This window comes from Rhodanobacter sp. BL-MT-08 (assembly GCF_054161255.1).
Window position 1 is genome coordinate 911,514 of sequence record NZ_CP167872.1, and the last position, 54,154, is coordinate 965,667.

Sequence of the window (54,154 nt, forward strand, 5' to 3'; positions counted from 1 at the left end):
TGGCACGCCGGCGCAGGGCGCTGGGGCACGATCACCGACGTCAACTCCGCCTCCATCGGCATCGAGCTAGACAACGACGGCAGCTCGCCGTTCGCGCCCGCACAGATCAGCAGCCTGCTGCGACTGCTCGCCGACCTCACCGATCGACTGCATATTCCGCGGACGCAGATTGTGGGTCACGAGGATTTCGCGCCCACGCGCAAGAGCGATCCCGGCCCGCTGTTTCCATGGAAGCAGCTGGCCGACGCCGGCTTCGGGCTGTGGCCGCAGGGGCCGCTGATCGATCCGCCGCCCGGCTTCGATCCGTGGATGGCGCTGGGCGTGATCGGTTATCCGCCGGACGACCACGCGGCCGTGCTCCGCGCGTTTCATCACCACTTTCGCGGCATGGATGGCAACGGTATCGATGACAGCAGGCTGGATGCCGACGATCTGCGCATCCTGTATGCGCTCACGCGCCAGCTGATTTCTGCCGAGCGCTGAGGCCGCTGGCGGCACAACGGCTTGTTGCCGTTACGGGCTGGCGCCGCTCGCGGAAGTGGGCCGTTGCACGATGGTGCCGATCGGTGCCTGACCGATGATCTCCATGGGCAGTCCGTCCGCTTTGAGCTGGGGCATCAGCGCGGGATCGATCACTGCGATGGCACTGGGTGCATCGCGCCAGCGCTGTTCGAAAGCGCCCACGCTGGCGACGAAACCGTTCGGTCGCGATGCGATGCCGGGCCGGATGTCGTCGGTATCTTCATCGGCCACGGTCACCAGGCGCCCGAGATAAAAAGGTAATCCGCGCACGTAGGCATGGACGGTGAAAACCTCGGTATCGTCATGCAGCGCCGGCAACATCAGCTTCGCCACGGGCGCGGCCGAAAGACTGCCGGCAAGATTTCCCACGCTGGCAAACAGCGTCTGCCAGACCAGCAGGGTGGAAAATCCAAGCAGGCAGATCATCAGGGTTGGGCGGTTCTGGCGCGCCACCAGGTAAGCGCTGATGGCGCTGACAATGGCCAGCGCGCCCAGCCCGCGGGTCAGCCAGACCAGCGCGGGATGTAAATCGGTGTGCTGGGACAGATGTCGCGTCGACAGCGGCAGCAGCAGCGCCAGCACGGCAAAGGCCGCCGCCAGGGCGGCTACCCACAGCAGGCGCCGCCTGATCTCGACAGCGCTCAGCATCGACAGGCGCCGTGCAATCAGCATGGCCAGCGCCGGAAAAATCGGCAGGATGTAGAACGGCAGCTTCGAGTGCGATACGGAAAAGAAAACGAACACCACCGCAATCCAGCAAACCAGAAAACGGTCGGCCGGCGCGCCTTTATGCAGGCTGCGCAGCCCCGCACGACTGAACGGCAGAAACGCTACCCAAGGGAACAGGCCGCCAAGCACCACGGGGATGAAAAACCACCACGGCCGCTCGCGGTCAAACACGTTGGCGACAAAGCGGCTGAACTGCTGTTTGATGAAAAAGTATTCGAGAAAGTCCGGGTGCTTCAGGCTCACGGCAATGAACCACGGTGCCGCGATCAGCAGCGCGAGCAGCAGGCCCCAGCCGATCGTCATGCGGCGAAGGATGCTCCAGTCCCTTTCCCACAGCATGAATACAGCGAGCGTTGCCGCAGGCAGCACGAAGCCAATCAGGCCCTTGGACAACACCGCCAGACCCAGGCACGCCCAGCCGATGAGGTTGAAGCGCGTAGGCTTCGCCTGCGCCACAGGGTCGAACTGCGCCACCAGAAAAAAACAGATGGCGATGGAGAGAAACGCCGCCACACCCACGTCGATGGTGCCGATATGCGCGCCGGCCACGAACAGCAGCGAACTGCCCAGCACCAGCGCTGCGGTCCAGCCTGTCCGGCGACCGTACAGCCGGCTGCCGGCCCAGCCGACCGCAACAATGGCCAACAGGCCGGTGAGCGCGACCCAGATCCTGGCGCTCCATTCGTGTACGCCAAAAATGCCGTAGAAGAACGCGCTGGCCCAGTATTGAAGTGCAGGCTTGTCGAAAAAGTTGAAGCCATCGAGACGGGGCGTCAGCCAGTCGCCAGTGACGAACATTTCCCGCGCCACCTCGGCGTAGCGACCTTCGTCAGGCTCACCGAGTGGACGAAGATTCAAACCGGCAAACCACAGCACAAGGCTGCCGACGGCCAACGTGCTCCAAAGCCCCACGCGCAGCACCGGATGCAGTGTCGACCGTGCGCCGGTTTCGTTCTTGCCGGGCACATCGAACGTTGGATAGCCGCTCATCGCGCTTGCGCCGATCGATGTCGTGTTTGCGCCGCCGTGACGTTGGCCGTGCGGTGCCGGGATCGCGCGTCACGCGCGCGAAGCTGCTCTGTCTTGACTGTGTGGTTCACGCGTCACCGCAATGAATGAGATGGAGTCTTTCACGCGTCATCCGACGCTGTGAGCCGCGTCCGTTCCATCGAACCCTTTTTTGTGTCCCCCCATCCTGATCGCCAAACCTTTGAGCTTGCTTAGCAACCTTATACGCGCCCATTGTGTCGAAACGTCGCAGCAGCCCATGAGGTTCGCTGATGGTCCGACGCCGTCGGATCTGTTCCAAACACGATCATCTATCGGATCGCAGCGGAAAATGCTCGGGTATATTGGCCAGATGCCTTTTATGCCAGGTGCTTAATGCGTCGATCTTTTTTTCACCCCGGCGGGTCGCTCAGCGCATGGCTGTGGCTGCCGTTCTGGCTGACGATGGCAACGGTTGCCATTTTTCAGCACGGGCCGATGCCGATGTTCTCCACGCGCGCGCTATCGGTCGCGTGGGAGATGTGGCACCGGCACAGTTTTCTGGTGCCCTATCTCAATGGTGCGCCCTACAGCGATAAGGCGCCGCTGCTGTTCTGGCTGATCCAGATGGGGTGGGCCGTGGGTGGCGTGGGCGATGTGTGGCCGCGATTACTCGAAGTGCTGTTCGGCGCGACGGAGCTGGTTTTCGTTGGCGTGCTGGCGCGTCGCCTGTTTCCGTCGAGCCGCTGGGCGCATCATGCCGCGCCCTGGCTGTTGCTCACCTTCACCTACGGCTTCCTGTTCGGCCTGCAGGTGATGTACGAAGTGCTGCTAGCGGTGTGCGTGCTTACCGCGCTGCTGGCGCTGGTGCCATCGGCACGACGGGAGCAGCCGCGATTCGTGCTGTTTGCGCTGGCGATCGGGCTGGGCTTGCTCACCAAGGGACCGGTGATGCTGCTGCACGTGGCGTTTCCATGGCTGCTTGGTCCGTGGTGGAACGCATGGGCGAAACGCGCGCCTCGCCGCTGGTATGGGCAGGGCGCGCTGGCGCTGCTGGGCGGCTGCGCCATGCTGGTGGTGTGGGCGCTGCTGGCCGGGCAGGCGGGCGGCGCCGAGTACCGAAACCAGCTGCTTTTCCATCAAACCGCGGGACGGGTGGTCAACGCGTTCGCTCACGCCAAGCCGCTGTGGTGGTATTTGCCGCTGCTGCCGGTGGTGATTTTTCCGTTCGCGCTGTGGCCGCGCATCTGGCTGGCGCTGGGCACGCTGCGGCGTCCGCTCGATAGCGGCACGCGATTTCTGATCGCGTGGCTGGCGCCGGTGCTGCTGGTCTTTTCGCTGATCAGCGGCAAGCAGCTCTATTACCTGCTGCCGGAGTACGCGGGGTTTGCCCTGTTGCTGGCCGCCGTGCTCGCGCGGCGGCACCGGCAAGAGGCGGGGCAGCCGCGCAACGGCTGGCTCGGTCCGTGGCCGCTGGCGCTGGTGAACCTGGGGCTGGCACTGGCGCTGATCCTGCTGCCGTCGCTGGTCGGGCATGGGCGCGTGCATTCGCCGGTGCTGATCGCGTTGGCGCCGGTGAGCATGTACTTTGGCCTGACCTATCTGCTGCTGGGAGGCGTGCTGTTGTTGCGTGGCCGCGGCGAACTCGTGCGCATTGCGGTCGTCGGGACGATCGGCGCCGTGGTCGCCAACGGATTGTTCAGCACCGCGCTGTGGCCGGCATTCAACCTGCAGCCCGCTGCCGACGTGCTGGCGCGCGCGCAGGCCCGGGGCCAGTCGATCGCCAACCTTGAGTCGTATGACGGTCAGTTTCATTTTCTCGGCCGACTGACCCGGCCCATTGAGCCATTGCATACCGAAGCCGAGCTGCAGGCCTGGGCTGCGGCGCATCCTGACGGGCTAGTTATCAGCTATCCGGATTCACCGACGCCAGCGATGACTCAGCACGCGGTTTACACGCAGCCGTTCCGCGGCGTATGGATGGCTATTTGGTCGGTGCCCGATCTCACGTCAGCGCATACGGTCCGCTGGCCACCAAGCACGTATCAAGCGCCGACCGCGGCCGAGAAGCTGGTTCGATAGGGCGAGTGTTCAATGACTACCTCGATGAAGACAGGCTGCCGCGGTGATGGCGACCGTGGCAGCCTGCGCCATGTTTAATCGTGCGGCTTGTTGGGCAGCCGTGCCGCGCGCTGCTCCATCCAGTCGTACAGCACCGGCAGCAGGATCAGGGTCAGCAGGGTCGAGGTGATCAGACCACCGACGACGACCGTCGCCAGCGGCCGCTGCGTCTCTGCACCCACACCGCTGGACAGAAGCATCGGCACCAGGCCGAGAATCGCCACGCTGGCCGTCATCAGCACCGGACGCATGCGCAGCGCGGTGCCGCGGACGACGGCATCACGCACGCTCAGTCCCTTGTCGCGCTGCTCGTTCAAGAAGCTCACCAGCACGATGCCGTTCAACATCGCCACGCCGAACACGGCGATGAAGCCGATCGCCGACGGCACCGACAGGTATTGCCCGGTGATCGCCAGCGCCACGATGCCGCCGATGGTGGCGAACGGCACGTTGGCCAGAATCAGCGCGGCGTGCTTGACGGAATTGAACGCGGTGTACAGCAGCACGAAGATGAAGAAGATCGTCGCCGGCACGATCAGCGACAGCCGCTTCAGCGCACGCTGCTGGTTCTCGAACGCGCCGCCCCACTCGCTGTAGTAGCCGGTGGGCAGCTTCACTTGTTTGGCGATCGCCGCGTTGGCCTCGCGCACGAAGCCGTCGATATCGCGACCGCGCACGTCCATCTGGATCACCGCATAGCGCTGCAGCTGCTCGCGGCGAATGAAGGAGTAGCCTTCGCCGTCGCTGATGTCGGCCACCTGCGAAAGCTGCACCAGCGCGCCGCTGGCGCTGCGGATCGGTATGCGTCCGATGGCCTGCAGCGAGGCCTTGTCCGCGTCGTTCAGGCGTACCGCAATGTCGAAGCGCTTCACGCCGTCCAGCAACGTGGTGACCGGCTCGCCGCCGATGCCGTTCTTGACCACGGTCAGCACGTCGTCCGCGTTGAGGCCGTAACGCGCCAGCGCATCGCGATCGACCTTGATGCGAATCTGCGGCTTGCCGATATTCGCTTCCAGCGCGAGATCGGCCACACCGGGGACGCCGGCCAGCACGTTCTTCAGTCGGGCGCTCAAACGATCCAGTTCGCCAAGGTCATCGCCGTAGATTTTCAGCGCCAGCGTGGCGCGCACGCCGGAAATCAGCTCTTCGATGCGCATCTGGATCGGCTGGGTATAGCTCACCACGGCGGTGGGCAGCGCGTCGGTCAATGCCGCCTGCATCGCGGTCTCGATGCTTTCCAGCGTCTGGCCGCGGCGCCAATGGTCCTTCGGCTTCAGCGGCGTATAGACTTCCATGTAGTTGACGTCCGCGGTCTCGCCTTTTTCGGCGCGGCCGATCATCGCCAGGGTGGTCTCTACTTCGGGAAACTTCTGCTTGATCAGCGCGGAGACCTGATTCGACAGCCCGATCGATTCGTCCAGCGAGGCGGACGGGATCGAAGTAATGCGCCACATGATCGCGCCCTCTTTCAGATTCGGCATGAACTCCTTGCCGAGAAACGGAAACAGCGCGAGGCTGCCCAGCAGCGCGGCCACGGCCATGCCCAGCACGCGCTTGCGGCGCGCCAGCGACCACGCCAGCGCGCTGGCGTAGCTACGTTTCAGCCAGCCCACCAGGCGGGTGTCCTTTTCCTCTTTCGGCTTCAGCACCAGCGCGGCCAGCACGGGTATCAGGGTCAGCGCGAGGACGAGCGAGCCGGCCATCGCGAAGCTGATGTTGAACGCCATCGGCTTGAACATCTTGCCTTCCAGACCCTGCAGGCTGAAGAGCGGCAGAAACACCACGATGATGATCAATATCGCAAACGCCATCGGCTTGGCTACCTCGCGCGCGGCGGCGAGTACGGCGGCGCTGCGATCGACAGTGCCACCTGCGGTTTTGCGTTCGGCCATGATGCGATAGGCGTTCTCCACCATCACCACCGCGCCGTCGACCATCATGCCGATACCGATCGCCAGCCCCGCCAGCGACATCAGATTGGCCGACAGGCCAAGCTGATCCATGCAGATAAATGCGATCAGCATCGCCAGCGGCAGCGCCACCACCACGACCAGCGCACTGCGCAGTTCGCCGAGAAACAGAAACAGCACCAGCGCGACCAGGATCGAACCCTCGATCAGTGCGCGCACGGCCGTGCCGACCGCCGCGTTGACCAGTTCGGTGCGTTCGTACACGGGCTTCACCACCACGCCCGGCGGCAGCGCCTGTTTCACCGTATCGAGCTTGGCCTTGATCGCATCGACCACGCTCTTCGCGTTTTCGCCGATGCGCGCCAGGCCCATGCCCAGCACCACCTCCTTGCCGTCGCGGGTGACGGCTCCCGTGCGCGGTGCCGCGGCCTCTTCCACGGTGGCGACATCGCGCACGTAGACCGGTGTGCCGTCCTCGGTCTTCAGCACGATGTTGCCCAGGTCCTTCGCGTTCTGGATCAGGCCCAGGCCGCGCACGAGATACTGCTCGCGGCCGACGTCGATGAAGTTGCCGCCCACCTGCGCGTTGTTGGCCTGCAGCGCCTCGATCACCTGCCTGAAGCCGAGCTGGTGCCCGATCAGCTTCAGCGGATCGACGCGCACCTGAAACTGCTTTTCCTGACCGCCCCACGAGGTGACGTCGTCGACGCCCGGTGCGGTGCGCAGAATCAGCCGGATGTTCCAGTCCTGCAATGTGCGCAGGTCCATGGCGTCCTTTGCGCGGTCTTTCGGCGAGGCGTCGGCGCGCTCGACCGTATACCAGAACACCTGTCCGAGGCCGGAGGTATTCGGGCCCATCTCCGGCTTGCCGTAGCCGGCGGGCAAACGGTCGCCGACCTGCTGCAGCCGTTCGTTCACCAGCTGGCGGGCGAAATAGACGTCCATACTGTCGTCGAAATACACCGACACAAACGAGAGACCGAACAGGCTGACCGAGCGAATTTGTTCGACCTTCGGCAGACCGGCCAGCGCCGATTCCACCGGCGTGGTCAGCAGTTGCTCCACATCTTCGGCGGCGAGACCGGAGGCTTCGGTGTACACGCTGACCTGCACCGGCGTGACGTCGGGGAAGGCATCGATAGGCAGCTGGCGCACGGCCTGAAAGCCGAGCAAGCCGATGACGACAAAAACAATCAGCACCAGCACCTTGTAGCGCAGCGAGAGTTCAACCAGACGTTCAAGCATCATTCGTCTCCCAGCTGCGAACGCAGCAGTCGCGCTTTCAGCGCGAACGCTCCTTTGCGCACATAGGCGTCGCCGGGTTTCAGGCCCTGGGTAATGACCGTCCAGCCGTCCTGCGTGTCACCGGTCATCACGGCGACCGGTTCGAATTGTCCTTTGCCCTTGTCGATGAAAACGGTGGTCTGGTTCTGCAGCAGCACGATCGCCTCCGCCGGCACGGCCAGCTTCGGCGCGGCGTTGCCGGTGCCGATGCGGACGTCGACGAGTTCACCGGCATGCAGCAGATCCTTGCTGTTGTCGACCTCGATGCGAACCGGCACGGTGCGCGTGCGTTCGTCGGTCTGATGGGAGCGCTGGGCGACCTTGCCCAGCAGCGCCTCGCCGTGGACGAGCAGGCGTGCGATCTGGCCGGGCTTGAGTTTTTCCGCGTCGGCCGGCGTCATCTGTGCGACGACCCAGATCAGATCCTCCTGCACCACGGTGAACAGCGTGCGGCCGGGTTCGACGCGCTCGCCCACCAGAAACTCGTCGCTGGAAATACGTCCTGCGGTCGGTGCCAGCAGCTCGAAACTGCCGTCGGCGGCGGCTGAGCCTTTGCGCAGCAGGGCACCGATCTGGCCGTCCGAAAGGCCGTACGCGCGCAGCTTGGCGCGGGCCTGATCACGCTGGACCTTGGCCTCGTTGTAGCGGCGCGCCGAAACGGCCTGTTCGCCCAGTGCGGCGATGCGCTGCCAGTCCTGCGACGCCACGATCAGCGCGCCCTGCGTTTCGGCCACCTGCACGCTGGAAAGCGTGACCAGCGGCTGGCCGGCTTTCACGACATCGCCGAGGCGGGCCTTGCGGGCCAGCACCAGCGACTCGACGCGCGGCGTGACCAGCACGGTGGAGTAGGCGTTCGCCTTGACCTCACCGGGCGCTTTCAACTCGTCGCTGAGCGCGCGCGCACCGGCCTTGTCCAGCACGATGCCCGCGTCCTTGATGGCCTGCGCATCGAGCGACAGCGGATTCGCCGGTGCAGCCTCCTGGCCTATGGCCATACCGGAAACCGCGGCCAGCAGCACGATGGAAAACAGGCGGCGTTGGAACAGAGAAATGATCATCGGGAAGCGTCCTGTGTGCGGCCGTCGAGCCAGTCGGTCAGACGGCCCGCGGTGGTGAGATAGTCGAACCACGTCTGCCAGGTCCGGCTTTGCAGCTCGTCGCCGGACAGCGCGGTGTCCAGGCTCTGCTTGAGTTGAACGAGATAGTCGGAGGTGCTGATTTCGCCGGCGCTCCACAGACGTTCCAGCAGCGTGGTGCGATCCTCGAACGCCGCCGCACGACCGCGGCGAAACGCTTCGCTCGCACTGCGCAGGGCGGCGTAGCGCGCCTTTGCCTCCTGCAAGTTGGCGCGCACGGAAAACTGGCGGGCACGCACGCCGGCGTCGGCCGCGTCGGCCTCCGACCGGGCCGCAGCGATCTCGGCGCGGCCGGTATTGAGCACCGGGATCGGAATGGACACGCCGATGCCGATCACGCGATCGTTCAGCGGTCCACTGCGCACGCGGCCGCCGGTAAGGCTGAGCGTGGGGTCGGGCATGCGCGCACGCCGAGCCACCTGCACGCCCGCCTCGGCGCTGGCTTGCCGCGCCTGCGCCTGGTGCAGTTCGGGCAGCTCGTCGACGGGTCGTGCGACGATGCTGTCGACGGAAGGCAGCGGCGCGTCGGGTAGCGGCGGCAGGTCGTCGGTGGCTCGATCGCCGCTGATCGCCAGGAGCGACGCGCGCGCCGATGCCTCGTTGCTGACCAGGCTCGCCTGCTGGATCTGCGCATCGCCCAGCGCCAGCGCGGCCAGGTCGCGCTCCGGGCTGCTGATGTCGCCGACCTTCAACCGCTGCGCGGCCAGATCGTCGAAGCGCTGCATGAGCAGCAGCCGACGCTGGCCCAGTGCGCTCTGTTTTTGCGCGAGTGCTGCCGTCGACCAGGCTTTCAGCCAGCGCGCGGCCACATCGCGTCGTAACAGCTCATAGCTGGCCCCACTGACGCGCACCTCGGCGTCGCCCTGGCTCGCGCGGGCCACGCGTTTGCCCGACAGATCCAGCGCCAGGCTGACGCCGACGGTGCGCCGATCGACGTCGGCGTTCTCGGCGTCCAGCGACAGCGACGGGTTGTAGATCGGCTGCGCGGCGGCCTGCGCACGGGCGCGAGCGGCGTCGAGCTCGGCGCGCGCCGCCTCGACTTCAGGGCTGGCTTTCCACACGTGCGCCAGGGCATCGCGCAGACGCGGTGATGGGGCGGCGGTCGCCGTGCCGACAGATGTTGCAGACAATGGGGCCGAAGGCGTGGCGCCGAGCGCGCACGCCAACAGCAGCACGGCGCCGAGCGGCACCGAACGTAAAACGGACATGGAGCATCTCCTGAAAACGGTTCACGAAGCGATGCGCTGCAGCAACAGCGGCATCACGAAACGGAGGGTTTTCAGGCGATGGGTGGGCGCAGCAGAGAACCGGTCGTGGCCGGTAAGAATCCCGAATGGATGGCTAAAGCATCGAAATGCATTTCCATCCTGGCGACGGAAAGCGAGGCAACCGTCGGCAGTGGAAGCGTGTGCGCGCAGGCGCAGTGGCAGTCGCCGGCTTCGCCTAATACGCAGTCGCCCGCTTCATCAGCGGCTGAAGTAACTGACTGCTCCGAGGGCGCGTCGATGGACAGAGCGCTTGCGGTGGAGGCCGCTATATTCTTGTACGGCCCATCGGTCAGACACATCGTGCCGGCGGCCAGTTTGATCAACAACACAGCCACCGCCAACACCCACAGGCCGCGATGGCGGCGAAGGCGAGTCAGCAGTGATGGATGGCTCAAGAACATCGTCAAAGCATAAGCGACAATCGACGCGTTATAGAATTCCATTGATGAACTGCCGCGCCGGAATCATCGGCTTTGGTGCGCCGGGCCTATGATGTCGGCATGAATTTGACCAATCGCGATCAATGGCGAGGTATTGGGCAGGCGCTCGGTGCGGCGGCCCTTTTCGGTTTGAGCACGCCGCTGGCCAAGACGCTGGTCGGCACGGTGCCGCCGCTGCTGCTCGCCGGACTGCTCTACGCGGGCTCCGGCGTGGGTCTGTCGCTATGGATCGTTGGGCGACGATGGCGCAAACAGCCCACCGGTGAAGCGCCGCTGGTGAGGCGCGATGCGCCGTGGCTTGCCGGCGCCGTGCTGTTCGGCGGTGTGTTGGGTCCGGTGCTGTTGATGTGGGGGCTGACGCAGACGGCGGCCTCCAGCGCATCACTGCTGCTCAATCTGGAAAGCGTGCTCACCGCAGTCATCGCCTGGGTCGTTTTTCGTGAGAACGTCGATCGTCGGGTCTTCCTCGGCATGCTGGCCATCGTCGCTGGCTGCATCGTGCTCTCGTGGCCGGGCCAGCCGTTGATGGCGACACGTTTTGCCTGGGGCGCTTTCGCCGTGGCCGGCGCCTGCCTGTGCTGGGCGATCGACAACAACCTGACGCGATCGGTGTCCGGCGGCGATCCCTTCCACATCGCCGCGATCAAGGGCGGCGTGGCCGGTGCGATCAACATCACTGCAGCCTTGTTCATGGGCTACCGGTTTCCTGCCGTGCTGCCGCTGCTGGCGACCGGCCTGCTGGGTTTTGTCGGCTACGGGTTGAGTCTGGTGCTGTTTGTGCTGGCGCTGCGCAGTCTCGGCACCGCCCGCACCGGCGCGTATTTTTCGACCGCGCCGTTTGTTGGCGCGGCGTTGTCGCTGCTGCTTTTTGGCGAGCATCCGGGCGTCACCTTCTGGCTCGCCGGGCTGCTGATGGCGCTGGGCGTGTGGCTGCACGTCAGCGAGCGCCACGCCCACGCGCATGTGCACGAACCGATGGCGCACGATCACCGTCATCGCCACGACGAACATCACCTGCACACGCACGACTTCGCATGGGACGGCGAGGAGCCGCATACGCATCCGCACAAGCACGAGGCGCTCGCGCACAGTCATCCGCACGTGCCCGATATTCATCATCGCCACGGGCACTGATTCGGATAGTACGATGCCGTCGCGCCGAGTATCGACAGCACCCCTTTCATCATGGAATAGACGATTTTCACCATGCTTCAACTGATCGGCTTCGACGGCGACGATACGCTGTGGCACAGCGAAGACTATTACCAGCAGGCGAACGCCGCCTTTGCGTCCATCGTGGGCCACTACGTCGATCTGGCCGACGGCCGCGTGCAGAGCGACATGCTGGCGACCGAGCAGCGCAATCTTGAACTGTTTGGCTACGGTGCCAAGGGCATGACGCTATCGATGGTGGAAACCGCGATCGCGATGACCGGTCAGCGCATTTCGGCGAGCGACATCCATCGAATCGTCGAGCTAGGTAAGGCGGTGCTGCAGCATCCGGTAGAGCTGCTGCCCGGCATGCGCGAAGTGGTCGAGCAGGTGGCCGTGGACTACTCCGTGGTGCTGATCACCAAGGGCGACCTGTTTCATCAGGAAAAGAAGGTAGCGCATTCGGGCCTGGCCGATTTGTTTCAGCGCATCGAGATCGTGTCGGAGAAAGATGCCCAAACCTACCAGCGCGTGCTCAACGAATTCGACCGGCAGCCGGCGCAGTTCGCCATGATCGGCAATTCGCTGCGCTCGGATATCGAGCCGGTGGTGCGTCTCGGTGGCTGGGGCGTGCACCTGCCGTATCACGTGACCTGGGCGCACGAGCTGGAAACAGGGCTGGGAGACGATGAGCAGCAAGTGATTACGGTGGCGCTGCCGGCCGATATCCCGGCGGCCGTGGCCACGCTGGCGCAGCGCGCCGCGTGATGGTCAGCGCTGTCGAATCGAATCAGGCTGGGTCGGCCGGCGCGTCGTCGTCGAAGCCGGTATAGCCCTCGGGGAAGATCGGCGTGCCGTCGTCTTCCAGGCCGGTCATGTCCGCCAGCGCTTTGGCGGCGGCGGCTTCGGCGATGTCCTTGGCGCGAAAGCTGCGGTTTTCGCAGATCGCGAAATACATCGGGAAGCCGTTGCCGCGAGGCGTAATCGCAAGGTATGCGGTATAGCGGGAGCCTTCCAGCGTGGCGCCGGAGCGGGCACGGTAGTGGTTGAACTCGCGCTCGGCCATGATTGTTTTCTCGTGCAGCATGCAGTTTCGGTGCGCGCAGTGTATCGCCTTGCCGGTAAGGGCGGCGGCGATCTTTACTACAGCCTTATCGGATCAGCCGGGTGGCTGTTCGCCGTCATCCAGCGGCACCACGTGATGAAAGACGTTGTAGTCGATGGTGTTGACGCCGTCGGCATCCTCGTTGACGAGATCGACGTAGCGATGATTCCAGCGCAGGTCGCTGTGGTTCCAGCGCTGGCGCGCCAGCATCGACTGTGCGGTGGTTTCGTCGATGCCCTCGATGGTCAGCAGCAGTATCGCCTCCTTGCGGTCCAGGCTTTCCGACGTTTCGCCGAACAGTGGGCTGCTGGCATCGATCACATGCATCAAGCTCCAGCTGAGCACGAAAATCGGGTGCCGGTCACGGGTGAGTTTGAGGTCGTAGATCTTGCGCAGACGAAAGCCTTCCGGCGAGGTCTCCAGCCGCAGCAGGTGCAACTGCGCCGACGCTTCGGCGATCACGTTCTGCCGGGTGTTGGCGGCGCGGATCATCAGCGTGGGCTGGCCGTCGATCGTGCGCACCACCGGATGGTCGGCGAACAGGATTTTTGCGCGCGGCCGCGAGAAGCGCGAAAAGATCAGGCCGGTCACCACGGCGATGCTGACCATGCCGGTGAAGATTTCCACCGTGGCCACGATGTGCGAATACACCGTCTGCGGATGCATGTCACCGTAGCCGACGGTGGAAAGCGTTTCGACGCTGAAGAAGAACGCGCCGCTGAAACCGTGCGGATACTGGTTGGCGATGGCGTTGTCGCCGAGTTGGTAGATCGTCGCAAACAGGGCGTTGAGCAGCAGGAAGATCGCGCCGATCAGACCAAAAAATACCGGCCAGCGAATGGTCAGCGCGCGGTGATAGATGTCGTCCCAGAATCGCTGGGATAGGCCGATGCTGACGAACGCCCTGCCGCCGACATCGACGATGCGCGGGCGCTGCCTGAAACGCTTGGGCGGTGACTTCATCGCGAGCCTTATCGTGGGGAAAATGCAGCGCAGGGCCGGTGCGGCGATTGTAGCGCCTGGCTTGCGCGCATCCGGCGACGGCTCTGTGGCAAGCTGGCCCGCCGTGTACAGGTCATGCGTCTATGCCTACGCCCTGCGATATTTCCTGCCCCTACTGCGGCGAGCCGATCGAGATTCTGGTCGACGAGTCGGCCGGCGATCAGTTTTACATCGAAGATTGCCAAGTCTGCTGCCGGCCGATTTCCCTGAGCGTGCGCATCGACGACGACGGCGAACCGCAGGTCAGCGCGGCCGGTGAGAACGACGCCTGATGACGGCGGACCATCCGGTTGCGCCAAGCGTGCCGCGCATCGTGCTGGATACCAATGTCTGCCTCGATCTGTTTCTGTTCAACGATCCGCATTGCGCGCATCTGATGCTCGCGCTGCGCAACGGCTCGGTGCAGGCGGTGACACGCGACGATTGTCGTGACGAATGGCGCCGCGTGCTGCACTACCCGCAGGTTCCGATCGACGACGCCACCCGACCGGCGGTGAGCGCGGCGTTCGATGGCCTGATCCATTATTTGGATGCTGAAGAATCCACTGTTGCGGATGACGCCTGGCTGCCGCGCTGCGCCGATCCGGACGATCAGAAATTTCTCGAACTGGCGCTGGCCAGTGGCGCCCGCTGGCTGATCAGCAAAGACAAGGAACTGCTGAAGTTGGACTGGCGATCGCGCGCCGCGGGTCTGTTTCCGATTCTGCTGCCGCAGCAGTGGTCGCGGGCGATGGTTTGACACGCCGACGGCCTGCCGCCGCCATCTCAAACGGACTGCAGCGCGCCAGCGTTGGCGATGTCGATCCGCTGGGCCGCAAGCGCTTCGCGCGTGGCGTCATCCGTCGCGGGCGTTACCGGACGGGTTAGATCCCACAGCACGTGCGTGCGAAAGCCGGCTTCCGCCGCGTCCTGCGCCGTCCATAAAACGCAAACGTCGCGCGCCAGCCCGCAGACGTACACCTCCACCACGCCGCGTTCGCTCAGCCAGCCGGCCAGGCCGGTGCTGGGCCGTTCGCCGTTCGGCCCGTGGTTTTCGCGAAAGCCGCTGTACGAGTCCACGCCGGCGTGGCTGCCTTTGCGGATCACCGCATTCAGCGCCGACCAGTCCACGCCGCCGTGCAGCGCGGCACCGTCCGTGCCCTGCACGCAGTGGTCCGGCCAAAGCGTCTGCGGCTGGCCATACAGCGCGATCTGATCGAACGGCTTGCGGTCGGCATGCGAACTGGCGAAGGAGACGTGGCCCGCGGGGTGCCAGTCCTGCGTGGCCACCACGTGTTGGAAAACGCCGGCGCGCAGCAACGCGTCGATGCCTGGCACGATCGCGTCGCCCTCATGGCAGGCCAGCGGTCCGCCGGGCATGAAATCCGGCTGCACGTCGACGACGATCAGGGCGGCATGCGGGGTGATGGTGGTCTTCATAAGCGAGCCTTGCGGAGCGGTCTGGCAGCGCGAGTCTAGCGTGGGCGATTGAGGTCGGTTTTCGGACCACAACGGTTGATGCAGAATCGGCGCGGGGCAGGGACGAATCAGCCAGGGGTGAGCGATGGATCAGGTTTCCGGCGACACGGGGTACACGCAATCGGTGCTGGCGAGCGCCGCCTATCCGCGGACGTATCGTTATTCCACCGCGGTGCGCTGGCTGATCTACGTGATTGCCGCCGCGATGATGGCCGGCGGCATCTGGATGGTGTTCATGCAAATCCGGCAAGCGTTCGCGCCCGCCGTCTTTCTTTGGCTCGGCATGGCCGCGCTGAGCCTGGGTGTGTTTATGGCCGCATCCTGCACCGTCGCGTGCCTCACTCTGCGCGCCGATGCGATCGAAGTGCGCCGGCTTTTCAGCAGCCGACGGCTGCGTCGCGACGAGATCAGAGGCCGCCGTCTGGTGCCGACGCGCGGCAAGCCGATATCGGTACTTGTGCCCCAAAGCGGTCAGCCGCTGCGGCTGGATTCGGGCTATCGCGGTGACAGCGTGCTGGACGCGTGGATCGCCACCCTGCCGGATCTGGACCAGCGCGAGCGCGACGCCTCGCAGGCCAGGCTGGCGGCCGATCGCACCTATGGCGCCAGCCCGAAGGAGCGCCTGAGCCGCCTGGCCACGGCGCGCCAGTTCGCCAAGGTGGCGCAGGTAACCACGATGGCGCTGAGCGCGTGGGCGTACGTCTATCCGCGGCCCTATCTGCTGGTGGTCGCGCTGGTGGCCCTGCTGCCGTGGTGCGCGGTGGCCCTGGTCGGCTGGTCGCGCGGGCTGATCCGCTTCGACACCTCGCGCAACGACGTGCGTCCGAATATCGCTATCACGCTGATCCTACCGGGCATCGTGCTGGGCGTGCGTGCCTTATCGGATACGCACATGCTGGACGTGGGCTCGGCACTTGAATACGGCGTGGTGGTCGGGCTGCCGCTGCTGGCCGCCGTCATGCTGGTGAACGATCGCAGCGATCGGCCGCGCGCCCTGGGTTGGAGCATGCTGCTGCTGGCGCTGGTCGCGCTGCCCTACGGCGCTGGCGTGCTGAGCCTGTCGGATGTGCTGCTCGATCAGCAGCCGCCGCAGGTTTTTTCGACCCAGGTGCAGGGCAAGTACATCTCCCGCGGCAAGCATCCGCAGCCCTATCTGGTGCTGGCGCCGTGGGGACCGGAAACGATGGGCGACAAGGTGGCGGTGAGCCACACCTACTATGCGCAGACGCCCGTGCACTCGACAGTCTGCGCGGCGCTGCACCCGGGCAGCGTCAAGCTTCGATGGTTCGACGTGCGCCCATGTCCCTCGACGTCGGCTGGCGGCAATACGTCCATGCCGTGAGGCGGCGCTTCACTGCATAATGGTGTCGAAACCGACGAAGAAAGCGAGACGCGCCATGCATTACGACCAGAGCTGGATGGGGTTTGGCATTGTCGGCGGCATGCAGGCAGGCCTGATCTCCGCGCTGGCCGCGCTGCTGCTATTCGTGGTCTTCCACTGGCTCGGTCAGCGCAACGCCTGGGGTTACGGCACGCAGATCGGCTGGACGCTGCTGGTGGCCGCGCTACTTACCGCCAGCGGCGATCTGTGGGATCTGTTCTATTTCAACTACGCTCCGCTGCAGTCGATGGCGCTGCTGCGCGCCAAGCTGGCCGAGGTGCACGATCCGGACAGCATCGGCCTGCGCGTGCTGTGCGAGCTGCTCGGCATCGTACTGGGCATCTATGTAGCGTGGGTGCTGTGCCACTCGCGCTGGGGCACGCGGCTGCTGCGTCGCCGCTAACGCTCCGGCGTGGCGCGCACGGTGTCGAGCCGATGCGAGAACATCCACGGCCACAGTTCCGGCAGCGCATACGCCGGCACCCAGGAACCGTGGTTGACGCCGGGAAATTCGGTATAGCGCACCTCTTCATGCGCGGCCTGCAGCGCGGGATACAGCTGGTGATCGTCGGTGAGCGGCACCACCGTGTCCGCGCTGCCGTGAAAAATCCACACCGGCAGGCTGCCGATGTGTGCGGCGACCCACGCATAGGAATCCACGCCTGCAGGAATGCCCAGCACGTGCAGCGCGGGCTCGTCGGCAATCGGGTTGATCGCGCCGCAGATGATGGCCGCCGCGGCGAACAGGCCAGGATGATCGATGGCGATCTGCCATGCGCCGAAGCCACCCATCGACAGTCCGGTGAGATAGAGCCGATGACGATCGCCATGGAATTCGTCGATGCTGTTCTGCATCGCCTGCAGCGCCATTTGTTCGATCGGCCCGTTCCAGTAGGTGTGCTCCGGCGCCTGCGGAATCACCACCACGGCCGGAAAATCGGCACCGTGCTCGCGCAGCCACGGCGGGAGGCCCTGGGTCATCTGCCTCGTGTTGTCGCTGCCGGCTTCGCCGCTGCCGTGCAGAAACAGCACCACCGGCCAGCGGCGTTTGGACGTCCAGCCGTCCGGAACGAATACCTGGTAGCGATACGTGTTTCCCTGCAGCGTGACGCTGCGTTCGACGAAGCGCTGCGTGTCGGCGGCGCACGCACGCAGGGCGGGCAGGCATAGCGAAAACAGCAGGAGTAGCGAAACCAGGGAGAAGCGCAGGCGCATCGGCGGTGTCCTTGGAAAGATCGGGCTATTCAAGGCCCGTGTGCCGAAGCGCGCAAGGCGCCGTGCAGCGGGGCTATAGCAGTGGGTCGAACAGGCGCGCCACGTGCATGGCGACGCGGCGCAGATAGGGTGCGTCGAGGTACTCGCCTTTTTCCACCGGCAGCGCCTTGGCGAAATCCGCGCTCAGCATGGCCTCCACGTCGCGGGCAAACGGCGTGTCGACAATCAGGGCGCTGACCTCGAAATTGAGCCGGAACGAGCGGCTGTCAAGATTCATGCTGCCGACGGCGGCGGTGTCGTTGTCGATCAGCAGCACTTTCTGATGGGTGAAGCCGGGCTGGTAGCGGAACACGCGAATGCCCGCGCCCAGCGCTTCGTGCGCGTGCAGGGTCGAGGCGAGAAACACCGTGCGGTGATCGGGCCGCGAGGGAATCAGCACGCGCACGTCGACGCCACGCGCCACCGCCAGCCGTAGCGCGGCGAGCACCGCGTTGTCCGGCACGAAGTAGGGCGTGGTCAGCCACAGGCGTTCGCGTGCGGCGTTAATCGCGGCGGTGAAGAACAGCGAGCAGGTTTCCTGCGCGTCGGCCGGGCCGCTGGCCACGATCAGCGCGCTGGCCTCGCCGGTGCACGGTGGCGTTGGAAGCAGCGGCGGCGGCGCACCGGTGATCCACTGCCAGTCACTGGCGAACAGCTGCTGCAGGTCGGCAACCGCGGGGCCACGCAGCTCCATGTGCGTATCGCGCCACGGTGCCAGCGGCGGCTTCAGGCCCAGGTATTCGTCGCCGACGTTGAGCCCGCCGACGAAGGCGCGCGCCCCATCGACGACAACGATCTTGCGGTGATTGCGGAAATTCAGCTGAAAGCGGTTGCGCCAGCGGTGCGTGGCGAACGGATGAATCGCCACGCCGCCCGCGCGCAGCGTTTCGATGTAGTGCCGGGGCAGGTCGTGGCTGCCGACACCGTCGAACAGCACGCACACTGCCACTCCGGCTGCCGCGCGTTCCAGCAGCAGCTGCTGTACGCGCCGGCCGAGCTGGTCGTCGTGAAAGATGAAAAACTGCACCAGCAGGCAGTGCTGCGCCTCGGCCATGGCGGCCAGCATGACCTCGAAGGCCGCATCGCCGTCGATCAGCAGCTTCAGCTGGTGGCCGCTGCGAAACGGCTGGCCCTGGATCGCGCTGATGGACGCGTAGCGCGCGCAGTCCGGGTCGATCGCCTGCGCATTGCCGCTGTCCCGGGCGCGCGAGGAAAGTTTCGACTGCTGGCTGGTGAGGTAGCCGAGAAAGCGATTGGAGCCGAGATACAGATACGGAATCAGGGTCAGATAGGGCAGAAAAATCAGGCCCAGCGCCCAGCCGATCGCGCCCTGCGGCGTGCGCGTACGCATCACCGCGTGCATGGCGGCCAGCACGCCGGCGGCGTGAAACAGCAAAAATCCGGCGGTGATCAGAAAGGTGCTCATCGGCGTGCGGTCATGGAGTGGGGCGGTGCTGTCGGTCCAGCGTGGCGCTTACCTGACCAGCAACTGGTCGGCCAGATGGCGCGCCTGCTGGCGGATTTCCGGCATGGCGGTGGATTCCCACAGCGTGCCGCGCAGCATGCTGCCGATCGCGAACAGGTTGGACCAGTAGTCCTTGCCGTGCGCCAGCCGGCCATCGGGCGCGGCCCGCATCCCCAGGCCGAGCGGATCGGTGGCGATGTGTCCGTTGGTGAGCAGCTGGCTGACCAACGGATGTCCGGTGCGGCGGATATCGTTGTTCATGCCGGTCGTCTGGATGATCAGGTCGGCCTCCAGCGCATGAGGAATGCCGGCCGGTGCACAGGCGAGCTGTAGCTGCAGCGTGTCGCCAGCCAGCGCAACGGACTTCATCCGGCCGCGCAGCCTGTGCAGGCGGCCCTCGTCTTCAAGCGCAGCAACCGATCTGGCGACCTGCGGCGGCATCCGGTGACGCACGCGCTCCCAGGCCCAGCGCGCATGGCGCAGAAAGCGGCCCCGCTGCTCGGTATCCAGTTCGCGCCAGAGGCCCGGGGTGTGCGGCCGCAGGCTGTCGATCACCGCGCGCCAGTCGCGTTCGTGCGCCAGCGCCTCGCGCAAAAGGCGCAGCCAGTGGCGCACGTCGGGCGAGTCGCGCATCGAATCGATCAGCTCGCCGCTGTCCCCGGCAGGCACGGCGGCGGCGTTGAGATGCGCCTCGGGCAACAGGCCGTGACGCGAGATGGCGGTGAAATCAGCCTGCGGCCAGCGCGCCGAAAGCTCCAGCAGCACGTCTACGGCGGTCAGGCCCAAGCCGATCAGAACGACCTTGCGCGGCGCGGACATGGTGTCCGCGCTCGCCATCAGGGCCCAGGGATCGACCACGTAGCGGCCGCTGTCCAGCGCCTCGGCACTGACGCCGCCGAGCGGTTGCGCCGGCAGCGAGCCCAGTGCCAGCACGGCCGCATCGAACTGGCGGCTTTCCTCGCCCTGGATGACGGTGACGCCGTCCCGCTCCGGCACCATGGCCTGGACCGCGAACGGAATCACGTTCACGTCGTGGCCGTTGGCCTCGCCCTGCGCGAGCGCCCGCGCCACCTCGGCTTCGAGATAGTCGCCATAGCGGCGCCGCGGCATGAAATCGGTGCCGGCCACGGCGGGATCGTCGCGCTTGAGAAAGTCGAGAAAGCCGCTGGGCTTGCCGGCGAACATACTCATCGATGCTGCGCGGACGTTCAGCAGGTGGCGGTCGGAGGGCGTGCCATAAGCCACGCCCCGGGCAAGTGGCCCGCCTCCGGTGTACCAGTCCAGATGCAGCGGCTGCGGCAGCTTTCGCTCCAGCAATTCGCTGAGCAAGGTAGCGGCCGCAGCACCGCCGCCGATGATGGCGACCCGTCGAAACATGAATTTACCTGATCGGTTTGGCGTTGAGCGAGCGGTGGAGGTCAGCTGAGTTGACCGGTGACGGCCGCACGCTGCAGCTTCGCCACCCAACCTGCTTCCGGCTCAGCCTTCTCGTAAGCGAAGTACTGTGCCAGATCGCCCCCATACACGTGAAGCGTCAGCGCCGTATCGCGCTGGGATAAATTGCGGCAGCGGTGCGCGTGGCCGTCCCCGCCCTCGAACCAGGTGCCGTCGCCGGGCCCGAGCCAGTCGCGACCGAGTTCGCGCAAGTCGCCCGTCTGCGGGTCGAGGTCGTACGACTGCACTTCCAGCGCGCCGAGCAGGGTGACCTCCAGCCCCCACAGCCCGCCATGGTCGTGCACCGGCGTGATGTGGTTCGGCGGCCACGCCATCACCAGCACGCTGATGGCGGGATTGCTGCGTTCGGCCACCAGCCAGCGGTCGAAGCCGTGACGGCGCGCCCGCAGCGGCGCGAAACGCGTGGTCAGTGCGTCGGCATCCTGGTGCACGACGCGGCCGATGTCGCGCGCCATCAGCGCCAGATCCGGCTGCGCGGCGGCACCCTGCTCGAGCGCGATTCCGCGCAAGGTCTTCAATGTGTGCAGATATTTCCCCATGCGCGGAGCCTGGCTGAACGACTGTTTTGCAGTGGACCATGCGAGTCGTTAAAGACGCGTAAGCCGGAGGCGGTCCTTTTCCGGGGCCGTTTTCACGTTTGTCCGGCACGCCAAGCAGACGGCGTCGGTGCCGTTTCGGTTGCTGCGAATGTTGATCGGCCTGGGTGCTGGTGGTCAGGGCTTCGCGCCAAAGCGTACCGGTCAGCGGAGACCGGTAACCGGTACGCCTCACCCCTCACTGCTGGCGCAGATCAAAGCTCACCGGCACACGTGCCCAGGCCCGCACGACTTTTCCGTCGACCATCGCTGGCTGGAATCGCCACGATGACAGCACCTGCTGCCGTGCGCTGTGGTCGAGCAGCGCATATCCGCTGCTTCGTTCGATCACCACGTCGAGCGGCTTGCCGGTCTCGTCGACCAGTACTCGCAGCAGTACCGTGCCGTGCATGTGTTCGCGCATGGCCTGCACCGGGAACTGCAGCGGCGATGACCGGTAAGCCAGGCTCGCCTCGACCGGCTGGCCGGTCGTCGCTGGCATCTGCGGCGTCGCGGCGGTAGGCACGATGCTCGGTGGCGCTATCGGTGGGGCGGCACGCTGGCCTTCGGTTGTCGGCACAACCGGCGGCAGCGCCAGCGGGGTGAGCTTTCGGGGGCTTTGAGCCACAACCCTGTGCGGATGCGGCAGCGGTTTGAGCTCGATGGCGGGCGGCGGTGGCACGGCGGCAGGAGGGCTGATCCAGCGGATCAGCGTGGCCGCTGCCGGCGTCGCCAGCCGCGGCACGGCAGGTGCGCCCACGGGACGGGTGGCGATCAGGAGCACGGCCAGGTTCAGCGCCATGGCGGCACTGAGGGCGGTGATCCGGATCGTGTCGGGGTGGGTGGCATGCTGCGGGGTATGACGAGCGTGGGCCAGACTTGCGGAAGACATGGGCGACCTCCTGACGGCAGTGTGGGTTGGCGCGGCAGTGCCACAGCCCGGCGTGCCGGGTATTGCGCTGCAGCAATTGCAGCGTATGCTCATCGTGTGCGGCGGCGCAAGTGAGCTCATCGCCGTTTTTCAAGTGGACGGCTGGACGTCCATTTCAGGAGACTGGATGAACCTCACATCGCCCATCGCGGGTCCGCGCTACAGCTTCGGTGACGAGCTGGCCAGCAGCGTGATTCACGGCATCGGCATCGTGCTGAGCATCGCGGGTCTGGCGATTCTGGTGGCCTTCGCGGCTCGCCATGGCAATGCGCAGGTGGTCGCGGCCAGCGCGGTCTACGGCAGCACGCTGATTCTCCTTTACACGGCTTCCACGCTGTATCACTCGATTCCCGTGGCGAAGGCCAAGCCGACGCTGCGTACGCTGGATCACATCGCGATCTTTCTGCTGATCGCCGGCACCTATACGCCCTTCACGCTGATCGCGCTGCCGGGCGCGTGGGGTTGGAGCCTGTTCGTTGCGGTGTGGGCGATGGCGCTGCTGGGCAGTGCGCTGGAAGTGGGGCTGCTCAAGCGGTACCGGAAATTTGCCGTGTTGCTGTATGTCGGCATGGGCTGGATCGGCATGATTGCCTTCAAACCCCTGAGCGCCTACCTGCAGAGCGGCGGCACCGCGCTGCTGATTGCCGGCGGTCTGGCCTACACGCTGGGGGTGCCGTTCTACCTGTGGCGCAAGCTGCCGTATCACCACTCGCTGTGGCACCTGTGCGTGCTCACCGGAAGCGTGCTGCATTTTCTGGCGGTGCTTTTGTACGTGATCCCCGATCCGGCCTGAACCTGCCGGCAGGCGCGCTGCCTAGGCGAACCACCAGGCCAGCGCGAACAGGCCCACCATGACGAACGAGATCACCAGCTTCATCAGCGTGCCGAAGAGCAGGCCGATCCACGTGCCGACGCCGACGTGGGCCGAGCGCAGCACGCTATTGCCCGAGGCCAGTTCGCCGAGCAGGGCGCCGATGAACGGCCCCAGCAGCAACCCGGGAATGCCGAGAAACATGCCGGCCAGCGTACCGATGCTCGCGCCCCACATTGCCTGCCGGCTCGCGCCGATGCGTTTGGCGCCCAGCGTGCTGGCGACAAATTCCAGGATCACGCCTGCGGCGGCGAGACTACCGATGATCAGCAGCCACCACAGCCCGAGGTGCCGGTAGTCGTCCACCGCAGCCGTGAGCCAGATGCCGCCGAAGATCATCGGCAGGCCGGGCAGCGCGGGAATCACCGAGCCGATCAATCCGCCGACGATCAGCGCGGCGGCTAGCAGGTAGAGCGCTATATCCATGCGATAAGGTCCTTTACCGTCGCGCCAAGGTCGTGAGGTCGACGCTCATTTTTCGACGAAGGCCCGTTCGATCACGTAGTCGCCCGGCTCGCGCGTGCGCGGCGATACATGAAAGCCGCGGCCGTCGAGCAGGGTGGAAAGATCGTCCAGCATGGCCGGGCTGCCGCACAGCATGATGCGGTCGATCGCCGGATCCAGCGGCGGCAGGCCGATGGTCTGGCTCATCAGGCCGTCGGCGATCGCGTCGGTGATGCGGCCGCGGTTGCGAAACGGTTCGCGCGTGACACTGGGATAATAGATGAGCTTCTCGCGCACCAGCGGACCAAGGTATTCATGCTGCGGCAGCTCGTGTTCGAGATACTCGCCATAGGCCAGGTCGGCGATATTACGTACGCCGTGGGCCAGCACGATCTTGTCGAAACGCTCGTAGGTTTCCGGGTCGCGTACCAGGCTCAGAAACGGCGCCAGACCTGTGCCGGTGCCCAGCAGATACAGATGGCGGCCGGGCTTGAGGTCGTTCAGCACCAGCGTGCCGGTTGGCTTGCGGCTGACCAGCACAGGGTCTCCGGGCCGCAGGTGCTGCAGGCGGGAGGTAAGCGGGCCGTTGGGCACCTTGATCGAGAAGAATTCCAGATGCTCCTCGTAGTTCGCGCTGGCGATGGAATACGCCCGCATCAGCGGGCGGCCATCCACCTCCAGCCCCATCATCACGAACTGGCCGCTGTCGAAACGGAAGCCGGGATCGCGCGTGGTGCGGAAACTGAAGAGCGAATTGTTCCAGTGATGCACGTCAATCACGCGCTCGGATGCCATTGCCACCATGGGTAAGGTTGTCTCATTTGGAATGCTGTTGGTCGATGGCCGCGAGGCGGCTCGACTGGGATTGGCTGCTCGCGACGTCATAAGCTGCCGAAACTTGGGCTGCCGAAACGCGATGGCCTGGAATATTTTACGCGATCGATGATGCGCTCTGCCGCGTGAAGCAGCCGCCATGCTGGGGTATCTTGGCGCATCATGCAGGCCATCGACGCCGGGGACTCTCGAATGGAAGCAGACATGCCCAAACCGGTACCGGGACACCACGTCCACCAACGTCATTTCGAGCGGCTGGTGATGCTGTCCGATGGCGTATTCGCGATTGCGATGACCTTGTCGGCCGTGGAGCTGAAGCCGGAGCCCTTGCCCGGCGCAAGCCTGGCAAAAATGTGGGCATTGCCGCTGGCGACCTATTTCGTCAGCTTTGCCATCATCGCCGGCGTGTGGGTACGCCATTGATCGGCGCTGGCACACCTGCGCCGCGTCGATACAACGACGACGCTGATCAGCCTGCTGCTGCTGAGCCTGGTTTCGCTGATGCCGGTCGTGATCCGGCAGATGCTCGAAGGCGAGGGTGAAGCGCATTCGATGGGCATGCTGGTTTACTCCCTGGCACTGATGGTGACCTACCTGTGCCTGGCGGCGAACTGGAGCTATGCCGCACTCATCGCCAGACTCGCGCCCGACGTCGCGCGCCCGCGCGCGCTGGCCTGGCTGATGCAGGACTTTTTCGTCGCCATAATGTTCGCGTCAGTGGCCTTTTACAGCGTGGAACTGAGAGTGGCCGCCGCCTTGGCCGCACTGCCGGGGGCTGGACTGCGCATCGGTTCGCTGCGATTGCTGAAGAAAGCCAGGGCGGCCGAAACCGAAGCTCCCCTCGAGGACGTCAATCCGGGACAATAGCCGGTGATGACCGACTCACTTGCCGCCGCTGACACTGTCTACGCCGAATCCGCGCGCACGCCGTGGCGTGTCTGCGTGGCGCCGATGATGGACTGGACCGATCGGCACTGCCGCTATTTCCACCGGCTGCTGTCGCCGCGGGCGCGGCTCTATACCGAGATGTTGACCAGCGCGGCGCTGGTGCGCGGCCGCCAGCTTCGTTTGCTCGAACACAGCCAGCAGGAGCACCCGGTCGCCCTGCAGCTCGGCGGCAGCGATCCGCACGAGCTGGCGCAGGCGGCGCGCGACGGCGCGCAGGCCGGCTACGACGAGATCAACCTCAACGTCGGCTGTCCGTCCGACCGGGTGCAGTCCGGCCGCTTCGGCGCCTGCCTGATGCGCGAGCCGGCCCTGGTAGGCGATTGCATGAAGGCGATGCGCGATGCGGTCGATGTGCCGGTGACGGTGAAATGCCGTATCGGTGTCGACGACCAGGACGACTACGCCGGCCTGCAGCACTTCACCGAGACGATGCTCGCGGCGGGCGTCGAGGTGATGACCGTGCACGCACGCAAGGCCTGGCTGCAGGGCCTGTCGCCGAAAGAAAACCGCGAGATTCCGCCGCTGGACTACGAACGCGTGTACCGGCTCAAGCGTGAATTCCCCGAGCTGACGGTGGTGATCAACGGGGGCATCAGCACGGTCGCGCAGGTTCGCGCGCATCTTGAACAGGTCGACGGGGTGATGCTGGGCCGCGCCGCCTATCACGATCCGTACCTGCTGGCCGCCGTCGAGACGGCGTTGTACGGCGAGCGGCTGCCCGCACGCGATGAGGTGCTGCGCCAGCTGCGCCCCTACGTGGAAGCCGAACTGGCCCGCGGTACCGCCCTGAAACACATCAGCCGGCATCTACTGGGGCTTTATCAGGGTGAGCCGGGCGCGCGGGCGTTTCGCCGCACGATCAGCGAAGGCGCGCATTTGCCCGGAGCGGACTGGGATCTGATCGAGAGGGCGATCGCGCCGTGTTCGGTTGCGGCGTGACAGCCGCCTTTCGTGAGGTCAGTATTCAGCCCGGATTGCCTAATCTGAACGCGCCGGCAACTGCCGGTCGGAAAGTGTACGTATGGCAACCCACAAATTCTTCACCACCGCTCTGTTTGCATTGTGCAGTTTTGGCATGGCCACGACGGCGTCGGCGCAGGCCGGCGCGCCGGACGTGACGATGGATCAGGCTGTGCTGAAGGTGCAGCAGGAGACAGGCGGCAAGGTGCTTTCTGCCGAGCCGCACCACGTCGGACGACGGACCGAATACCGCATCAAGGTGCTTACGCCGCAGGGCCACGTGCGGGTAATGGCGGTACCGTCCGAGGCAAACAGGGGCCCCATGACTACACCGGTTTTCACACCATCGATCAAGAACCCGCCCGGCCGAAATCCGGGCAGTAAGGAGAGACACTGATGCGCATCCTGTTGGTGGAGGACGAAGCGCCGTTGCGCGAGACTCTGGCGGCTCGCCTGAAGCGCGACGGTTTTGCCGTCGACGCGGCGCAGGACGGCGAGGAAGGCATCTATCTTGGCCGCGAAGTGCCGTTCGATCTGGCGATCATCGATCTGGGCCTGCCGAAGATGTCCGGCATGGATCTGGTCAAGGCGCTGCGCGAGGACGGCCAGCGCTATCCGATCCTGATTCTCACCGCGCGCGGCAGCTGGCAGGACAAGGTCGAGGGCCTGAAGTACGGCGCCGACGACTACCTGGTCAAACCCTTCCACGTCGAAGAGCTGCTCGCCCGCATCAACGCGCTGGTGCGCCGGGCCAGCGGCTGGTCCAAGCCGATCCTCGCCTGCGGCATGATCAAGCTCGACACCACCGCGCAGACGGTCACGGTGGAGGGCAAGCTGGTCGACCTCACCAGCTACGAATACAAGGTGCTGGAATACCTGATGCTGCACGCCGGCGAGCTGGTCTCCAAGGCCGACCTCACCGAGCACATCTACCAGCAGGATTTCGACCGCGACTCCAACGTGCTCGAAGTGTTCATCGGCCGCCTGCGGCGCAAGCTCGATCCGGAAGGCACCCTCAAACCCATCGAGACGGTTCGTGGACGCGGATACCGCTTTGCCATCCCGCGCACCGACGGCGACGACGAGTAATCCCGTGCCGCCGCGCCAGCCGCTGTCACTGGCGGCGCGTGCGGCGATCGCCACCGGATTTGTGCTCGCCGGCTTTCTCGGACTGGTTGGCCTGACGCTTTCCAAGGCCAACCAGAGCCGGTCCCTGAGCGCCCTGCAGGAGCGGCTGCAGAACGACACCATTGCGCTGATCACCAACTTCGACGTCAACCGCTTCGGCAAGCTGCTTCCGCCGGACACGCTGCCCAATCCGAATTTTTCCCGGCCGGGTTCCGGCCTCTATGCCGTGGCCCTGGGCGACGACGATTATCGCTGGGAGTCGTCGTCGGCCATCGGCCGCGACTTCAGCTTTCTCAAACCGCTGGAGCCCGGCGAAAGCACGGGGCTGGTGGGGCCTGTCGATACCCGCATGGGCCGCCTGTACTATTACAGCTACGGCGTGGCGCTGGACACGGTGGAGAAGAAATCCGTGCGGCTGACGGTGACCGTGGCGCAGACCGAGGATCAGCTCGAGGGTGACAGCGCCGGCTACCGTCGCACCCTGTTCGCGTGGCTGTCGATACTCGGCGTGATGCTGATTGTGCTTCAGTTTCTCCTGCTGCGCTGGAGCCTCACACCGCTGCGCAAGGTGGCCAGCGACATGACGCGGGTGGAGCGCGGCGATTCGGAGCATCTGGACAGCCAGTATCCGCTGGAGCTCACCAGCCTGACCGAGCGTATCAACGTATTCATCGACAACGAGCGCGAGCAGCGCACGCGCTATCGGCATACGCTGGCCGATCTGGCGCACAGCCTGAAGACGCCGCTGGCAGTGATCCGTTCGCAGCTGGAATCCCCCGTGCTCGATGACGCCTCGCGCCGCAGCAGCGTGCTCGATCAGGTACGGCGGATGGACGACCTGGTCGCCTACCAGCTGTCGCGCGCCGCCACGTCTGGCCGGCAGACGTTTGCCAGCGCGGTGCCGATCGCAGGCCACGCCGAGGATCTGGTGCAGAGTCTGGAAAAGGTATACGCGGCCAAGAACGTTCTGTGCGAATTCGACATCGACGAGCGCGCGGTGTTTTACGGTGAGCAGGGCGACCTGCTGGAACTGATGGGCAACCTGCTCGAAAACGCGTTCAAGTGGGCCGGCCACCGCGTGCTGCTAGTAGTGAAGTCGCAGGCCACCACGGCGCGCCAGCGCACGGGCCTGTGGCTGAGCGTGGAAGACGACGGCCCCGGCATCGCCGAGGACAAGATCGAGAAAATCCTGCAGCGTGGCGTGCGCGGCGACGAGCGCGTGCAGGGCCACGGCATCGGTCTGTCCATCGTGCAGGACATCGTGCACGCCTATCAGGGCGAGCTGCTGGTGGACCGTTCGCCCGAGCTCGGCGGCGCGCGCTTCAGTGTCAGCCTCACGCCGGCCTGACGGATCGAATCGGGCCGATCGAGGCGTTTGTCCCGCCTGCACCTCTGATGTACTGCTCGGCTAACGCTTTGCCGGCTTCCTCAACACGCGAACGGCATTCGACATCTCGGCCCAGATCGCGGGCGACGGTCCGTAGAATGCTTCGAGCAGATGGGCTATGGCCGGCTCCGCGCCGCGCAGCAGCGAGGGCTGCGAGTAGTGCAGCTCGGTGACGACCGCAAAATATTCGCTGGCGTTTTCAGCGGCGCGGCGATCGATCGGATTGCCGTCATCGCGCGGCGGTGAACTCGCGAGGCGGCGAAACGCCCGATCGAACTGTTCGACCCAGCGTCGGCGCGAGATATCCACCAGCGGCGGCATGCCGTCGGGCGGTCCGTCGAGCATATCCAGCTTGTGCGCCATCTCGTGCAGCACGACGTTGTAACCATCCCACGGCTGTTCCAGATCCAGCTGCACATCGGCCAGCGACAGCACCAGCGGGCCGTGCTCCCAGCTGTCCACGCTGCGCGTGTCGCCATGGATGTCGACCACGCTGCTGTGGCAGGCGTGCTGCGTGCCGCGCACCTTGAACTCACCGGGATAGATCAGCACATCACGCCAGCCGCGCAGGCTGCCGGCACCCTGCTGCAGGGCAGGCAGACAGGCCTGCATTGCGATCAGCAGTCGCCAGTAGTCGTCCAGCACGGCGCCGGCCAGGGCGTGAAACCGTTTGCGTGCGAGAAACATCGCCGCCAGGCGGCGCAGGCGCTGCTGGCGCTCCGCATCAAGCCCGCGTGCGAGCGGGCAACCGAACAGTGCGCGCCGCCACAACGCATCGGCAATCGGCAGTGGTTCGAGCCGAGCCCGCAGCGATTGCCACCAGCGCCCGGCCATGATCCGGACCGCTTACTGGATCGACCCGGGCAACAGGGACTGCCAGCCAAGATGGGTTTGCTGGACATGCGCCGGTGGCGTCACGTCGATGCCCGAGTGGTCCTGCGTACTGCCGCCACCGGACGCGCCCTTGCGCAACTCGCTGCCGTGCGTCGTGCTGTCGCGAGCCGGTGGAGTTTCGCTGGCACCCGGTTCGCTGCTGTTGCCCGAGTCGCGTGTGCTGCTGCTGTCGGCGGCTCCGTGCAGCGAGCCGTCGAGTTCGCGGCTGTCCACACTGGTCGCTGCGGCGCCGCCGATGCCGGCAAAACAGATGGCGCAACCGATGAGCCAATGTTTGACGCGCATGGCAATCGAACTCCCTAGACTCGCGAGGCAAGCGCCGATCCTGTCAGAAACCGCGCTGGCTTGCCAGTGCTGCGCTCGCGCCGCGCGACGTAGGCATCGGCGAGGAGGCTGAGCCGGGCTAAACTGGGCGAATGTTCATTTTTCCCCTCGCATCTTTTCGCCGCTGCGCCTCGGGCCTGCGCCAGTCTGCCGGCGGGCCGCGCTGATGCAGCCGCATCAGCTGCTGGCTGCGCTCGCCGCGGGCGAGCCGATTTCCGGCGCCGGTCTGGCCGCCAGAACCGGCGTCACGCGGGCCGCGATCTGGAAGCAGATCGAGGCGCTGCGCGCGCGCGGCGTGCCGATCGAAGCGCGCGGCGCGACAGGTTATTGCCTGCCGTGGCCGCTGCAGATGCTGGATGTCGACGTAATACGTGCCGCCTTATCTTCGCCGGTGGCCCAGAGGCTGGGCGCGCTCGAAGTGCACTGGGAACTGGACTCCACCTCCAGCGAATTGCAGCGTCGCGGCACCGGCGCCCCCGATTTCAGCGTGTTGCTGGCAGAAACGCAGAGTGCCGGCCGCGGTCGGCGGGGTCGGCAGTGGCTGTCGCCGCCGGGACTGAATCTTTATCTGTCCTGCCTCAAGCGATTCGATCAGGGTTTTGCCGCGCTTGGCGGCCTGTCCCTTGCCATCGGAGTGATCGTGATGCGAACGCTGGAAACGCTGGGCATGGCGGGAACCGGTCTGAAATGGCCGAACGACATACTGGCTGCGGAGGGCAAGCTCGGCGGCATTCTCGTCGAGCTCAGCGGCGAATATCAGGGGCCTTGCGCGGCGGTGGTCGGGATCGGCCTCAACCTGCGGCTCACGCCGGCACTGCGCGAGCAGGCCGGCCAGCCGGCTAGCGATCTGGCCAGTCTCACGAACGACGACCCGCCGGATCGCAACCGCGTCGCCGCTACGCTGATCGCCGACCTTGTCGATGGCCTGCAGCAGTTCGAGCGCGACGGCTTTGCCGGCTTCGTCGACGAATACGCCCGGCACGACCTGCTGAAAGATCACTTTCTGCAGATCAGCGGCGCGCTCGGTTCCTTCGAGGGCGTGGGTGCCGGCGTCGACGCGCGCGGCGCACTGCAGGTACGAGTGCGCGATGGCAGCCTGCGTCCGGTCGACAGTGCCGAAGTTACGGTGCGTCGCGCATGAGGCTGCTGCTCGATCTCGGCAACACCCGCATGAAGTGGGCGCTGATGCTGCAGCCGGACGGCTGGCTGGCGCAGGGCGCGCTGGACTGGCAGGAAGGGTTTGCTGCGCAGCTTGAGTCGGCCCTGATCGGTCTGCCGGCGCCGGCGATGATCGTCGCCGCCTCGGTGGTTGATGCGTCGCGCGAGGCCGAGGTCGGCGCCGTCATCGCCCGCCTGTTCGCGCGCGAACCGATCTGGCTGCGCACGCCGGCGAGCGCGTGCGGCGTGCGCAACGCCTACGCCGAGCCGGAGCGGCTGGGCGTGGACCGGTTTCTGGCGATGGTGGCTGCCTATGCCGACGGTTACGCACCGTGCGTGGTCGCCAGCGCGGGTACGGCGCTCACGCTCGACGCGCTGGCGGCCGACGGCCGCCATCTCGGTGGCCTGATTGCGCCCGGACCGCTGCTGATGCAGCGGTCGCTGGTCGGCGCGACCGCGCGCGTGCGACCGGAACGGGCGGGCGGGATCTTCGATCTGGCCGACAACACCGCCGACGCGGTGACATCGGGCTGCTGGCAGGCTGCTGCGGCCTTGATCGAGCGCTTCGCTGCCCGCGTGGCGCCATCGCTGGGCGATTCGGCCACGCTGATCCTGGGCGGTGGCGACGCCGCCGAGCTGCAGGCGCTGCTGGCCTTGCCGGCGCAGATGACACGCGACGGCGTACTGCGCGGCCTGGCGGTATGGGCCAATACGCAGAACGGTGCGTCCAAGTAGATCGCCTCGCTCAGCGCTTCGTCGATCTAGAATGGGCTGCCGTCCGGCACGGGGAATTCGATGTTGTTGCGTCTGCTGTTTGTCCTTTTGATGGCACTCAATATTGCGGTGGGCGCGTGGCTGCTGCTTGGCCAGCCCTATGCGCACAACGGCAATGCCGTCGATCCCGGCGTGCGCGAGTTGCGCCTGCTGTCGGAAATGCCCCAGACGGCTGCGACGGTTGCTGCGCCCGGCGTCGGGGCGTCCGTCGCAACCGCGGCGCCCGTCTCGGCGCCCGCGCCCGCTGCGCCGGTAAGCGTCACGCCGGCGCGCCCGGCGCAACCGGTGCCGCAAATCTGCCTCGCGCTGGGCCCATTCGCCACCCCGCAGGATCTGCGCAACGCCCGCCAGGCGCTGGGTGCACAGGTCACGCGCATGCGCTCGCGTCAGGAACAGACCACGCAGCTCAACGGTTTCTGGGTCTATCTGCCTGCCACCAGCAGCCACGCGCAGGCGCTGGAACTGGCCCGCCAGCTTGGCGCACGCAACATCAAGGATTACTTCGTGGTCAGCGGTGGTGATCAGCCCAATACCGTTTCGCTGGGCCTGTTCAAGGACCCGGCCAACGCGCGCAAGCGTCGCGACGAGGTCGTCGCGGCCGGCTTTCCGGCCCGGCTGAGCGAGCGCAGCGAAACCGTGCCCGAGTACTGGCTCGATCTGGTCGCCAACAACAGTCCGCGCTTCGAATGGCGCAGCCGCGTCCGCGCCAGCGGCGTCAGTTCGCACAGCACCAGCTGCTTTTGATTCACCCGCATCGCGTCGATCAGCGGCTCGAAGTTATCCAACTCGAATCATCCGCTTGGAGCCAGCGCGACGCGACTGCTAGAATCGCGCTCCCCGCCGGCATAGCTCAGTTGGTAGAGCAACTGATTTGTAATCAGTAGGTCCCCAGTTCGAATCCGGGTGCCGGCACCAAGTAAGCGTCTGAAGTGATCCAGTACAGGCCGGTTAACCTAGCGAATACAGGGTTTCCGGCCTTTTTTGTGTCTGAAGTAATGCAACCCAGTCCATTGCAATCCGTTGGGTTTTGTGAGGTTCTAAAGGCGGAAGCAGGCGTGGCAAAGTTCCCGCTGCGCGCACGCGCGCGAGGCAGGTGACCATGGGTTGAGACACATCACGCGCGCGCGCTCGGACTTAATTGCGATGCAGTGCGAGCAGGGACCAACGAATCGCATAGTTTGATGAGGCAGGCGAGCCAAGGGCAGAGGGTTAGCGCACCGGATTCCACGAGCGAATGGACGCCAGCTGTTGCGCCTGACTCACGGCATCCCTCAGCTCGACGAACCCAAAAGGCTTTTGCAGGTACGGCGCGTTTCCGGGGAGACGATTGCATGCGTCATGCGATGCAATGACGTGAGCGACATCCTTCGCGTCCAGAGCGTCGAGCACAGGTTCTGTGGACTGTCCTCGAACATCCGTTTCAACTACGGCAATATCAACATCATGGTGAGCAACGGCGTTCAAAGCCGCTCTCACTGAAGCGACGCATTCGACCGATTCGCAACCCATGGCCGTTAGACCATCGGCAATCGTTTCAGCAACAAGTGCGTTGTCCTCCACGACTAAAGCGGCCTCTGGCGGGTCACCACCGCCCTTTGCATGCTCGGATATGGTGCTCATAAAGCGTCCTCGCCAGTCAGGTTTTTGAAGCTTTCGTCACATAGACTATACGCGCCCAGCTGGCAGAACGGCGGACAAGACTCGGCCATAGCGCGAGGCAGCAGTTACCGTTTAGGGGCAACTTTGGGGGCATCCGCACAAAGTCTCGTTGCTAAAATGGCACAGGAGATGGCTTTGCCGGGCACGATGTGATGCCGGGTGCGACCAGGAAAATCAAAAGCCCGCAGTGATGCGGGTTTTTCATGGGCGACGTTTCTCGACGGTAGGTGGGCGACGAGCTGTGAGATGTTGGGCGCGGCATTGGTACGGCAATTGCTATGCCTGTGCGCGGCGGCTTTCAGCTTTTGCGCGAGCCGCCTGTGATGAGATCGCGGCAGGAAACGACGTTGTTGAATCCGCCGGTTGCGCTTGTGCGTATATCCAACCGCAAGCGGCCGCCGATTTCACGCCTATCTCCCTGGAGTGCCTCATGTCCGTTTTGAACCCGATCGAGCTTTTCGCCCAGACCACGCAAATGCTGGCCAACGCGGACTGTCCACAGTGCGGCAGAAAAGACGCTTCGGCGCTGGCGCCAGGACGCAAGGACTCCGGCGGTTGCGAATGGTGCTTCGGCAGGCATCAATTGCTGGACCAGTCCAAGCATTGGCTGCAGCGCAGCGCGGGCAGTGCCGGCGCTGGCAACGCCCTGCCGCGGCCGCAGGCCGTGGTGCAGCATGCGGCGGGCCATTAGGGCGGGGGCAGACCTCCCGTCGAATCTCGCCGACGGCGTCGCGGCTATCCGAAAGCCGATGCGCGAACGCAGCCTTTCATTGAGCTCTGTCTTCCTATCCGCCGGCGCCACACCATCCCCTAAAGACTTGTCTCGCCAGGGGTCTGCGATCCACCGAGTGCTCCCTTGTCGAACATAACGCCTGGCGTCAGGCGAGCGCCTTCGAATGTCATGACAACCCTGGTCTAGGCGGGAAACAAATCGTGCGGCGGCAGGTATTCCTCGTTTCGTATGCCGTTGTTTTCCAGCAGGGCCTCGATTCTGTCCATCAGCCGCGGGCCGTCTGCTGCGTCTGCCCGACGGGCAATCGTGTCGGCTTTGTCGGCAAACAGCGGCATGAAATCCGCGCTTTCCGGGTGGTCGGCCATCAGTTGCGGCATGGACTCACCCAAGCGCGCCAGCAACGTGGTCAGTTCGCGGCGACTTTTGGGCGCGGGCCGATGGATTGCCGAATGCAGTTCTTTTCGAATCTTGTACATGGCTAGTCTCGTCAGTCGTAAGAACATCAAAGCAGTGCGCCATGGACCTCGGTGTTGCTCGTTCGGGCGCTCGATGAAAGATTTCTAGAATTTCCACCACCCCGTCTCTTTCGGTTTTCTGGCGGGCGCATTGGAGCCATTTGTGACGCTGTGCGCGCTTTTGTCGGGCGAGTGCCGCTGAGTGCCCTGATCCGCAAGTGCACGATTCAACCCCAGGGCCAACAGGCACAGGCACACCGAGAGGCCGACATACTTCAACATTCCATGTGCCCGTCAATTTTAGATAGCGTTGTGAAGCAAGATTTTTGCCAAGGCGGGCATACGGCGAGGATGGCCGCCGGCGCGATCAACCGGATGCCTTGAGCGGGAGCAACGATGTGCTCGGCCTGCGGTCATGCGCAGCCTCGGCTGAAACAGGCGTATGGTTGCCATGTCAAGGGAACGCCGCAGGCTTGCACCACTTTCGCCGACATGACCATCAATCCTCATCTGAAATTTCGCGATTCTCCCTGGACGTTCGATGAGCGCGCCGCGGCGGATCTTGAGCTGCTTGCCGAAGGCGCCATCGTCGTGGACGAAACCGGGCGCATCGTTTTCGCCAACGCGGTAGCCGTTGCGATGCACGGTCGGCTCATCATGGGCGTGCAACCGGATGACTACAGCCCGATGCACGGATTGTTTACCGAGGACGGCCGCCCGTTTCCGTCGACCGATCTACCGCTCGCGCGCGCGGCCGTGTTCGGCGAAACCGTGCTGGGTGCGAAATGGCGGATCCGCCGTCCCGACGGATCCGGTGTCACGGCAGTGGGCGACGCCATGCCGCTGACCGATACCCAGGGCAGGCAGACCGGCGCCATCCTGCTGTTTCACCAGACCAGTTCATGAGGTTTGCGAGGGGCGCACAGCGGTCGAGTCACCTTCGGTTTTCAGCAGCGCCCTGCGCGCCCGCCAGATCAGCGCGGCGCGGCGTCGATCGACGGCCACCGCGCCCGCATGGATCGCCGCTTCGCGAAAATCCGGCCCGAGGTCATAGTGCGGTGCTGCAAGCTTGTCTTGAAACCACTCCCTGCGCATGCCGATCCGTGCGGCGATGGCGTGCAGTTCGAAAAGGTCGATCTCGTCGGAAAACATGTGACAGCTTGGCGTGACCTCGCCACGCACCACCCAGCCATAGTTGTGCAAGCTGTCGACGTAGACCGTCACGGCCAGCCCGCTGCTTTCAGTGCTTGGCGCCGGATGTTGCCGCGGGCGCTGTTGGTGCTGTTGTCGGCGCCGCTTTCACCGTCGCAGACGTCGTCGTCGGGGAGGCTGCCGTCGAGGCCGTTGCCGGCGTGCTGTCCATGGTGCTGATCATCGATTTCGAGGCCTGATCCATCGCCTGATCGCGCGCGTCCGGCACGGCGGCAAGCCGCTGGGCTGCTTGGAGATGTGATTTCAACGTCGGCAGCTGGGTTTTGACGAACTGCTGGATGTCGGTGTCCTTGGTGGACTTGCCTTCGGCGGTAAACAGCTTGATCGCGTCCTGATGGTCCTTGACCATGGCCTTGGACCACGCCTGATCGAATCCGGCCGGTGCCATCGACTGCAGCTTCTGGTCTTCTTTCTGCGCGTCCTTTGCCGGGTCGGACGGAAAACTCACTTTCTTGCTTTCCGCCAGCGTCTTAAGTGCCGCGTCTGCCTTGGTGTGGTCATCGACGATCCGCTGTGCCAGCGCCTTCACCTTGTCGTCGTTCGATTTGTCGAGCGCCGTCTTGCCCATCTGCACTTCGGCCATGCCGCCTTTTGCCGCGTTTTCGATGAATACCGTGTCCGCGGCACTGAGGCTGCTTTTCGCGTCGCCGGTGGCGTCCGACTGGGCCATTGCCGCAGATGCCGCGCCGAGCAAAAGCGTGGCAATGAGAGCGTGTGACACATGATGAAACTTCATAGGTAGTCCTGTTTGCGCGCGATCAGATACGGCATGAAAACCCAGCGGCTGGAAAGAGTTTGTGATGGCTGGACAAATAATCGGATGCCGGCGATCCGAACAAACCGGGGCATGAGCCGACGCCGGGTCGCGCGCCAAGTCAGAAACGCGCGCCCGCCGGTCCTGCAGGGCGATGCTGCCGGCGATCCGTTAGAATTATGGGCCTACAGTCGGCGCCGCTGCGACAACTCCCCACGCCGCTGCTGCGGCAAGGTATTGGACGGCGCGGTGCATGCTTGGCTCTGCCGCTCGGGCAAAGACGTCACCACCGGCTTCTGCGTAGCTCACGCTGGCGCATTCGATCACCAGAACTCAGGTATACAGGCTATGAGCACGAAGACCGTTTCACTGATCGGCGTACCGACCGACATTGGCGCAGGACACCGCGGTGCGTCAATGGGGCCCGAAGCGCTGCGCGTCGCGAACCTTTTTGCCCGACTGAAACGCTGTGGCCTCAACGTGATCGATCGTGGCAACCTGCAGGGGCCGCTCAATCCATGGCAGCCGCCAAGCGATGGCTATCGGCATCTGGATGAAGTGGTGGCTTGGAATATGGCCGTCTATACGGCCGTACATGAAGAGCTTCAGGCCGGACATCTGCCGATCATGCTGGGTGGCGATCACTGCCTTGCCATCGGTTCCATTTCCGCGATTGCGCGGTACTGCGAAGATCAGGGCAAAAAGCTGCGCGTGCTGTGGCTCGATGCGCATACCGATTTCAACACCGCGCTGGCCACGCCGTCGGGGAATATCCACGGGATGCCGGTGGCCTGCCTGTGCGGCAACGGGCCCGATGCGCTTACCCATCTGGGCGGCACCAAGCCAGCGACCAAACCCGACGTGTTCCGCCAGATCGGCATCCGTTCGGTCGACGCGGCGGAGAAAAAGCTGGTGCGCGAAGCCAGCGTGGGCGTGTACGACATGCGCCATATCGACGAGGTCGGCATGAAGCGCACGATGGAAGAAGCGCTGGCGGATATCGACGAAAACACGCACCTGCACGTGAGCTTCGACGTGGATTTTCTGGATCCCAGCATTGCGCCCGGCGTGGGCACCACGGTGCGCGGCGGCCCGAATTATCGCGAGGCCCAGCTGTGCATGGAGATGATTGCCGACACCGGCCGACTGGCCTCGCTGGACATCGTCGAACTCAACCCGGCGTACGACAAGCGCAACCAGACGGCCAAGCTGGCGGTCGATCTGGTCGAGTCGCTGTTCGGCAAATCCACGCTGATTCGCTGATGCTTGAATCTACGCGTTTCCATTCGATTATCCACAAGCGAACACCATGCAGACTCGTGTACTGACCGGCATCACCACCACCGGCACACCGCATCTGGGCAATTACGTCGGCGCGATTCGCCCCGCGGTGCAAGCCAGCAAGCGCGATGACGTCGACGCGTTCTATTTCATGGCCGACTACCACGCGCTGATCAAAAGCGGTGATGCCGATCGGATCGAGCGCTCGCGGCTGGAGATTGCCGCGACCTGGCTGGCCGCCGGGCTCGATCCGCAGCGCGTCACCTTTTATCGGCAGTCGGACATTCCGGAAATCCCGGAGCTGACCTGGTTCCTCACCTGCATCGCGGCCAAGGGCATGCTCAACCGCGCGCATGCCTACAAGGCGGCGGTGGATCGCAATGCGGAGACCGGCGAAGACGCCGATGCCGGCATCAACGCCGGCCTCTACATGTATCCGGTGCTGATGGCCGCGGATATCCTGGCGTTCGATGCGCACAAGGTGCCGGTGGGTCGCGATCAGATTCAGCATATCGAGATGGCGCGCGATCTCGGCCAGCGCTTCAACCATCTCCACGGCCGCGAGTTCTTCGTGCTGCCGGAGGCGCTGATCGAGGAGCAGGTGGCCACCTTGCCCGGCCTCGATGGCCGCAAGATGTCGAAGAGTTATGACAACACGATTCCGCTGTTTGCCGGCGGCAAAAAGCAGCTGCGCGAAACCATCATGCGCATCGTCACCGACTCCCGCCTGCCGGGCGAGCCGAAGGATGCGGACAACTCGGCGCTGTTCACTATCTTTCGCGCGTTTGCGGGCGAGGACGAGGCAAAGTCGTTTCGCCAGTCCCTGCTAGACGGCCTGGGCTGGGGCGACGCGAAGCAGGCGCTGTACGAGCGGGTCGAGCGGGACGTGGCGCCGATGCGCGAGCGCTACGAGGCGTTGATCGCCGATCCGGCGGGTATCGAACGCATTCTTCAGGAAGGGGCGATCAAGGCGCGTTCGATAGCTACGCCGAAAATTGCGGCCTTGCGCGATGCGCTGGGGCTGCGTTCGGCCACTAGCTCACCGATGAAACCTACGCAGGCCAGGACCGCCGCCAAGTTGAGCAAGGCACCGCGTTTTGCCAGCTTCCGCGATGCCGACGGCAGCTTCCGCTTTCGCCTGTTTTCGGCCGACGGTGACGAGCTGCTGCTGTCGGTGCCGTTCGCCGACCCCAAGGCGGCCGGCGCATTGCAAAAGCGGATCAAGACGGCCGGCACCGACGGCGTGGTGCTGCAGATCGATGCGCTGCGCGTCGTGCTTGCGCTAGACGGCGAGCCGGTGGCGAGTTCCGCCGACTATCGCGACGAGCCGACCTGCGACGCCGCGCTTGCGCAGCTGCGCCAGGCGCTCGATCAGCTGGCGGCGGGCGAGTGATGCCTGAGCTCGCCGGCCGCAGCGACCGCTGACCGATGCGTTATCTCGCCTTTGTCCTGCTGATGCCGTGGCTGCTGATTCTTTGCTGGGCGTACTGGGCTTACCCCAAGAATCTGCCCAGGACGCGCGCGCGGCGCGGGTTTGATGCCGCCGCCGTGCTGATCGCGCTGGCCGCCGCGGCGCAGGCCGCGGTGCTCGGTTTCGATACCGCCCTGCGGCCGAGCATCGGTCAATTCGGTCGCGGCAGCGGCGGCATCTGGCAGCAGGTGCTTCCCGCGCTTTACGGCTATGGCGCGCTGCTCCTTGTGCTGGCGCTGGCGCTGGGCTTGCGCTGGATGCTGTGGGGCCGCAGGCGCTGAGTCGGTTCGGCTACGCGAGCGGTCGTCGGATGCCGGCGTCACGGGATGCGACAATGTCTGATATGACGCCGCTCAAATATCTCCAGGCGTATCCCGCCCACCTGCAGGACAAGGTCCGCGAGCTGATCGCGCGCGATCAGCTGGGCGATCATCTGGCGGCGCGCTACCCCGAGCGCCATGCCGTGCAAAGCGACAAGGCGTTGTACGCGTACACCATGGCGCTGAAGCAGCAGCATCTGAAAAACGCGCCGGGCATCGACAAGGTACTGTACGACAGCAAGCTCGACGTGGTGCAGCGCGCGCTGGGTTTGCACACGGCGATCTCGCGCGTGCAGGGCGCCAAGCTCAAGGCCAAAAAGGAAATTCGCGTGGCGGCGCTGTTCAAGGCAGCCGCGCCGGAGTTTCTGCAGATGATCGTGGTGCACGAGCTGGCGCATTTGAAGGAACTCGACCACAACAAGGCGTTCTATCAGCTGTGCCAGTACATGCTGCCGGAGTATCACCAGCTCGAATTCGATCTGCGCGTGTATCTGACCTGGCGCGACCTGCCGTCGGTCGACAGCGCCAACGCACCCCACTGAGGATCATCATGGATAGCGCGGCACTACAGAAATACCTGTTGCGGTTGTTCGAGCGTCACGACGTTGAACTTGAGGAAGACGAAGAAGACTGGCTGGTGACGGACGGCGATTTTCCGGCGATCCGCGGCATCTGGACCCCCGCGACGGCAGATGCGCCCGGGCGTCTCGATATCGACATCGTGATCAGCGAGGAGCGTCGTATCGAGGAAAGCTTTGCGGGTTTTGGCGAGGGCGATGCGGCCTGCCGCGACGCGCTGAAGGCCTTCGAGCAGAACACCTTTCATCTCGTGCTCGCCGCCTGCTGGTACGTCACCGACGACCGTCGCATGCAGATCACCGCCTGGGACATCGGGGTGCGTACCTGGGACGTGTTTATCGGCCCGTTTACCGTGCGTGGTACTGACGACGGCGTGGTCATTCCGCTTGAGGCGATGGCGTCGATCGAAACGGCGCTGAAGCGCGAGTCGCTCACTCCCGAGCTGCACTGGGTGCGCGTGATCCATCGTCACGAGGGTCACGGTGATGGGCGCACCGATATGCTGCTCGACAACGAGCCGTGGTCGACCGGCCTGCAGGCCCTGAGCGCTATCGACTGGCCGGCCTCCGGTGATTACACCGCCAGCGCTTTCGTGATGCTGGATGTGCGGGATTACTAAGCGGCTGCTACGTCATCCGACGCGATCGTCTGCATAGCGCATCGGTTGATCCGGCAAAAACGACAACGCCACCTTGCGAGGTGGCGTTGTCGTTTTCTCGGTCAGCGGATGCCGCGATCGGCTCAGTTCGGCAGCGACAAATCGTCCAGCATGGCTTTGAGGAAACGCGCCGCTTCACCGCCGGTGGCGGCGCGGTGATCGAAGGTAACCGACAGCGGCATGCGGCGATGCACCTCGATACCGCCCATCACGGCGATCACGTCGTGGCTGAGCTTGCCCGCGCCGATGATGGCCACGGTCGGGGGCACCACCACCGGTGTGGCATAGCGGCCGGCGAACATGCCGAAGTTGGACAGGCTGATGGTGTAGCCGGAGAGCTCCGACGCCGGGATGCTGCGATCTTCCACCTGCGTGCGCAGGCGTTTGATCGCCGAACGCACGCCGGCCGCGTCGAGTACGTCGGCATTGCGCAGCGCCGGTACGAACAGGCCGTCGTCGGTGTCCACCGCAATGCCGATGTCGACGTGCGGATGCAGGGTGCGCGTGAGGTTCTTGCCGTCGAACCAGGCGTTCAATGCGGGCACGCTCTTGCAGGCGAACACGATGGCGCGCACCAGGCGGGCGGTGATGTCCTGCTTGCCGATCCAGGCGTGCAAATCGGCATCGTCGACGATGGTGGTCGGCACCACCTGCGCGTGGGCGTCGGCCATCACGCGCGCCATGTTGCGGCGCACGCCCTTGAGCTGCTCGGGCTGGCCGCTGGCCTGCGCGCCGGGCGACGAGGTGCGCACCGGCTTGCCGGCCAGCGAGACCGGGCCGCGGGCCTGTTCCTGTGGCGCAGGGCCGGGCTGCGGCAGCTCGGGCGCAAGATGACGTCCGGCCGACACGGGAACCGCGCGCGCCGGGGCGGCGCCGAGGCCGGCCGAGCCGTTGGCGGCGGCGTCCTTGACGTCTTTCAGCGTGACGACGCCGTCGGCACCGGTGGGCGCGACGCGGGTCAGGTCGATCTTGAGTTTCTTGGCCAGCGCGCGCACAGCCGGCACGGCCTTCACGCCGCCCACGCTGGCGGCCTGTTCGACGTGCACGTGATTGCCGCTGACCATCGCGCCGACCACGGTACCTTCGTCTTCGCGCACGGCGGTGGTTTCTTCGACCGCGCCGCCTTCGTCGGAGGCGACGACTTTTTCGGCCTCCTGCGGCGCCGGGCTGCCGACACTGCTCTTGTCAGGAGATTTCTTCGGGCCGTGCTGGTGGCCGGTGGATTCGGCTTCCGCGCGCTGCTTGGCGTTCGGGTCGGGCTCGAACTCGGCCAGCGCGGCGCCGGTTTCGATGATGTCGCCCGGTGCGCCGTGCAGCTTGGTCACCTTGCCGGTATAGGGCGAGGGCACGTCGACGACCGCCTTGGCGGTTTCCATCGAGCACAGCGGCGCGTCCAGCTTGATGCTGTCGCCGACCTTGACGTGCCACTCGACCACGGTCGCGTCGGGCAGGCCTTCGCCGAGGTCGGGCAGGTAGAACGTTTTGATATCAGCCATGGGATTTGATCCGGGAACGGGGAACAGGGAACAGGGAACGGGGAACGGGCAGGTTGGCGGGGCTTGCTGTTGTTCCCCGTTCCCCGTTCCCTGAGAAGCTCAGCTTGCCGCCAGCGTGCGCTTGGCCGCATCGACGATGCGCTCCACGCTGGGCAGGTATTTCATCTCGAGGCGGAACAGCGGGATGTGCGTGTCGAAACCGGTAACGCGCTCGACCGGCGCGAGCAGGTCGTACAGGCATTCCTCCGACAGGCGCGCGGCGATTTCGGCGCCGAAACCGGCCGTCTTCGGGGCTTCATGCACGATCACGCAGCGGCCGGTCTTCTGCACCGATTCGGCGATGGTGTCGAAGTCCAACGGGGTGAGCGTGGCCACATCGATCACTTCGGCGCTGATGCCTTCGGCGGCCAGCTCGTCGGCGGCCTCGAGGCATTCCTTCACCTGCGCGCCCCAGGTCACCAGGGTCACGTCGGTGCCGTCGCGCAGCACGAAGCACACGTCCAGCGGCAGCGCCTCGCCGTCGTCCGGCACCTCTTCCTTGTACTGGCGGTAGATGCGCTTGGGCTCGAAGAACATCACCGGATCGGGGTCGCGGATCGCGGCCAGCAGCAGGCCGTAGGCACGCGCCGGCGACGACGGCAGCACCACGCGCAGGCCGGGGATATTGGTGAACAGGTGCTCGTTCGCCTCGGAGTGATGCTCCGGCGCGCGGATGCCGCCGCCCCACGGCGCGCGGAACACCGCCGGCACGGTGATGCGGCCACGCGTGCGGTTGCGCAGGCGCGCGGCGTGGCAGGCGATCTGCTCCATCATCGGATAGATGAAGCCTTCGAACTGCGCCTCGGCCACGGGCTTCATGCCGGCAGCGGCCAGACCTACCGTCACACCGGCAATCGTGGTTTCGTCCAGCGGCGTGTCGAGCACGCGCAGCTCGCCGAATTTTTCCTGCAGCCCCTGGGTGGCGCGGAACACGCCGCCGTTCAAGCCGACGTCTTCGCCGAGCACGACGACGCTGTCGTCGTGGGCCATTTCATACGCGAGCGCCTGGGTAACGGCTTCGATAAGAGTGATTTGTGCCATGACTTAGTGGGCCTTGTTTTTGGACGCGGATTCGAGCGAGAGAACGTAGTCGCGCTGCTTGGCGAGATCGGCGGGGATTTCGGCGAAAATGTAGTCGAACATCGCCGACACCGGCTGCGTCTTGGTTTCGAGGTAGGCGTTCACCTCGTTGTCCATCCACTCGTCGCACTCGGCCTTCCAGGCCTCTTCTTTCGCGTCGTCCCACGCGCCCTTGGCGACCAGCCAGTTGCGCAGGCGCTTCATCGGTTCGCGCTCCCAGCCGTCCTTCACCTCCTGCTCGCCGCGGTAGCGGCGGGCGTCGTCGGCGGTGGTGTGATCGCCGAGGCGATAGGTCACCGCCTCGATCACGCTGCCGCCCTGACCGCTGCGCGCACGCTCGAGTGCGTCCTCCATCGCCTTGCGTACGGCGATGATGTCGTTGCCGTCCACCTGGATGCAGAACAGGCCGGCCGCAATACCCTTTTGCGCCAGCGTCGGGGCGCCGGACTGGATTTTGCGCGGCACCGAGATCGCCCACTGGTTGTTGACGATCACTGCCACCAGCGGCAGGTTCTGCGCGCCGGCGATGTTGATCGCGCCGTAGAAGTCGCCTTTGGACGAGCCGCCGTCGCCGATGGTGCACACGGCCACACGCTTTTCGCCGCGAATCTTGAAGGCCAGCGCGGTACCGGCCGCATGCAGGCACTGCGTGGCGATCGGCACGGACCAGGCGAAGTCATGCCGCGCCGGCTCTTTCTGATAGTCGTTGCCGCGCTCGTCGCCGCCCCAGTACATGTACACCTCGCGCGGCTGAACGCCGCGGTAGAGCTGGGCGCCGTACTCGCGGTAGCTCACCGCGAGCACGTCTTCGGGCCGCATCGCGCTGCCGATACCGACATGCGAGGCCTCGTGGCCCAGGCAGCTGGCGTAGGTGCCCAGCTTGCCGGTGCGCTGCAGGGCGATCGACTTGGCGTCAAAGACGCGAGTCGACAGCATCAGCTTGTACAGCTCGACCATGTGCGGCAGGTCTTTGGCGAATTCAGGAAGGTCGTCACGGACCTCCTTGCCTTCGGCGTCGAGGTATTGCAGGTATTCAATTTCAAACTTGGCGGCGATGGTCACGACTCGCTCCGGAGTGGGGAATGCGGGAAAAGCGGTTGGAGATCACGCGCCGGGGGTTGCCCGCGCGCGCGAACGATCAAACAAGACCGCGCTTGATAACAGGCCACCATGTTGCACTGCAAGGTTCAGCGCAGCAATGCGGCGGCGTATCGGGGCCGTTCCATCGACTCCCGAGTCGCCGTGAAGTTCGTCGAAAAGGGAAACGATTCAAGCCAGCCCGGGCTTCGCCGGATCGCATCAAGGTCTGGCGCTCGCGTAACCGCTAACATGACGGCTTTATAAAATGCGTCGATCTGTCCATGGCTGAAAACCAGCGCGATCTCGAAGCCGGCATCGAAACCGACCTCGACGGCAAGATGACCTACGGCGGCTATCTGCGTCTGGATCTACTGCTGGCGGCCCAGCAGCCGCTTAGCCAGCCGCCGCAACACGACGAGCTGCTGTTCATCGTGCAGCATCAGGTCAGCGAGCTGTGGATGAAGCTGATGATCCACGAACTGGGCTCGGCGATCGATTTTCTGCGGCGCGACCAGGTCTGGCAGACGCGCAAGGTGATCGCCCGCTGCAAGTCGGTACTGCGCCAGCTGACCGAGCAGTGGGCCGTGCTGGAAACGATGACTCCTTCGGAATATCTCGAATTCCGCTCGACGCTGGGACCTTCGTCTGGCTTCCAGTCCCTGCAGTATCGGGTGATGGAGTTCATGCTGGGCAACAAGAACGCCGCCATGCTCAAGGTGTTCGAACACGATCCGGACGGGCAGGCGGCCCTGCGTGAGGTGCTCGAGGCGCCCAGCCTGTACGACGAGTTTCTGCGCTATCTGTCCCGCTTCGACCATGCGATCCCGGCGAAACACCTCGAGCGCGACTGGGCCGAGCCGCACGCGTCCGATGCCGACCTGCTGCCGGTGTTCGAGCGCGTCTACGGCGATACCGACCGCTACTGGCGCGAGTACGCCCTGTGCGAGGACTTCGTCGATCTGGAAACGCAGTTTCAGCTGTGGCGCTTTCGCCACCTGCGCACGGTACAGCGGATCATCGGCTTCCGCCGCGGCACGGGCGGCTCGTCGGGTGTGTCGTTCCTGAAGAAGGCGCTGGAACTGGAGTTTTTTCCCGAGCTGTTCGAGGTGCGCACCACCTTGCAGCCCAAAGGGTTTTAATCGAGGGGGTTTGGCCCTAGCGCTGAGTCCCTGGCCAGTGTTTTTCGCCCGGCGCTTCAGCTCTGCAGCTTGTCCAGAATCCGGTTCAACCAGAGGCGCTCCTGCTCGTCGAGCTTGGCCAGCACCTCGCGCTCGCGCTGGCGAGCCATCGGCGCCACCACCTCGTGAATGGCCCAGCCCGCTTCGGTGAGATCGAGCACGGAGCGGCGCTTGTCGTTGTCGTGCGTATGCCGGCTGACTCGACCCGCGCCGACCAGCCGCGCCAGCGCCCGGCTCACCGCCACCTTGTCCATCGCGGTGCGCTCGGCCACTTCACGCGCCGACAGGCCGGCGAAGCGCGCCAGCACCGCCATCACGCGCCATTCGGTCACACCGATGTCGTAACGTTGCTGATAGTCGTCGGCGATGGCCTGACTCACCTTGTTGGAGAGAATGGAAAGCCGGTACGGCAGAAAATTCTCCAGCTCGATCGGCGCATGGCCACCGGGTTTTGCGGCGGACAGCGGCTTGCCCGCGGCGGCCTTGACGGATGCAGGTTTCGGGATCGGAGAGGCGGGCATGCTGCAATCGTCCTTGCAAATGGTTTCATATGTAACTATAAAGGAGCTTACGCAGATTTTTTGCGGAAGGCCGCGCATGCTTGCGTAGCTTTTCGCCATCATCCAACGGATAGCGGGAGAGCGCCACGAATGGCGTGATCCACGACATGAGGAGCTTGCCATGAATGGCGTCACCCACTTTAGGAGCTTGCCATGAACGCCCAGCCCAATCTTGGTATGCAGGTCACCACCTTCGACAACCCGATAGGTATCGACGGTTTCGAATTCGTCGAATTTGCCGCGCCCGCCGGCCGTGCGGCCGAGCTGCACACACTGTTCGGCAAAATGGGTTTCAGCGCGGTGCTCAAGCACACGTCGCGGCCGATCACCGTGTATCGCCAGAACGGCGTCAACTTTCTGCTCAACGAAGATCCGGACTCCTTCGCCGCGGACTTCGCCAACGCGCACGGCCCGTGCGCCTGCGGGTTCGCCATCCGCTTCAAGCACCCTGCGGCCGATGTGCTGAAAACCGTGCTTGGCAACGGCGGTGAGGAGATCACGCACAAGGCGGCCAGCAAGGCGGTTGATGCGCCGGTGGTCAAGGGTATCGGCGACTGCATGCTGTATCTGGTCGACCGCTACGGCAGCGCCGGCAGCATCTACGACGGCGACTACGCGCCCATCGTGGGCGCCGATCCGAACCCCAGCGGTTTCGGGCTCACCTTCATCGACCACCTCACGCACAACCTCTACTTCGGCAATATGCAGAAGTGGTCGGACTACTACGAGCGGCTGTTCAACTTCCGCGAGATTCGCTACTTCGACATCAAGGGCGTCAAGACCGGCCTGGTATCCAAAGCCATGACGGCTCCGGACGGCGTGGTGCGCATTCCGCTGAACGAGTCGAACGATCCGAAGTCGCAGATCAACGAATACCTCGACGCCTACAAGGGCGAAGGCATCCAGCACATCGCCTGCTTTACTGACGACATCTACGACACGGTGGAAAAGATGCGCGCGCAGGGTGTCGAGTTCCTGGATACCCCAGACACCTATTTCGACGTGATCGACCTGCGCGTGCCGAATCACGGCGAGGACGTGCCGCGCCTGCGCAAGAACAAGATCCTGATCGACGCCGACAAGGAAACCAAGCAGCGCAAGCTGTTGCAGATCTTCACCCAGAACAACATCGGCCCGATCTTTTTCGAGATCATCCAGCGCAAGGGCAACGAGGGCTTCGGCGAAGGCAATTTCCAGGCGCTGTTCGAGAGCATCGAGCGCGATCAGGAGCGGCGCGGCGTGCTGTGATCGCCGAGTCGGCAGAGCGGCCTGACCGCCCTACCGACCGCTGGATCAATGCGGAAACGTGCCGTGCTTGAACATTGCAAACATCATGGCGCCAAAGAAAAGAAAGTACAGCAGCATGATCACCATGCCCACGATATACAGCACGCCCTGAATCATGAAATAGGTTTTGAGTTTGCCCAGCGATTCCTTCATGGCAACGGCGTCGCCCGATCGCTGCGCTCGTTCGATGGCATCGGCGGCCTGCATGATCAGCACGCCAAGCCAGATGGGCAGCCATGCGACCAGAATGCCGATGATGCTGAGAGCAATAAACGCACCCTGGATGATGCTCATGACGCCGACAAACTTCATCCATCCCTTGCCGATCGACAGCGGCAGGGCAAGCTCGGAGACGTCGGTGGTACTGCCGCCATACGGCGGTGGCGTGGCTTGATATGACATGAATTTCCCCTGTGATGCCGCGCGTGTGGTGGCGGCGGACTTAAGTTAGCAGCAGTTGGACAGGTAAAAACACATCGTCGGCACGGCATGCTCGCGCATGCCTCTATCGCGGAGAGCGTCATGGATACGGGCAAGCCTTCTTCCTACCAGTCCGGCTTCGGCAACGAGTTTGCCTCCGAGGCGCTACCCGGCGCCCTGCCGGTCGGGCAGAACTCGCCGCAGCGCGTGGCGCACAGCCTGTATGCCGAGCAGCTGTCGGGTACCGCGTTTACCGCGCCGCGCCACGGCAATCGCCGCAGCTGGCTGTACCGCATTCGTCCGGCCGCTGTGCACGCGCCGTTTGCGCCGCTGCCGCATGCCACTTTCCATAATCGCTTCGATGAAGCACCCGCCACGCCGAACCAGCTGCGCTGGAATCCGCTGCCGTTGCCGGAATCGCCGACGGATTTTGTCGAAGGACTGGTCACGCTGGCGGGCAACGGCGGCGCGGACGAACAGGCGGGCGTGGGCATTTATGTCTATACGGCCAATCGTTCGATGCAAGGCCGCTTTTTCTACAGCGCCGATGGCGAACTGATGATCGTGCCGCAGCTTGGCAAGTTGCGCCTTGCGACCGAGCTTGGCGTGATCGAGATCGAGCCGCAGGAGATCGCGGTGATTCCGCGCGGCGTGCGTTTTCGCGTGGAGCTGCTGGATGCCGAGGCCGATGCCGATGCACAAGAAGGTGCGAGTGCGACGAGCGCAGGAAGTGCAGCAGTGGCCCGAGGTTACGTCTGCGAAAACTTCGGCGCCTTGCTTCGCCTGCCGGATCTCGGACCGATTGGCTCGAACGGCCTGGCCAACGCACGCGATTTTCTGACGCCGCACGCGGCGTACGAAGACGTCGATGGCGACTTCGAATTGATCGCCAAATTCCAGGGCGCGCTGTGGTCGGCGAAGATCGATCACTCCCCGCTGGACGTGGTCGCATGGCATGGCAACTACGCGCCGTACAAATACGACCTGCGCCGCTTCAATGCCATCGGCTCGATCAGCTTCGATCATCCCGATCCGTCGATCTTTACCGTGCTTACCTCGCCAAGCGATACCGCGGGCACGGCAAACATGGACTTCGCAATCTTCCCGCCGCGCTGGCTGGTGGCGCAGCACACGTTCCGCCCGCCGTGGTTCCATCGCAACGTGGCCAGCGAATTCATGGGCCTGATCGCCGGCGTCTACGATGCCAAGGCGGAAGGGTTTGTGCCCGGCGGCGCGTCGCTGCATAACTGCATGAGCGGCCACGGCCCGGATGCGGCCACGTTTGAAAAAGCGTCGACGGCGGATTTGTCCAAGCCGAACGTGATCGAAGGCACCATGGCTTTCATGTTCGAGACGCGCAAGGTCATCCGCCCGACCAGGCAGGCGCTGGATTCGCCGCAGCTGCAGGGCAACTATTACGAATGCTGGCAGGGCATCGCCAAGCATTTCGATCCGACTCAGGCGTAAGCCGCGAACCATTAGCGAGAGAGAGCAAGATGAAGCTGGGAAGTCTCAAGGAAGGCGGTCGCGACGGCACGCTGATCGTTGTCAGCCGTGACCTGACCAAAGCCGTCAAAGCGGCCGGCATCGCCAACACGCTGCAGGCCGCGCTCGATGACTGGTCGAATAGCGCGCCGCGACTCAACGCGCTGTACGAGCAGCTCAACGGTGGCGAAGCCAGCGGCAGTTTTGTGCTCGACATGAGCCTGCTGGCATCGCCGCTGCCGCGCGCCTACGAGTTTGTCGACGGAAGCGCCTACCTGCCGCACGTCGAGCGCGTGCGCAAGGCGCGCGGTGCCGAGGTGCCGGCAAGCTTCTACACCGACCCGCTGATGTATCAGGCGACCAGCGCGGGCTTTCTCGGGCCACGCGATCCGGTGATCGTGCCCAGCGAGGAGTACGGCATCGATCTGGAGGCCGAAGTCATCGTGGTGACCGACGATGTGCCGATGGCGCCGACTGTGGCACAGGCCTCCGAACATATTCAGCTGATCGGTCTGGTCAACGACGTCAGCCTGCGCGGACTGATTCCTGGCGAGCTGGCCAAAGGCTTCGGCTTCCTGCAGAGCAAACCGCGCTCGGCGCTGTCGCCGGTGCTGGTCACGCCCGATGAACTTGGCGATGCCTGGCAGGACGACAAGCTGCACCTGCCCATGCGCACGTGGTTGAACGGTGCGTGGTTTGGCGAGGCCGAGTGCGGCGTCGACATGCAGTTCAGCTTTTCCGAGCTGGTGGCGCACGCGGCAAAAACCCGGCCGCTGACCGCCGGCACCATCGTCGGCTCGGGCACCATCGCCAACAAGGACACCAGCAAAGGCGCCTCCTGCCTGGCCGAGCAGCGTACCGTGGAAATGCTGCGCGACGGCGAAGCAAAAACCCCTTTTCTGAAGTTCGGTGACAGCCTGCGGATCGATGTTACCGATGCGGAAGGTGCGAGCATCTTCGGCGCCATCGAGCAGCGTATCGCGCCGCTGAAATCATGATGCGGTCGAACTGGCCCAGCGCGCGGCGGTCGGGATAGGCGCGCGTCGGGCCGACGCGGTATCGTGACGGCCCCTTTCCCTTCGTTCTCCATCGCACAAGGAAAACCTCATGTCCCAAGTGACTCTCCGCGGCAACCCTATCAAGGTCGACGGCACCTTTCCCTCCACCGGCAGCAAGGCGCCGGCGTTTAAGCTGGTTGGCAAGGACCTCGCCGACGTCACGCTGGCCAACTTCAGCGGCAAGCGCAAGGTGCTGAATATTTTTCCCAGCGTCGATACGCCCACCTGCGCCGCGTCGGTGCGTCATTTCAACGAATCCGCCAGCCAGCTCGACAACACCGTTGTGCTGTGCATTTCGGCGGACCTGCCGTTCGCCCAGGCGCGCTTCTGCGGTGCCGAAGGCCTGGACAACGTGGTAACGCTGTCCACGCTGCGCGGGCACGAGTTCATCAAGGACTACGGCGTCGCCCTCGCGGAGGGTCCGTTTGCCGGCCTGACCGCGCGCGCGGTTGTGGTGCTGGATGAGCAGGACAAAGTGATCCACACCGAGCTGGTCGGCGAGATCGCCAATGAGCCCAATTACGATGCCGTGCTAGCCGCACTGAAGTAATCGCAATCCCTACGCACGTCGTCAGTCCAAGAAAAAAGCGCCGCAAGGGCGCTTTTTTCTTCGTCAAAATAAAGTCGGCTTACTTGGCGACCACGCGCACCATTTCCAGGCACTTGTTCGAATAGCCCCACTCGTTGTCGTACCAGGACACCAGCTTGACGAAGGTCGAGTCCAGCGCGATGCCGGCGTTGGCGTCGAACACCGAGGTGCGGGTTTCGCCGCGGAAATCGGTAGCGACCACGGCGTCTTCGGTATAGCCCAGCACACCCTTCAACGCACCTTCGCTCTGCGCCTTCATTTCGGCGCAGATCTCGGCGTAGGTGGCCGGCTTTTCCAGCTCGCAGGTCAGGTCGACCACGGAAACGTCCGAGGTCGGCACGCGGAAGCTCATGCCGGTGAGCTTCTTGTTGAGCTCCGGAATCACCACACCCACGGCCTTGGCCGCGCCGGTGGACGAAGGAATGATGTTTTCCAGGATGCCGCGGCCGCCGCGCCAGTCCTTCGAGGATGGGCCGTCGACGGTTTTCTGGGTGGCCGTAGTGGCGTGCACCGTGGTCATCAGGCCGCGCTTGATGCCCCACTTGTCGTTGATCACCTTGGCCAGCGGGGCCAGGCAGTTGGTGGTGCACGACGCGTTGGAGATGATCGCCTCGCCCTTGTAGCTCTTGTCGTTGACGCCGTAGACGAACATCGGCGTATCGTCTTTCGAGGGCGCTGACAGGATCACCTTCTTGGCGCCGGCGTCGATATGCTTCTGCGCGCCTTCCTTGGTCAGAAAGATGCCGGTGGATTCGATCACCACCTCGGCGCCGACTTCGTCCCACTTCAGTGCGGCCGGGTCGCGCTCGGCGGTGAGGCGGATCTTCTTGCCGTTGATCACCAGCGTGGTGCCGTCGACCGACACGTCGCCCTTGAAGCGGCCGTGTACGGAGTCGTACTGCAGCATGTACGCCAGGTAGTCCGGTTCCAGCAGATCGTTGATGGCGACGATCTCGATGTCGTTGCCGAAGTTCTGCACGGCGGCGCGCAGTACGTTGCGGCCGATGCGGCCGAAGCCGTTGATGCCTACCTTGATCGTCATGGCTGGAAACTCCCGCGCGCAGCGCAGCTCGTTGAATGAACTTCGGATTCTAACAGGGCACGCGGGTGCGGCCACCTGCTCGTCGAAAGAAGCGGCCGGTCGAGAGCTGTCATGCCGCTGTGGCAGACTTGCCGGCTTGTCTGTCTCCAGCGTGGCCCACCTTCATGAATCTGCGTTCGAATTGCTTTGCCGTTGCTGCCTGCGCGGGTCTGCTCGGCCTGGCCACGCCATTGGCGATGTCCTGGGGCCCCGAAGGGCATGCCATCGTGGCGGATATTGCCCAGGCGCATCTGGACCCGGCGGCGGCGAGCGAGGTGGCCTCGTTGCTGACGCTGGAAGGGCTCGATCGCCTGGATCAGATTTCTTCGTGGGCCGACGGCAACCGCAAGGAGTTTCCGGATACCGGCAGCTGGCACTACGTCGATATTCCGCTCAAGGCGAGTGGATATGACGCGGGCCGCGACTGCGCACGGGGCGACTGCGTGGTGGTCAAGCTCGACGAAAACATTCACGTGCTGGCCGACAAATCGGCCTCGCCGCAGGCGCGGCTGATGGCACTGAAGTGGGTTGTCCACCTGATTGGTGACATTCATCAGCCGCTGCACGCCGAGGACAACGACGACAAGGGCGGCAATACCGTGCAGGCCCAGTTTTTCGGCAAGGGCACCAACCTTCACTCCATCTGGGATGGCGGCATTCTGCGGCACGCGCTGAGCCTGCAGCCGGGCCCCAATTACACGTTCGATCGTGCGGCCGTTCAGGCCGATGCGATGACCCTGGATGCGGCCATCACGTCGGCACAGCGTGCGAGCTGGGCAACGCACAATCTGCTGCCGCAGATGGCTGACGCCTCGATTGTGTGGGCCGACGAATCGCATACGTTGGCCAGGGATGTGGCCTATGCGGATATCACCAGGCCATCGGGCGATGCGTGGTCGCAGCGCTATCAGCAAAAGGCGTGGCCGGTGGTTCAGACCCGCTTGGAGCAGGGCGGTGTGCGCCTGGCCGAGGTGTTGAACGAGGCGCTGGATTGATTGAGAGACACTCATTGTCACTTGACGAGTGCCGAGTCGCGGGAAGGAGAGCCTCCTGACGCCCGCTGATATTTTTTATCACTCGCCTTTATGAAAAGCCGCGGAAAGCCCAGCTAGCGGCACTGCATCGTGGTAACGCTGCACCGAAATTGCTAAGTTGTTCCGATGACCAACGAACTCATCCAGACACGCCGCACCAAGATCGTCGCCACCCTTGGCCCTGCCACCGATGTACCGGGCATGCTCGAACGCATCATCAGCGAGGGTGTCGATGTGGTCCGCCTCAACCTCTCGCACGGCCAGCCGGACGATCATCGCGCGCGCGCCGTCGCGGTGCGCGAAGCGGCGGCGAAAGTGGGCAGGGAAGTCGGCATTCTGGCCGACCTGCAGGGTCCGAAAATCCGCATCGAGCGCTTTGCCAACGGCCCGATCGAGCTGCAGACGGGCGCGGCTTTCGTGCTTGAATGCCGGCCGGACGCGGCTCCCGGCACGATCGACCACGTCGGCGTCAGCTATTACGGTCTGCCGCACGACGTGCATGCCGGCGACGTGCTGCTGCTGGACGACGGTCTGGTTGCGCTGGACGTTATGAGCGTGCAGGGCGCCGATATTCACTGCGTCGTGCAGATTGCCGGCAAGCTGTCCGACCGCAAGGGCCTCAACCGCCAGGGGGGCGGGCTGTCGGTGGAGGCGCTGTCGGACAAGGATCGCAACGACATCAAGCTCGCGGCCGAGATCGGCGCCGATTTTCTGGCCGTGTCGTTCGTGCGTTCCGCGGCGGACATGA

At 64.7% G+C, this 54,154-nt stretch carries 59 protein-coding genes and 1 tRNA gene (2 of these 60 only partly in view); 33 read left to right on the top strand and 27 right to left on the bottom strand.

What is annotated here, in order from left to right; genetic code table 11:
* Positions 1-483 carry the 3' portion of an N-acetylmuramoyl-L-alanine amidase gene (locus tag ACDK93_RS03765; RefSeq protein ID WP_458071256.1) on the top strand. The gene continues 306 nt to the left of window position 1, outside the view, so only the last 483 of its 789 coding nucleotides appear in the window; its start codon lies off the left edge, out of view; the stop codon is at positions 481-483.
* A gap of 30 nt (positions 484-513) precedes the next feature.
* On the opposite strand, the gene ACDK93_RS03770 is transcribed toward ACDK93_RS03765, so the two are convergent.
* Entirely contained in the window at positions 514-2,241 is a 1,728-nt protein-coding gene (locus ACDK93_RS03770; protein ID WP_458071257.1) for a phospholipid carrier-dependent glycosyltransferase, read from the bottom strand.
* Between the two features lie 393 nt (positions 2,242-2,634).
* Between ACDK93_RS03770 and ACDK93_RS03775 the strand changes: the two genes are divergently transcribed.
* Positions 2,635-4,320: an ArnT family glycosyltransferase gene (locus ACDK93_RS03775; protein ID WP_458071258.1), complete on the top strand. Its 1,686-nt coding sequence runs from the start codon at positions 2,635-2,637 to the stop codon at positions 4,318-4,320.
* A gap of 74 nt (positions 4,321-4,394) precedes the next feature.
* On the opposite strand, the gene ACDK93_RS03780 is transcribed toward ACDK93_RS03775, so the two are convergent.
* The 4 genes from ACDK93_RS03780 to ACDK93_RS03795 all read right to left on the bottom strand — a co-directional run bounded on the left by ACDK93_RS03780 (position 4,395) and on the right by ACDK93_RS03795 (position 10,400).
* Positions 4,395-7,514 (bottom strand): efflux RND transporter permease subunit, encoded by a 3,120-nt coding sequence (locus ACDK93_RS03780; RefSeq protein WP_458071259.1) that lies wholly within the window; start codon positions 7,512-7,514, stop codon positions 4,395-4,397.
* The gene (locus ACDK93_RS03785) at positions 7,514-8,611 is read right to left on the bottom strand and encodes an efflux RND transporter periplasmic adaptor subunit (protein ID WP_458071260.1); all 1,098 of its coding nucleotides are present in this window, start codon (positions 8,609-8,611) and stop codon (positions 7,514-7,516) included. Before ACDK93_RS03785 ends, ACDK93_RS03780 begins: the two co-directional genes overlap by 1 nt.
* Positions 8,608-9,897: a TolC family protein gene (locus ACDK93_RS03790; protein WP_458071261.1), complete on the bottom strand. Its 1,290-nt coding sequence runs from the start codon at positions 9,895-9,897 to the stop codon at positions 8,608-8,610. Before ACDK93_RS03790 ends, ACDK93_RS03785 begins: the two co-directional genes overlap by 4 nt.
* 71 nt (positions 9,898-9,968) lie before the next feature.
* Positions 9,969-10,400, bottom strand: coding sequence for a hypothetical protein (locus tag ACDK93_RS03795; RefSeq protein ID WP_458071262.1), 432 nt, complete (start codon positions 10,398-10,400; stop codon positions 9,969-9,971).
* Positions 10,401-10,457: 57 nt separating this feature from the next.
* Between ACDK93_RS03795 and ACDK93_RS03800 the strand changes: the two genes are divergently transcribed.
* Both ACDK93_RS03800 and ACDK93_RS03805 read left to right on the top strand, forming a co-directional pair.
* On the top strand, positions 10,458-11,531 hold the full coding sequence (locus tag ACDK93_RS03800; RefSeq protein ID WP_458071263.1) for a DMT family transporter: 1,074 nt from the start codon (positions 10,458-10,460) through the stop codon (positions 11,529-11,531).
* 72 nt (positions 11,532-11,603) lie between these two features.
* Complete coding sequence (locus ACDK93_RS03805; protein ID WP_458071265.1) at positions 11,604-12,317, top strand: HAD family hydrolase; 714 nt, start codon at positions 11,604-11,606, stop codon at positions 12,315-12,317.
* A gap of 22 nt (positions 12,318-12,339) precedes the next feature.
* Here ACDK93_RS03805 and ACDK93_RS03810 read toward each other — a convergent pair whose 3' ends face one another.
* Together ACDK93_RS03810 and ACDK93_RS03815 are read right to left on the bottom strand one after the other, a co-directional pair.
* The gene (locus tag ACDK93_RS03810) at positions 12,340-12,615 is read right to left on the bottom strand and encodes a hypothetical protein (RefSeq protein ID WP_458072331.1); all 276 of its coding nucleotides are present in this window, start codon (positions 12,613-12,615) and stop codon (positions 12,340-12,342) included.
* Between the two features lie 93 nt (positions 12,616-12,708).
* Positions 12,709-13,617, bottom strand: coding sequence for an ion channel (locus ACDK93_RS03815; RefSeq protein WP_458071266.1), 909 nt, complete (start codon positions 13,615-13,617; stop codon positions 12,709-12,711).
* A 122-nt stretch (positions 13,618-13,739) separates the two neighbouring features.
* Here ACDK93_RS03815 and ACDK93_RS03820 point away from each other — a divergent pair, with 122 nt between their 5' ends.
* A complete protein-coding gene (locus tag ACDK93_RS03820; RefSeq protein WP_458071267.1) occupies positions 13,740-13,928 on the top strand; it encodes a CPXCG motif-containing cysteine-rich protein in 189 nt (62 codons plus the stop codon).
* Positions 13,928-14,395, top strand: coding sequence for a putative toxin-antitoxin system toxin component, PIN family (locus tag ACDK93_RS03825; RefSeq protein ID WP_458071268.1), 468 nt, complete (start codon positions 13,928-13,930; stop codon positions 14,393-14,395). The genes ACDK93_RS03820 and ACDK93_RS03825 overlap by 1 nt, the downstream gene beginning before the upstream one ends.
* Positions 14,396-14,421: 26 nt before the next feature.
* Here the strand turns inward: ACDK93_RS03825 and ACDK93_RS03830 are convergent, their stop codons facing one another.
* Entirely contained in the window at positions 14,422-15,075 is a 654-nt protein-coding gene (locus ACDK93_RS03830) for a nicotinamidase (protein WP_458071269.1), read from the bottom strand.
* Between the two features lie 124 nt (positions 15,076-15,199).
* On the opposite strand from ACDK93_RS03830, the gene ACDK93_RS03835 reads away from it, so the two are divergent.
* Entirely contained in the window at positions 15,200-16,456 is a 1,257-nt protein-coding gene (locus tag ACDK93_RS03835; RefSeq protein WP_458071270.1) for a hypothetical protein, read from the top strand.
* 55 nt (positions 16,457-16,511) lie between these two features.
* Positions 16,512-16,898, top strand: a complete 387-nt coding sequence (locus ACDK93_RS03840; RefSeq protein WP_458071271.1) for a hypothetical protein — start codon at positions 16,512-16,514, stop codon at positions 16,896-16,898.
* Here the strand turns inward: ACDK93_RS03840 and ACDK93_RS03845 are convergent.
* The 5 genes from ACDK93_RS03845 to ACDK93_RS03865 all read right to left on the bottom strand — a co-directional run bounded on the left by ACDK93_RS03845 (position 16,895) and on the right by ACDK93_RS03865 (position 22,136).
* Positions 16,895-17,710, bottom strand: coding sequence for a carboxylesterase family protein (locus tag ACDK93_RS03845; protein ID WP_458071272.1), 816 nt, complete (start codon positions 17,708-17,710; stop codon positions 16,895-16,897). The genes ACDK93_RS03840 and ACDK93_RS03845 overlap by 4 nt on opposite strands.
* Before the next feature lie 73 nt (positions 17,711-17,783).
* On the bottom strand, positions 17,784-19,175 hold the full coding sequence (cls, locus tag ACDK93_RS03850) for a cardiolipin synthase (RefSeq protein WP_458071273.1): 1,392 nt from the start codon (positions 19,173-19,175) through the stop codon (positions 17,784-17,786).
* 48 nt (positions 19,176-19,223) lie between these two features.
* Positions 19,224-20,591: an FAD/NAD(P)-binding protein gene (locus ACDK93_RS03855; RefSeq protein WP_458071274.1), complete on the bottom strand. Its 1,368-nt coding sequence runs from the start codon at positions 20,589-20,591 to the stop codon at positions 19,224-19,226.
* Positions 20,592-20,632: 41 nt separating this feature from the next.
* Entirely contained in the window at positions 20,633-21,208 is a 576-nt protein-coding gene (locus ACDK93_RS03860) for a cysteine dioxygenase (RefSeq protein ID WP_458071275.1), read from the bottom strand.
* 235 nt (positions 21,209-21,443) lie between these two features.
* Positions 21,444-22,136 carry a TonB family protein gene (locus tag ACDK93_RS03865; protein ID WP_458071276.1) on the bottom strand — a complete coding sequence of 231 codons (693 nt, stop codon included), beginning with the start codon at positions 22,134-22,136 and terminating at the stop codon, positions 21,444-21,446.
* Positions 22,137-22,302: 166 nt separating this feature from the next.
* On the opposite strand from ACDK93_RS03865, the gene trhA reads away from it, so the two are divergent.
* Complete coding sequence (gene trhA / locus ACDK93_RS03870; RefSeq protein WP_458071277.1) at positions 22,303-22,968, top strand: PAQR family membrane homeostasis protein TrhA; 666 nt, start codon at positions 22,303-22,305, stop codon at positions 22,966-22,968.
* A gap of 21 nt (positions 22,969-22,989) precedes the next feature.
* Here the strand turns inward: trhA and ACDK93_RS03875 are convergent, their stop codons facing one another.
* On the bottom strand, positions 22,990-23,472 hold the full coding sequence (locus ACDK93_RS03875) for a DUF456 domain-containing protein (RefSeq protein ID WP_458071278.1): 483 nt from the start codon (positions 23,470-23,472) through the stop codon (positions 22,990-22,992).
* A gap of 45 nt (positions 23,473-23,517) precedes the next feature.
* Positions 23,518-24,294: a ferredoxin--NADP reductase gene (locus ACDK93_RS03880; RefSeq protein ID WP_458071279.1), complete on the bottom strand. Its 777-nt coding sequence runs from the start codon at positions 24,292-24,294 to the stop codon at positions 23,518-23,520.
* Between the two features lie 234 nt (positions 24,295-24,528).
* Between ACDK93_RS03880 and ACDK93_RS03885 the strand changes: the two genes are divergently transcribed.
* The 6 genes from ACDK93_RS03885 (at position 24,529) to ACDK93_RS03910 (ending at position 28,708) form a co-directional block, all read left to right on the top strand.
* A complete protein-coding gene (locus ACDK93_RS03885; RefSeq protein WP_458071280.1) occupies positions 24,529-24,747 on the top strand; it encodes a TMEM175 family protein in 219 nt (72 codons plus the stop codon).
* Positions 24,748-24,825: 78 nt separating this feature from the next.
* Positions 24,826-25,191 (top strand): hypothetical protein, encoded by a 366-nt coding sequence (locus tag ACDK93_RS03890; RefSeq protein ID WP_458071281.1) that lies wholly within the window; start codon positions 24,826-24,828, stop codon positions 25,189-25,191.
* Between the two features lie 6 nt (positions 25,192-25,197).
* Complete coding sequence (gene dusA, locus ACDK93_RS03895; protein ID WP_458071282.1) at positions 25,198-26,211, top strand: tRNA dihydrouridine(20/20a) synthase DusA; 1,014 nt, start codon at positions 25,198-25,200, stop codon at positions 26,209-26,211.
* Between the two features lie 82 nt (positions 26,212-26,293).
* On the top strand, positions 26,294-26,629 hold the full coding sequence (locus tag ACDK93_RS03900; protein WP_458071283.1) for a PepSY domain-containing protein: 336 nt from the start codon (positions 26,294-26,296) through the stop codon (positions 26,627-26,629).
* On the top strand, positions 26,629-27,321 hold the full coding sequence (locus ACDK93_RS03905) for a response regulator transcription factor (protein ID WP_179481254.1): 693 nt from the start codon (positions 26,629-26,631) through the stop codon (positions 27,319-27,321). Before ACDK93_RS03900 ends, ACDK93_RS03905 begins: the two co-directional genes overlap by 1 nt.
* Entirely contained in the window at positions 27,287-28,708 is a 1,422-nt protein-coding gene (locus ACDK93_RS03910; protein ID WP_458072332.1) for an ATP-binding protein, read from the top strand. Before ACDK93_RS03905 ends, ACDK93_RS03910 begins: the two co-directional genes overlap by 35 nt.
* A 60-nt stretch (positions 28,709-28,768) precedes the next feature.
* On the opposite strand, the gene ACDK93_RS03915 is transcribed toward ACDK93_RS03910, so the two are convergent.
* Entirely contained in the window at positions 28,769-29,581 is an 813-nt protein-coding gene (locus ACDK93_RS03915; protein WP_458071284.1) for a M90 family metallopeptidase, read from the bottom strand.
* Between the two features lie 12 nt (positions 29,582-29,593).
* On the bottom strand, positions 29,594-29,926 hold the full coding sequence (locus tag ACDK93_RS03920) for a hypothetical protein (RefSeq protein ID WP_458071285.1): 333 nt from the start codon (positions 29,924-29,926) through the stop codon (positions 29,594-29,596).
* A gap of 205 nt (positions 29,927-30,131) precedes the next feature.
* On the opposite strand from ACDK93_RS03920, the gene ACDK93_RS03925 reads away from it, so the two are divergent.
* The 4 genes from ACDK93_RS03925 (at position 30,132) to ACDK93_RS03940 (ending at position 32,812) form a co-directional block, all read left to right on the top strand.
* Positions 30,132-31,106 (top strand): biotin--[acetyl-CoA-carboxylase] ligase, encoded by a 975-nt coding sequence (locus ACDK93_RS03925; RefSeq protein ID WP_458071286.1) that lies wholly within the window; start codon positions 30,132-30,134, stop codon positions 31,104-31,106.
* The gene (locus tag ACDK93_RS03930; RefSeq protein WP_458071287.1) at positions 31,103-31,858 is read left to right on the top strand and encodes a type III pantothenate kinase; all 756 of its coding nucleotides are present in this window, start codon (positions 31,103-31,105) and stop codon (positions 31,856-31,858) included. Before ACDK93_RS03925 ends, ACDK93_RS03930 begins: the two co-directional genes overlap by 4 nt.
* Positions 31,859-31,918: 60 nt before the next feature.
* Positions 31,919-32,641: an SPOR domain-containing protein gene (locus tag ACDK93_RS03935; protein WP_458071288.1), complete on the top strand. Its 723-nt coding sequence runs from the start codon at positions 31,919-31,921 to the stop codon at positions 32,639-32,641.
* 95 nt (positions 32,642-32,736) lie between these two features.
* A tRNA-Thr gene (locus tag ACDK93_RS03940) sits at positions 32,737-32,812 on the top strand.
* A gap of 294 nt (positions 32,813-33,106) precedes the next feature.
* On the opposite strand, the gene ACDK93_RS03945 is transcribed toward ACDK93_RS03940, so the two are convergent.
* Positions 33,107-33,517 (bottom strand): response regulator, encoded by a 411-nt coding sequence (locus ACDK93_RS03945; RefSeq protein ID WP_458071289.1) that lies wholly within the window; start codon positions 33,515-33,517, stop codon positions 33,107-33,109.
* 469 nt (positions 33,518-33,986) lie between these two features.
* Between ACDK93_RS03945 and ACDK93_RS03950 the strand changes: the two genes are divergently transcribed.
* Complete coding sequence (locus tag ACDK93_RS03950; RefSeq protein ID WP_458071290.1) at positions 33,987-34,247, top strand: hypothetical protein; 261 nt, start codon at positions 33,987-33,989, stop codon at positions 34,245-34,247.
* A gap of 224 nt (positions 34,248-34,471) precedes the next feature.
* Here the strand turns inward: ACDK93_RS03950 and ACDK93_RS03955 are convergent, their stop codons facing one another.
* Positions 34,472-34,765 (bottom strand): hypothetical protein, encoded by a 294-nt coding sequence (locus ACDK93_RS03955; RefSeq protein WP_458071291.1) that lies wholly within the window; start codon positions 34,763-34,765, stop codon positions 34,472-34,474.
* A gap of 471 nt (positions 34,766-35,236) precedes the next feature.
* Between ACDK93_RS03955 and ACDK93_RS03960 the strand changes: the two genes are divergently transcribed.
* Complete coding sequence (locus tag ACDK93_RS03960) at positions 35,237-35,650, top strand: PAS domain-containing protein (RefSeq protein WP_458071292.1); 414 nt, start codon at positions 35,237-35,239, stop codon at positions 35,648-35,650.
* On the opposite strand, the gene ACDK93_RS03965 is transcribed toward ACDK93_RS03960, so the two are convergent.
* On the bottom strand, positions 35,645-35,968 hold the full coding sequence (locus ACDK93_RS03965) for a DUF4031 domain-containing protein (protein WP_458071293.1): 324 nt from the start codon (positions 35,966-35,968) through the stop codon (positions 35,645-35,647). The genes ACDK93_RS03960 and ACDK93_RS03965 overlap by 6 nt on opposite strands.
* 16 nt (positions 35,969-35,984) lie before the next feature.
* Positions 35,985-36,692 carry a DUF4142 domain-containing protein gene (locus ACDK93_RS03970; protein WP_458071295.1) on the bottom strand — a complete coding sequence of 236 codons (708 nt, stop codon included), beginning with the start codon at positions 36,690-36,692 and terminating at the stop codon, positions 35,985-35,987.
* A gap of 366 nt (positions 36,693-37,058) precedes the next feature.
* Between ACDK93_RS03970 and rocF the strand changes: the two genes are divergently transcribed.
* The 5 genes from rocF to ACDK93_RS03995 all read left to right on the top strand — a co-directional run bounded on the left by rocF (position 37,059) and on the right by ACDK93_RS03995 (position 40,980).
* The gene (rocF, locus tag ACDK93_RS03975; RefSeq protein WP_458071296.1) at positions 37,059-37,973 is read left to right on the top strand and encodes an arginase; all 915 of its coding nucleotides are present in this window, start codon (positions 37,059-37,061) and stop codon (positions 37,971-37,973) included.
* A gap of 46 nt (positions 37,974-38,019) precedes the next feature.
* Positions 38,020-39,384, top strand: coding sequence for a tryptophan--tRNA ligase (locus ACDK93_RS03980; protein WP_458071297.1), 1,365 nt, complete (start codon positions 38,020-38,022; stop codon positions 39,382-39,384).
* Positions 39,385-39,419: 35 nt separating this feature from the next.
* Complete coding sequence (locus ACDK93_RS03985) at positions 39,420-39,743, top strand: hypothetical protein (RefSeq protein WP_458071298.1); 324 nt, start codon at positions 39,420-39,422, stop codon at positions 39,741-39,743.
* A 62-nt stretch (positions 39,744-39,805) separates the two neighbouring features.
* Entirely contained in the window at positions 39,806-40,324 is a 519-nt protein-coding gene (locus ACDK93_RS03990; protein WP_458072333.1) for a M48 metallopeptidase family protein, read from the top strand.
* A gap of 8 nt (positions 40,325-40,332) precedes the next feature.
* Entirely contained in the window at positions 40,333-40,980 is a 648-nt protein-coding gene (locus ACDK93_RS03995) for a DUF6348 family protein (RefSeq protein WP_458071299.1), read from the top strand.
* A 122-nt stretch (positions 40,981-41,102) separates the two neighbouring features.
* On the opposite strand, the gene ACDK93_RS04000 is transcribed toward ACDK93_RS03995, so the two are convergent.
* From ACDK93_RS04000 to pdhA, 3 genes are all read right to left on the bottom strand, one after another.
* Positions 41,103-42,515 carry a dihydrolipoamide acetyltransferase family protein gene (locus ACDK93_RS04000; protein WP_458071300.1) on the bottom strand — a complete coding sequence of 471 codons (1,413 nt, stop codon included), beginning with the start codon at positions 42,513-42,515 and terminating at the stop codon, positions 41,103-41,105.
* Positions 42,516-42,614: 99 nt separating this feature from the next.
* Complete coding sequence (locus ACDK93_RS04005) at positions 42,615-43,595, bottom strand: alpha-ketoacid dehydrogenase subunit beta (RefSeq protein WP_179481217.1); 981 nt, start codon at positions 43,593-43,595, stop codon at positions 42,615-42,617.
* A 3-nt stretch (positions 43,596-43,598) separates the two neighbouring features.
* The gene (pdhA, locus tag ACDK93_RS04010) at positions 43,599-44,696 is read right to left on the bottom strand and encodes a pyruvate dehydrogenase (acetyl-transferring) E1 component subunit alpha (RefSeq protein ID WP_458071301.1); all 1,098 of its coding nucleotides are present in this window, start codon (positions 44,694-44,696) and stop codon (positions 43,599-43,601) included.
* 293 nt (positions 44,697-44,989) lie between these two features.
* On the opposite strand from pdhA, the gene ACDK93_RS04015 reads away from it, so the two are divergent.
* Positions 44,990-45,853 carry a tryptophan 2,3-dioxygenase gene (locus ACDK93_RS04015; RefSeq protein ID WP_458072334.1) on the top strand — a complete coding sequence of 288 codons (864 nt, stop codon included), beginning with the start codon at positions 44,990-44,992 and terminating at the stop codon, positions 45,851-45,853.
* Between the two features lie 56 nt (positions 45,854-45,909).
* On the opposite strand, the gene ACDK93_RS04020 is transcribed toward ACDK93_RS04015, so the two are convergent.
* The gene (locus ACDK93_RS04020; RefSeq protein ID WP_458071302.1) at positions 45,910-46,413 is read right to left on the bottom strand and encodes a MarR family winged helix-turn-helix transcriptional regulator; all 504 of its coding nucleotides are present in this window, start codon (positions 46,411-46,413) and stop codon (positions 45,910-45,912) included.
* Positions 46,414-46,605: 192 nt separating this feature from the next.
* Here ACDK93_RS04020 and hppD point away from each other — a divergent pair, with 192 nt between their 5' ends.
* Positions 46,606-47,700, top strand: a complete 1,095-nt coding sequence (gene hppD, locus ACDK93_RS04025) for a 4-hydroxyphenylpyruvate dioxygenase (protein ID WP_458071303.1) — start codon at positions 46,606-46,608, stop codon at positions 47,698-47,700.
* Positions 47,701-47,745: 45 nt separating this feature from the next.
* Here the strand turns inward: hppD and ACDK93_RS04030 are convergent, their stop codons facing one another.
* On the bottom strand, positions 47,746-48,141 hold the full coding sequence (locus ACDK93_RS04030; protein WP_458071304.1) for a DUF5362 domain-containing protein: 396 nt from the start codon (positions 48,139-48,141) through the stop codon (positions 47,746-47,748).
* A gap of 120 nt (positions 48,142-48,261) precedes the next feature.
* Here ACDK93_RS04030 and hmgA point away from each other — a divergent pair, with 120 nt between their 5' ends.
* The 3 genes from hmgA to tpx all read left to right on the top strand — a co-directional run bounded on the left by hmgA (position 48,262) and on the right by tpx (position 51,252).
* Positions 48,262-49,626: a homogentisate 1,2-dioxygenase gene (gene hmgA / locus ACDK93_RS04035; RefSeq protein ID WP_458071305.1), complete on the top strand. Its 1,365-nt coding sequence runs from the start codon at positions 48,262-48,264 to the stop codon at positions 49,624-49,626.
* Between the two features lie 29 nt (positions 49,627-49,655).
* Positions 49,656-50,642, top strand: coding sequence for a fumarylacetoacetate hydrolase family protein (locus tag ACDK93_RS04040; protein ID WP_458071306.1), 987 nt, complete (start codon positions 49,656-49,658; stop codon positions 50,640-50,642).
* Between the two features lie 109 nt (positions 50,643-50,751).
* Positions 50,752-51,252: a thiol peroxidase gene (tpx, locus tag ACDK93_RS04045; RefSeq protein WP_458071307.1), complete on the top strand. Its 501-nt coding sequence runs from the start codon at positions 50,752-50,754 to the stop codon at positions 51,250-51,252.
* 79 nt (positions 51,253-51,331) lie between these two features.
* On the opposite strand, the gene gap is transcribed toward tpx, so the two are convergent.
* A complete protein-coding gene (gene gap, locus ACDK93_RS04050) occupies positions 51,332-52,333 on the bottom strand; it encodes a type I glyceraldehyde-3-phosphate dehydrogenase (RefSeq protein WP_458071308.1) in 1,002 nt (333 codons plus the stop codon).
* Positions 52,334-52,497: 164 nt separating this feature from the next.
* Between gap and ACDK93_RS04055 the strand changes: the two genes are divergently transcribed.
* Positions 52,498-53,367, top strand: a complete 870-nt coding sequence (locus ACDK93_RS04055; protein WP_458071309.1) for a S1/P1 nuclease — start codon at positions 52,498-52,500, stop codon at positions 53,365-53,367.
* A gap of 165 nt (positions 53,368-53,532) precedes the next feature.
* Positions 53,533-54,154: the 5' portion of a pyruvate kinase gene (gene pyk / locus ACDK93_RS04060; RefSeq protein WP_458071311.1), read on the top strand. It continues 857 nt past the right edge of the window; only the first 622 of its 1,479 coding nucleotides appear in the window; its start codon is at positions 53,533-53,535; its stop codon lies beyond the right edge, outside the window.

Excerpts from the sequence above, each read along its gene's own strand:
- ACDK93_RS03770 (WP_458071257.1), bottom strand. The coding sequence starts at position 2,241 with ATGAGCGGCTATCCAACGTTCGATGTGCCCGGCAAGAACGAAACCGGC.
- ACDK93_RS03775 (WP_458071258.1), top strand. The coding sequence starts at position 2,635 with ATGCGTCGATCTTTTTTTCACCCCGGCGGGTCGCTCAGCGCATGGCTG.
- ACDK93_RS03780 (WP_458071259.1), bottom strand. The coding sequence starts at position 7,514 with ATGCTTGAACGTCTGGTTGAACTCTCGCTGCGCTACAAGGTGCTGGTG.
- ACDK93_RS03785 (WP_458071260.1), bottom strand. The coding sequence starts at position 8,611 with ATGATCATTTCTCTGTTCCAACGCCGCCTGTTTTCCATCGTGCTGCTG.
- ACDK93_RS03790 (WP_458071261.1), bottom strand. The coding sequence starts at position 9,897 with ATGTCCGTTTTACGTTCGGTGCCGCTCGGCGCCGTGCTGCTGTTGGCG.
- ACDK93_RS03795 (WP_458071262.1), bottom strand. The coding sequence starts at position 10,400 with ATGGAATTCTATAACGCGTCGATTGTCGCTTATGCTTTGACGATGTTC.
- ACDK93_RS03800 (WP_458071263.1), top strand. The coding sequence starts at position 10,458 with ATGAATTTGACCAATCGCGATCAATGGCGAGGTATTGGGCAGGCGCTC.
- ACDK93_RS03805 (WP_458071265.1), top strand. The coding sequence starts at position 11,604 with ATGCTTCAACTGATCGGCTTCGACGGCGACGATACGCTGTGGCACAGC.
- ACDK93_RS03810 (WP_458072331.1), bottom strand. The coding sequence starts at position 12,615 with ATGGCCGAGCGCGAGTTCAACCACTACCGTGCCCGCTCCGGCGCCACG.
- ACDK93_RS03815 (WP_458071266.1), bottom strand. The coding sequence starts at position 13,617 with ATGAAGTCACCGCCCAAGCGTTTCAGGCAGCGCCCGCGCATCGTCGAT.
- ACDK93_RS03820 (WP_458071267.1), top strand. The coding sequence starts at position 13,740 with ATGCCTACGCCCTGCGATATTTCCTGCCCCTACTGCGGCGAGCCGATC.
- ACDK93_RS03825 (WP_458071268.1), top strand. The coding sequence starts at position 13,928 with ATGACGGCGGACCATCCGGTTGCGCCAAGCGTGCCGCGCATCGTGCTG.
- ACDK93_RS03830 (WP_458071269.1), bottom strand. The coding sequence starts at position 15,075 with ATGAAGACCACCATCACCCCGCATGCCGCCCTGATCGTCGTCGACGTG.
- ACDK93_RS03835 (WP_458071270.1), top strand. The coding sequence starts at position 15,200 with ATGGATCAGGTTTCCGGCGACACGGGGTACACGCAATCGGTGCTGGCG.
- ACDK93_RS03840 (WP_458071271.1), top strand. The coding sequence starts at position 16,512 with ATGCATTACGACCAGAGCTGGATGGGGTTTGGCATTGTCGGCGGCATG.
- ACDK93_RS03845 (WP_458071272.1), bottom strand. The coding sequence starts at position 17,710 with ATGCGCCTGCGCTTCTCCCTGGTTTCGCTACTCCTGCTGTTTTCGCTA.
- cls (WP_458071273.1), bottom strand. The coding sequence starts at position 19,175 with ATGAGCACCTTTCTGATCACCGCCGGATTTTTGCTGTTTCACGCCGCC.
- ACDK93_RS03855 (WP_458071274.1), bottom strand. The coding sequence starts at position 20,591 with ATGTTTCGACGGGTCGCCATCATCGGCGGCGGTGCTGCGGCCGCTACC.
- ACDK93_RS03860 (WP_458071275.1), bottom strand. The coding sequence starts at position 21,208 with ATGGGGAAATATCTGCACACATTGAAGACCTTGCGCGGAATCGCGCTC.
- ACDK93_RS03865 (WP_458071276.1), bottom strand. The coding sequence starts at position 22,136 with ATGTCTTCCGCAAGTCTGGCCCACGCTCGTCATACCCCGCAGCATGCC.
- trhA (WP_458071277.1), top strand. The coding sequence starts at position 22,303 with ATGAACCTCACATCGCCCATCGCGGGTCCGCGCTACAGCTTCGGTGAC.
- ACDK93_RS03875 (WP_458071278.1), bottom strand. The coding sequence starts at position 23,472 with ATGGATATAGCGCTCTACCTGCTAGCCGCCGCGCTGATCGTCGGCGGA.
- ACDK93_RS03880 (WP_458071279.1), bottom strand. The coding sequence starts at position 24,294 with ATGGTGGCAATGGCATCCGAGCGCGTGATTGACGTGCATCACTGGAAC.
- ACDK93_RS03885 (WP_458071280.1), top strand. The coding sequence starts at position 24,529 with ATGCCCAAACCGGTACCGGGACACCACGTCCACCAACGTCATTTCGAG.
- ACDK93_RS03890 (WP_458071281.1), top strand. The coding sequence starts at position 24,826 with ATGCCGGTCGTGATCCGGCAGATGCTCGAAGGCGAGGGTGAAGCGCAT.
- dusA (WP_458071282.1), top strand. The coding sequence starts at position 25,198 with ATGACCGACTCACTTGCCGCCGCTGACACTGTCTACGCCGAATCCGCG.
- ACDK93_RS03900 (WP_458071283.1), top strand. The coding sequence starts at position 26,294 with ATGGCAACCCACAAATTCTTCACCACCGCTCTGTTTGCATTGTGCAGT.
- ACDK93_RS03905 (WP_179481254.1), top strand. The coding sequence starts at position 26,629 with ATGCGCATCCTGTTGGTGGAGGACGAAGCGCCGTTGCGCGAGACTCTG.
- ACDK93_RS03915 (WP_458071284.1), bottom strand. The coding sequence starts at position 29,581 with ATGGCCGGGCGCTGGTGGCAATCGCTGCGGGCTCGGCTCGAACCACTG.
- ACDK93_RS03920 (WP_458071285.1), bottom strand. The coding sequence starts at position 29,926 with ATGCGCGTCAAACATTGGCTCATCGGTTGCGCCATCTGTTTTGCCGGC.
- ACDK93_RS03925 (WP_458071286.1), top strand. The coding sequence starts at position 30,132 with ATGCAGCCGCATCAGCTGCTGGCTGCGCTCGCCGCGGGCGAGCCGATT.
- ACDK93_RS03930 (WP_458071287.1), top strand. The coding sequence starts at position 31,103 with ATGAGGCTGCTGCTCGATCTCGGCAACACCCGCATGAAGTGGGCGCTG.
- ACDK93_RS03935 (WP_458071288.1), top strand. The coding sequence starts at position 31,919 with ATGTTGTTGCGTCTGCTGTTTGTCCTTTTGATGGCACTCAATATTGCG.
- ACDK93_RS03945 (WP_458071289.1), bottom strand. The coding sequence starts at position 33,517 with ATGAGCACCATATCCGAGCATGCAAAGGGCGGTGGTGACCCGCCAGAG.
- ACDK93_RS03950 (WP_458071290.1), top strand. The coding sequence starts at position 33,987 with ATGTCCGTTTTGAACCCGATCGAGCTTTTCGCCCAGACCACGCAAATG.
- ACDK93_RS03955 (WP_458071291.1), bottom strand. The coding sequence starts at position 34,765 with ATGTACAAGATTCGAAAAGAACTGCATTCGGCAATCCATCGGCCCGCG.
- ACDK93_RS03960 (WP_458071292.1), top strand. The coding sequence starts at position 35,237 with ATGACCATCAATCCTCATCTGAAATTTCGCGATTCTCCCTGGACGTTC.
- ACDK93_RS03970 (WP_458071295.1), bottom strand. The coding sequence starts at position 36,692 with ATGAAGTTTCATCATGTGTCACACGCTCTCATTGCCACGCTTTTGCTC.
- rocF (WP_458071296.1), top strand. The coding sequence starts at position 37,059 with ATGAGCACGAAGACCGTTTCACTGATCGGCGTACCGACCGACATTGGC.
- ACDK93_RS03980 (WP_458071297.1), top strand. The coding sequence starts at position 38,020 with ATGCAGACTCGTGTACTGACCGGCATCACCACCACCGGCACACCGCAT.
- ACDK93_RS03985 (WP_458071298.1), top strand. The coding sequence starts at position 39,420 with ATGCGTTATCTCGCCTTTGTCCTGCTGATGCCGTGGCTGCTGATTCTT.
- ACDK93_RS03990 (WP_458072333.1), top strand. The coding sequence starts at position 39,806 with ATGACGCCGCTCAAATATCTCCAGGCGTATCCCGCCCACCTGCAGGAC.
- ACDK93_RS03995 (WP_458071299.1), top strand. The coding sequence starts at position 40,333 with ATGGATAGCGCGGCACTACAGAAATACCTGTTGCGGTTGTTCGAGCGT.
- ACDK93_RS04000 (WP_458071300.1), bottom strand. The coding sequence starts at position 42,515 with ATGGCTGATATCAAAACGTTCTACCTGCCCGACCTCGGCGAAGGCCTG.
- ACDK93_RS04005 (WP_179481217.1), bottom strand. The coding sequence starts at position 43,595 with ATGGCACAAATCACTCTTATCGAAGCCGTTACCCAGGCGCTCGCGTAT.
- ACDK93_RS04020 (WP_458071302.1), bottom strand. The coding sequence starts at position 46,413 with ATGCCCGCCTCTCCGATCCCGAAACCTGCATCCGTCAAGGCCGCCGCG.
- hppD (WP_458071303.1), top strand. The coding sequence starts at position 46,606 with ATGAACGCCCAGCCCAATCTTGGTATGCAGGTCACCACCTTCGACAAC.
- ACDK93_RS04030 (WP_458071304.1), bottom strand. The coding sequence starts at position 48,141 with ATGTCATATCAAGCCACGCCACCGCCGTATGGCGGCAGTACCACCGAC.
- hmgA (WP_458071305.1), top strand. The coding sequence starts at position 48,262 with ATGGATACGGGCAAGCCTTCTTCCTACCAGTCCGGCTTCGGCAACGAG.
- ACDK93_RS04040 (WP_458071306.1), top strand. The coding sequence starts at position 49,656 with ATGAAGCTGGGAAGTCTCAAGGAAGGCGGTCGCGACGGCACGCTGATC.
- tpx (WP_458071307.1), top strand. The coding sequence starts at position 50,752 with ATGTCCCAAGTGACTCTCCGCGGCAACCCTATCAAGGTCGACGGCACC.
- gap (WP_458071308.1), bottom strand. The coding sequence starts at position 52,333 with ATGACGATCAAGGTAGGCATCAACGGCTTCGGCCGCATCGGCCGCAAC.
- ACDK93_RS04055 (WP_458071309.1), top strand. The coding sequence starts at position 52,498 with ATGAATCTGCGTTCGAATTGCTTTGCCGTTGCTGCCTGCGCGGGTCTG.